Annotated in this window: 57 protein-coding genes, 4 tRNA genes and 1 pseudogene (1 of these 62 only partly in view); 23 read left to right on the forward strand and 39 right to left on the reverse strand. The window is 70.2% G+C overall.

Annotation, left to right across the window (positions count from 1 at the left end):
• Positions 1-114 precede the first annotated feature (114 nt).
• Both ACZ63E_RS04160 and ACZ63E_RS04165 read right to left on the reverse strand, forming a co-directional pair.
• A complete protein-coding gene (locus ACZ63E_RS04160) occupies positions 115-921 on the reverse strand; it encodes an ABC transporter permease (protein ID WP_465301357.1) in 807 nt (268 codons plus the stop codon).
• A complete protein-coding gene (locus tag ACZ63E_RS04165) occupies positions 918-1898 on the reverse strand; it encodes an ATP-binding cassette domain-containing protein (protein ID WP_465301359.1) in 981 nt (326 codons plus the stop codon). The genes ACZ63E_RS04160 and ACZ63E_RS04165 overlap by 4 nt, the downstream gene beginning before the upstream one ends.
• Before the next feature lie 162 nt (positions 1899-2060).
• On the opposite strand from ACZ63E_RS04165, the gene ACZ63E_RS04170 reads away from it, so the two are divergent.
• Positions 2061-3020 carry an endonuclease/exonuclease/phosphatase family protein gene (locus ACZ63E_RS04170; protein ID WP_465334133.1) on the forward strand — a complete coding sequence of 320 codons (960 nt, stop codon included), beginning with the start codon at positions 2061-2063 and terminating at the stop codon, positions 3018-3020.
• Here the strand turns inward: ACZ63E_RS04170 and ACZ63E_RS04175 are convergent.
• Positions 3017-3820: an SIR2 family NAD-dependent protein deacylase gene (locus ACZ63E_RS04175; RefSeq protein WP_465334135.1), complete on the reverse strand. Its 804-nt coding sequence runs from the start codon at positions 3818-3820 to the stop codon at positions 3017-3019. The two genes, ACZ63E_RS04170 and ACZ63E_RS04175, sit on opposite strands and share 4 nt — an antisense overlap.
• Positions 3813-4124, reverse strand: a complete 312-nt coding sequence (locus ACZ63E_RS04180; protein WP_465301367.1) for an antibiotic biosynthesis monooxygenase family protein — start codon at positions 4122-4124, stop codon at positions 3813-3815. The genes ACZ63E_RS04175 and ACZ63E_RS04180 overlap by 8 nt, the downstream gene beginning before the upstream one ends.
• A 51-nt stretch (positions 4125-4175) precedes the next feature.
• Here ACZ63E_RS04180 and ACZ63E_RS04185 point away from each other — a divergent pair, with 51 nt between their 5' ends.
• Entirely contained in the window at positions 4176-5564 is a 1389-nt protein-coding gene (locus ACZ63E_RS04185) for an AAA family ATPase (RefSeq protein WP_465334137.1), read from the forward strand.
• On the opposite strand, the gene ACZ63E_RS04190 is transcribed toward ACZ63E_RS04185, so the two are convergent.
• The gene (locus ACZ63E_RS04190) at positions 5550-6956 is read right to left on the reverse strand and encodes a M1 family metallopeptidase (RefSeq protein WP_465334139.1); all 1407 of its coding nucleotides are present in this window, start codon (positions 6954-6956) and stop codon (positions 5550-5552) included. The genes ACZ63E_RS04185 and ACZ63E_RS04190 overlap by 15 nt on opposite strands.
• A gap of 75 nt (positions 6957-7031) precedes the next feature.
• On the opposite strand from ACZ63E_RS04190, the gene ACZ63E_RS04195 reads away from it, so the two are divergent.
• Positions 7032-7778 (forward strand): alpha/beta fold hydrolase, encoded by a 747-nt coding sequence (locus ACZ63E_RS04195; protein WP_465334141.1) that lies wholly within the window; start codon positions 7032-7034, stop codon positions 7776-7778.
• Here ACZ63E_RS04195 and ACZ63E_RS04200 read toward each other — a convergent pair.
• The 5 genes from ACZ63E_RS04200 to ACZ63E_RS04220 form a co-directional block, all read right to left on the reverse strand.
• The gene (locus ACZ63E_RS04200; protein WP_465334143.1) at positions 7768-8724 is read right to left on the reverse strand and encodes a peptidoglycan recognition protein family protein; all 957 of its coding nucleotides are present in this window, start codon (positions 8722-8724) and stop codon (positions 7768-7770) included. The two genes, ACZ63E_RS04195 and ACZ63E_RS04200, sit on opposite strands and share 11 nt — an antisense overlap.
• A gap of 62 nt (positions 8725-8786) precedes the next feature.
• Positions 8787-9662, reverse strand: a complete 876-nt coding sequence (locus ACZ63E_RS04205; protein ID WP_465334145.1) for an HhH-GPD family protein — start codon at positions 9660-9662, stop codon at positions 8787-8789.
• 23 nt (positions 9663-9685) lie between these two features.
• Positions 9686-10213, reverse strand: coding sequence for an aldo/keto reductase (locus ACZ63E_RS04210; protein WP_465334147.1), 528 nt, complete (start codon positions 10211-10213; stop codon positions 9686-9688).
• On the reverse strand, positions 10210-10701 hold the full coding sequence (locus tag ACZ63E_RS04215) for a beta-class carbonic anhydrase (RefSeq protein WP_465334149.1): 492 nt from the start codon (positions 10699-10701) through the stop codon (positions 10210-10212). The genes ACZ63E_RS04210 and ACZ63E_RS04215 overlap by 4 nt, the downstream gene beginning before the upstream one ends.
• Before the next feature lie 110 nt (positions 10702-10811).
• Positions 10812-11912, reverse strand: coding sequence for a LacI family DNA-binding transcriptional regulator (locus tag ACZ63E_RS04220; protein WP_465334151.1), 1101 nt, complete (start codon positions 11910-11912; stop codon positions 10812-10814).
• A gap of 177 nt (positions 11913-12089) precedes the next feature.
• Between ACZ63E_RS04220 and ACZ63E_RS04225 the strand changes: the two genes are divergently transcribed.
• From ACZ63E_RS04225 to ACZ63E_RS04235, 3 genes are read left to right on the forward strand one after another with little or no spacing between them, the layout of a single operon-like run.
• On the forward strand, positions 12090-12992 hold the full coding sequence (locus ACZ63E_RS04225) for a metal ABC transporter solute-binding protein, Zn/Mn family (protein WP_465334153.1): 903 nt from the start codon (positions 12090-12092) through the stop codon (positions 12990-12992).
• Between the two features lie 2 nt (positions 12993-12994).
• Positions 12995-13846, forward strand: coding sequence for a metal ABC transporter ATP-binding protein (locus ACZ63E_RS04230; RefSeq protein WP_465301385.1), 852 nt, complete (start codon positions 12995-12997; stop codon positions 13844-13846).
• A gap of 3 nt (positions 13847-13849) precedes the next feature.
• Positions 13850-14725, forward strand: coding sequence for a metal ABC transporter permease (locus ACZ63E_RS04235; protein ID WP_465334155.1), 876 nt, complete (start codon positions 13850-13852; stop codon positions 14723-14725).
• On the opposite strand, the gene ACZ63E_RS04240 is transcribed toward ACZ63E_RS04235, so the two are convergent.
• From ACZ63E_RS04240 to ACZ63E_RS04250, 3 genes are read right to left on the reverse strand one after another with little or no spacing between them, the layout of a single operon-like run.
• Entirely contained in the window at positions 14722-15930 is a 1209-nt protein-coding gene (locus tag ACZ63E_RS04240; RefSeq protein WP_465334157.1) for a DUF445 domain-containing protein, read from the reverse strand. The genes ACZ63E_RS04235 and ACZ63E_RS04240 overlap by 4 nt on opposite strands.
• Before the next feature lie 36 nt (positions 15931-15966).
• Complete coding sequence (locus ACZ63E_RS04245; RefSeq protein ID WP_465302728.1) at positions 15967-17142, reverse strand: DUF445 domain-containing protein; 1176 nt, start codon at positions 17140-17142, stop codon at positions 15967-15969.
• A 59-nt stretch (positions 17143-17201) separates the two neighbouring features.
• Entirely contained in the window at positions 17202-18431 is a 1230-nt protein-coding gene (locus ACZ63E_RS04250) for a DUF445 family protein (RefSeq protein WP_465334159.1), read from the reverse strand.
• Positions 18432-18559: 128 nt separating this feature from the next.
• Here ACZ63E_RS04250 and ACZ63E_RS04255 point away from each other — a divergent pair, with 128 nt between their 5' ends.
• Complete coding sequence (locus tag ACZ63E_RS04255; RefSeq protein ID WP_465334161.1) at positions 18560-19474, forward strand: coiled-coil domain-containing protein; 915 nt, start codon at positions 18560-18562, stop codon at positions 19472-19474.
• 92 nt (positions 19475-19566) lie between these two features.
• On the forward strand, positions 19567-20217 hold the full coding sequence (locus ACZ63E_RS04260; RefSeq protein ID WP_465334162.1) for a class II aldolase/adducin family protein: 651 nt from the start codon (positions 19567-19569) through the stop codon (positions 20215-20217).
• Here the strand turns inward: ACZ63E_RS04260 and ACZ63E_RS04265 are convergent.
• The 7 genes from ACZ63E_RS04265 to ACZ63E_RS04295 all read right to left on the reverse strand — a co-directional run bounded on the left by ACZ63E_RS04265 (position 20214) and on the right by ACZ63E_RS04295 (position 25035).
• The gene (locus tag ACZ63E_RS04265) at positions 20214-20651 is read right to left on the reverse strand and encodes a hypothetical protein (protein WP_465334164.1); all 438 of its coding nucleotides are present in this window, start codon (positions 20649-20651) and stop codon (positions 20214-20216) included. The genes ACZ63E_RS04260 and ACZ63E_RS04265 overlap by 4 nt on opposite strands.
• Before the next feature lie 174 nt (positions 20652-20825).
• Positions 20826-21497 (reverse strand): HD domain-containing protein, encoded by a 672-nt coding sequence (locus tag ACZ63E_RS04270; protein ID WP_465334166.1) that lies wholly within the window; start codon positions 21495-21497, stop codon positions 20826-20828.
• Positions 21498-21570: 73 nt separating this feature from the next.
• Complete coding sequence (locus ACZ63E_RS04275; RefSeq protein ID WP_465334167.1) at positions 21571-22209, reverse strand: hypothetical protein; 639 nt, start codon at positions 22207-22209, stop codon at positions 21571-21573.
• 2 nt (positions 22210-22211) lie between these two features.
• Positions 22212-23225, reverse strand: a complete 1014-nt coding sequence (locus ACZ63E_RS04280) for a hypothetical protein (protein WP_465334168.1) — start codon at positions 23223-23225, stop codon at positions 22212-22214.
• A 183-nt stretch (positions 23226-23408) separates the two neighbouring features.
• On the reverse strand, positions 23409-23990 hold the full coding sequence (locus ACZ63E_RS04285; RefSeq protein ID WP_465334170.1) for a transglutaminase-like domain-containing protein: 582 nt from the start codon (positions 23988-23990) through the stop codon (positions 23409-23411).
• 73 nt (positions 23991-24063) lie between these two features.
• Entirely contained in the window at positions 24064-24669 is a 606-nt protein-coding gene (locus ACZ63E_RS04290) for a histidine phosphatase family protein (protein ID WP_465301404.1), read from the reverse strand.
• Between the two features lie 3 nt (positions 24670-24672).
• Positions 24673-25035, reverse strand: a complete 363-nt coding sequence (locus ACZ63E_RS04295; RefSeq protein ID WP_465301406.1) for a hypothetical protein — start codon at positions 25033-25035, stop codon at positions 24673-24675.
• A 98-nt stretch (positions 25036-25133) separates the two neighbouring features.
• Here ACZ63E_RS04295 and ACZ63E_RS04300 point away from each other — a divergent pair, with 98 nt between their 5' ends.
• Positions 25134-25814: an SGNH/GDSL hydrolase family protein gene (locus ACZ63E_RS04300; RefSeq protein WP_465334171.1), complete on the forward strand. Its 681-nt coding sequence runs from the start codon at positions 25134-25136 to the stop codon at positions 25812-25814.
• 147 nt (positions 25815-25961) lie between these two features.
• Here ACZ63E_RS04300 and ACZ63E_RS04305 read toward each other — a convergent pair whose 3' ends face one another.
• The 9 genes from ACZ63E_RS04305 to ACZ63E_RS04345 all read right to left on the reverse strand — a co-directional run bounded on the left by ACZ63E_RS04305 (position 25962) and on the right by ACZ63E_RS04345 (position 33392).
• Positions 25962-27395 (reverse strand): MBOAT family O-acyltransferase, encoded by a 1434-nt coding sequence (locus ACZ63E_RS04305; RefSeq protein WP_465301407.1) that lies wholly within the window; start codon positions 27393-27395, stop codon positions 25962-25964.
• Between the two features lie 52 nt (positions 27396-27447).
• Positions 27448-28404, reverse strand: coding sequence for a 23S rRNA (guanosine(2251)-2'-O)-methyltransferase RlmB (gene rlmB / locus ACZ63E_RS04310; protein ID WP_465301409.1), 957 nt, complete (start codon positions 28402-28404; stop codon positions 27448-27450).
• A gap of 26 nt (positions 28405-28430) precedes the next feature.
• Positions 28431-29819 (reverse strand): cysteine--tRNA ligase, encoded by a 1389-nt coding sequence (cysS, locus tag ACZ63E_RS04315; protein ID WP_465334173.1) that lies wholly within the window; start codon positions 29817-29819, stop codon positions 28431-28433.
• 52 nt (positions 29820-29871) lie between these two features.
• Complete coding sequence (locus tag ACZ63E_RS04320; RefSeq protein WP_465334175.1) at positions 29872-30558, reverse strand: HAD family hydrolase; 687 nt, start codon at positions 30556-30558, stop codon at positions 29872-29874.
• A 21-nt stretch (positions 30559-30579) separates the two neighbouring features.
• Positions 30580-30975 carry a PPOX class F420-dependent oxidoreductase gene (locus ACZ63E_RS04325; RefSeq protein ID WP_465334177.1) on the reverse strand — a complete coding sequence of 132 codons (396 nt, stop codon included), beginning with the start codon at positions 30973-30975 and terminating at the stop codon, positions 30580-30582.
• A 10-nt stretch (positions 30976-30985) separates the two neighbouring features.
• On the reverse strand, positions 30986-31381 hold the full coding sequence (locus tag ACZ63E_RS04330; RefSeq protein ID WP_465334178.1) for a PPOX class F420-dependent oxidoreductase: 396 nt from the start codon (positions 31379-31381) through the stop codon (positions 30986-30988).
• A 381-nt stretch (positions 31382-31762) separates the two neighbouring features.
• Positions 31763-32230 (reverse strand): 2-C-methyl-D-erythritol 2,4-cyclodiphosphate synthase, encoded by a 468-nt coding sequence (gene ispF / locus ACZ63E_RS04335; protein WP_465334179.1) that lies wholly within the window; start codon positions 32228-32230, stop codon positions 31763-31765.
• Entirely contained in the window at positions 32227-32847 is a 621-nt protein-coding gene (locus ACZ63E_RS04340; RefSeq protein ID WP_465334181.1) for an IspD/TarI family cytidylyltransferase, read from the reverse strand. Before ACZ63E_RS04340 ends, ispF begins: the two co-directional genes overlap by 4 nt.
• 53 nt (positions 32848-32900) lie before the next feature.
• Positions 32901-33392 (reverse strand): CarD family transcriptional regulator, encoded by a 492-nt coding sequence (locus ACZ63E_RS04345; RefSeq protein ID WP_004559016.1) that lies wholly within the window; start codon positions 33390-33392, stop codon positions 32901-32903.
• Between the two features lie 275 nt (positions 33393-33667).
• Here ACZ63E_RS04345 and ACZ63E_RS04350 point away from each other — a divergent pair, with 275 nt between their 5' ends.
• Both ACZ63E_RS04350 and radA read left to right on the forward strand, forming a co-directional pair.
• Entirely contained in the window at positions 33668-34339 is a 672-nt protein-coding gene (locus ACZ63E_RS04350) for a hypothetical protein (RefSeq protein WP_465334183.1), read from the forward strand.
• Positions 34340-34378: 39 nt separating this feature from the next.
• The gene (gene radA / locus ACZ63E_RS04355) at positions 34379-35737 is read left to right on the forward strand and encodes a DNA repair protein RadA (RefSeq protein ID WP_465334184.1); all 1359 of its coding nucleotides are present in this window, start codon (positions 34379-34381) and stop codon (positions 35735-35737) included.
• On the opposite strand, the gene ACZ63E_RS04360 is transcribed toward radA, so the two are convergent.
• Together ACZ63E_RS04360 and ACZ63E_RS04365 are read right to left on the reverse strand one after the other, a co-directional pair.
• Positions 35738-36874, reverse strand: a complete 1137-nt coding sequence (locus ACZ63E_RS04360) for a CU044_5270 family protein (RefSeq protein WP_465334186.1) — start codon at positions 36872-36874, stop codon at positions 35738-35740. It abuts the gene before it with no gap.
• Positions 36867-37460 (reverse strand): annotated as a pseudogene (locus ACZ63E_RS04365) (RNA polymerase sigma factor). The gene ACZ63E_RS04360 and the pseudogene ACZ63E_RS04365 overlap by 8 nt, the downstream one beginning before the upstream one ends.
• A 191-nt stretch (positions 37461-37651) precedes the next feature.
• Between ACZ63E_RS04365 and ACZ63E_RS04370 the strand changes: the two are divergent.
• The 3 genes from ACZ63E_RS04370 (at position 37652) to ACZ63E_RS04380 (ending at position 39469) form a co-directional block, all read left to right on the forward strand.
• Complete coding sequence (locus ACZ63E_RS04370; RefSeq protein WP_465334188.1) at positions 37652-38242, forward strand: DddA-like double-stranded DNA deaminase toxin; 591 nt, start codon at positions 37652-37654, stop codon at positions 38240-38242.
• A complete protein-coding gene (locus tag ACZ63E_RS04375) occupies positions 38239-38754 on the forward strand; it encodes an Imm1 family immunity protein (protein ID WP_465334190.1) in 516 nt (171 codons plus the stop codon). The genes ACZ63E_RS04370 and ACZ63E_RS04375 overlap by 4 nt, the downstream gene beginning before the upstream one ends.
• 121 nt (positions 38755-38875) lie before the next feature.
• A complete protein-coding gene (locus tag ACZ63E_RS04380) occupies positions 38876-39469 on the forward strand; it encodes a C39 family peptidase (RefSeq protein ID WP_465334191.1) in 594 nt (197 codons plus the stop codon).
• On the opposite strand, the gene ACZ63E_RS04385 is transcribed toward ACZ63E_RS04380, so the two are convergent.
• The gene (locus ACZ63E_RS04385) at positions 39466-39849 is read right to left on the reverse strand and encodes a hypothetical protein (protein ID WP_465334193.1); all 384 of its coding nucleotides are present in this window, start codon (positions 39847-39849) and stop codon (positions 39466-39468) included. The genes ACZ63E_RS04380 and ACZ63E_RS04385 overlap by 4 nt on opposite strands.
• Positions 39850-40192: 343 nt before the next feature.
• Positions 40193-40765, reverse strand: a complete 573-nt coding sequence (locus ACZ63E_RS04390; protein WP_465334195.1) for an ArsR/SmtB family transcription factor — start codon at positions 40763-40765, stop codon at positions 40193-40195.
• Between the two features lie 116 nt (positions 40766-40881).
• Here ACZ63E_RS04390 and ACZ63E_RS04395 point away from each other — a divergent pair, with 116 nt between their 5' ends.
• Together ACZ63E_RS04395 and ACZ63E_RS04400 are read left to right on the forward strand one after the other, a co-directional pair.
• Positions 40882-41700 carry a helix-turn-helix domain-containing protein gene (locus ACZ63E_RS04395; protein ID WP_465334197.1) on the forward strand — a complete coding sequence of 273 codons (819 nt, stop codon included), beginning with the start codon at positions 40882-40884 and terminating at the stop codon, positions 41698-41700.
• 14 nt (positions 41701-41714) lie between these two features.
• Positions 41715-41897 carry a DUF397 domain-containing protein gene (locus ACZ63E_RS04400; RefSeq protein WP_465334198.1) on the forward strand — a complete coding sequence of 61 codons (183 nt, stop codon included), beginning with the start codon at positions 41715-41717 and terminating at the stop codon, positions 41895-41897.
• Here ACZ63E_RS04400 and ACZ63E_RS04405 read toward each other — a convergent pair.
• From ACZ63E_RS04405 to ACZ63E_RS04420, 4 genes are all read right to left on the reverse strand, one after another.
• Positions 41878-42378 carry a hypothetical protein gene (locus tag ACZ63E_RS04405; protein WP_465334200.1) on the reverse strand — a complete coding sequence of 167 codons (501 nt, stop codon included), beginning with the start codon at positions 42376-42378 and terminating at the stop codon, positions 41878-41880. The two genes, ACZ63E_RS04400 and ACZ63E_RS04405, sit on opposite strands and share 20 nt — an antisense overlap.
• 87 nt (positions 42379-42465) lie before the next feature.
• Entirely contained in the window at positions 42466-44997 is a 2532-nt protein-coding gene (gene otsB / locus ACZ63E_RS04410) for a trehalose-phosphatase (protein WP_465334201.1), read from the reverse strand.
• Between the two features lie 36 nt (positions 44998-45033).
• Complete coding sequence (locus ACZ63E_RS04415; RefSeq protein WP_465334203.1) at positions 45034-46476, reverse strand: alpha,alpha-trehalose-phosphate synthase (UDP-forming); 1443 nt, start codon at positions 46474-46476, stop codon at positions 45034-45036.
• 82 nt (positions 46477-46558) lie between these two features.
• Positions 46559-48061 (reverse strand): threonine/serine exporter family protein, encoded by a 1503-nt coding sequence (locus tag ACZ63E_RS04420; protein ID WP_465334204.1) that lies wholly within the window; start codon positions 48059-48061, stop codon positions 46559-46561.
• Positions 48062-48261: 200 nt separating this feature from the next.
• On the opposite strand from ACZ63E_RS04420, the gene ACZ63E_RS04425 reads away from it, so the two are divergent.
• Positions 48262-48334: transfer RNA gene (locus tag ACZ63E_RS04425), tRNA-Thr, on the forward strand.
• Between the two features lie 3 nt (positions 48335-48337).
• On the opposite strand, the gene ACZ63E_RS04430 is transcribed toward ACZ63E_RS04425, so the two are convergent.
• Entirely contained in the window at positions 48338-51019 is a 2682-nt protein-coding gene (locus ACZ63E_RS04430; protein WP_465334206.1) for an AAA family ATPase, read from the reverse strand.
• Positions 51020-51116: 97 nt separating this feature from the next.
• On the opposite strand from ACZ63E_RS04430, the gene ACZ63E_RS04435 reads away from it, so the two are divergent.
• Positions 51117-52286, forward strand: a complete 1170-nt coding sequence (locus tag ACZ63E_RS04435; RefSeq protein WP_465334208.1) for an MFS transporter — start codon at positions 51117-51119, stop codon at positions 52284-52286.
• Positions 52283-52699: a Dabb family protein gene (locus tag ACZ63E_RS04440; protein ID WP_465334209.1), complete on the forward strand. Its 417-nt coding sequence runs from the start codon at positions 52283-52285 to the stop codon at positions 52697-52699. Before ACZ63E_RS04435 ends, ACZ63E_RS04440 begins: the two co-directional genes overlap by 4 nt.
• Positions 52700-52751: 52 nt before the next feature.
• On the opposite strand, the gene ACZ63E_RS04445 is transcribed toward ACZ63E_RS04440, so the two are convergent.
• On the reverse strand, positions 52752-52931 hold the full coding sequence (locus ACZ63E_RS04445; RefSeq protein WP_465334210.1) for a hypothetical protein: 180 nt from the start codon (positions 52929-52931) through the stop codon (positions 52752-52754).
• A gap of 359 nt (positions 52932-53290) precedes the next feature.
• Between ACZ63E_RS04445 and ACZ63E_RS04450 the strand changes: the two genes are divergently transcribed.
• The 4 genes from ACZ63E_RS04450 to ACZ63E_RS04465 all read left to right on the forward strand — a co-directional run.
• Positions 53291-53364 (forward strand) — tRNA-Arg (locus ACZ63E_RS04450).
• Between the two features lie 31 nt (positions 53365-53395).
• A tRNA-Leu gene (locus ACZ63E_RS04455) sits at positions 53396-53469 on the forward strand.
• A 74-nt stretch (positions 53470-53543) separates the two neighbouring features.
• Positions 53544-53620, forward strand: a tRNA-His gene (locus ACZ63E_RS04460).
• 75 nt (positions 53621-53695) lie between these two features.
• Positions 53696-54228, forward strand: partial view of an alpha/beta fold hydrolase gene (locus tag ACZ63E_RS04465; RefSeq protein ID WP_465334212.1) — the 5' portion only. 340 nt of this gene lie beyond the right edge of the window; 533 of the gene's 873 nt are visible here — the first part of the coding sequence; the start codon lies at positions 53696-53698; the stop codon falls past the right edge of the window.

Consider the following 54228-nt stretch of genomic DNA (forward strand, 5'->3'; position numbering starts at 1 on the left):
CGGGGGTGGGTGGAGACCCTCTCCTGCGCTTGGTCTGGGGTTTTGGGTGTGTTCCCCCCCCCCCAAACCCCCCACGACCTCCCCTGGCGCGGGACACCCCCGTGCCCCCGCGCCTCACACCCGCCGGCGGTAGGCCCAGGTGGCCAGCGGGAAGAACACGATCACCGCGCCGGCCATCCAGGCGAGCGCACCGGCCAGCGGACCGGCGACGGCGCCGCCGTTCATCAGGCCGCGCAACGCGTTCGCCATCAGGCTCACCGGGCTGATGTCGGCCCACGCCCGCAGCCAGCCGGGCATGGTGGCCGTGCTGACGAAGACGTTGCTGCCGAAGGTGAGCGGCATGATGAAGACGAACATCAGCGCCTGCGCCGAGCCCGGCGACTTCATCAGCATGCCGACGAACACCGAGCCCCAGCAGAAGCAGAGGCCGAACGCCAGCGCCAGCAGGATCGCCACCGCGAACTCACCGGGGCTGGTCGCGATCCGGTAGCCCATGATCGTCGCGACGACCATCAGCACCACCAGGCAGACGATGTAGCGCACGATGTCCGCGAGCACCGCCCCGATCAGGGGCGCCGAGCGGGCGATCGGCATGCTGCGGAACCGGTCGAACACGCCCTTGGTGATGTCGGTGTTGAGGTTCGTGCCGACGGTGAGGCACGCCTGCAGGATGTTCATCACCATGATGCCCGGCACGACCATCTGGAGGTACGCGTCGGTCGACCCGGACAGCGCGCCGCCGAACAGGTAGACGAACATGACCAGGAAGATGATCGGCATCAGCGTGACGTCGGCCAGCTGCTCCGGGTTCTTGCGGATCTTCAGGATGCCGCGCCAGGCCAGCGAAAGCGCGTGCTGGAAGCCCTTGGCGGGGCTGATGTGCCGCGGCGGGGCCGGGCGGTCGAGCGCCAGCGTGGTCATGCCAGGCTCCCTTCGAGGTCTCGGGTGTCGTCGGTGGACGCTTCGGCGGCGTGCCCGGTCAGGGCGAGGAACACCTCGTCGAGGCTGGGCAGCCGCAGCGCGAGCTCGTCCGCGGTGATCCCGGCTTCGTCGAGCTTGCGGACCAAAGTGGACAGCAGCACCGGGTCGCCGACCGGCGCGGTGAGCAGCCCGGTCGCGTCGTCGCGGGTCGGCCGGACGCCGGAGAGGTCACCGAGGATCCGGTTGACGGCGTCCATGTCGGACAGTTGTGTCGGCCGCACCTGCAGCGTCTGCCCGCCGACGCGGCGCTTGAGCTCGTCGGCCCGGCCGTCGGCGACGACCCGGCCGTGGTCGAACACGGTGATCTTGTCGGCGAGCTGGTCCGCCTCTTCGAGGTACTGCGTGGTGAGCAGCACCGTCGCGCCGTCGGCGACCAGGCCGCGGACGACCTCCCAGACCTCGTTGCGGGCGTGCGGGTCGAGCCCGGTGGTCGGCTCGTCGAGGTAGAGGACCTCGGGCCCGCCGACCAGGCTGGCGGCCAGGTCGATCCGGCGCCGCATGCCGCCGGAGTACGTCCGGATCGGCCGCTTCGCCGCGGCGGTCAGCTCGAACCGGTCGATCAGCTCGGTGGCCCGCGTCCGGGCCTGGGCGCGGGGCAGGCCGTAGAGCCGGCCGATGAGCATCAGGTTCTCGATGCCGTTGAGGTCCTCGTCGACCGACGCGTACTGCCCGGTCAGCCCGATCAGGCTGCGGACCCGCACCGGGTCGGTGACGACGTCGAAGCCGCCGACGGTGGCTCTCCCGGCGTCCGGTTTCATCAGCGTCGCCAGGATGCGGACGGCGGTCGTCTTGCCCGCGCCGTTCGGCCCGAGCACCCCCACGACCTGCCCGAACGGGACCTCGAGGTCCACCCCGTCGAGCGCCTTGGTGTCCCCGAAGTGTTTGACCAGGCCCTCGGCCTGGATCGCGTGCGACATGGGCGTTCCTCCTTCGCTGTCGCTGTCGAGCCTCACTTTGGCGGGGGCCGCTGGCAGCGCACGCACAGCGCGCTGGCACGGGCTGGCAGCCGCTGGTGGAGATCTTGTGGAGGAGTGGCCGGCACCCGGGCCGGGCGGCGGGCGGATCGGCATACTCGGCACATGACCGTTGTGGAAGAGACGCGCGTCCGGCGGAAGAACCCGCTGGTCACGGCCCTGCTGGTGATTCCGGTGGTGCCGCTGGCGGGGGTCACCGCGCTGCGCCTGATCGGCTACGACGGCGACTGGTACACCCTCGTCGCGCTGGCGCTGACGCCGTACGCGGCGGCCGCGGGGGTGGTGCTCGGCGGGCTGGCCCTGGCGCTGCGGCGCTGGTGGGTCGGCGGGGTGGCGCTGGTGCTGGCGGTCGCGCTGGCCGTGCTGGTGGTCCCGCGGCTTTCGGCGAGTGACCAGCGCGAGGTGCACGGCAAGACGTTGCGCGTGCTCGCGTCGAACCTCCTCTACGGCCAGGCGGACCCGAAGGCCGTGGTCGACCTGGTGCGGTCGCAGAAGATCGACGTGCTCAACCTGGTCGAGATGACCCCGCGCGTGGTCGACGGGCTGACCGCGGCCGGGCTGTTCGAGACGCTCCCGTACCGCGTCCTGCACCCGGCGCCCGGCGCGTTCGGCTCGGGGATCGTGTCGCGCTTCCCGCTCAAGGAGGTCAACCTGACGGGTGATTCGGCGGCCAAGCAGCCGGGTGCCCAGATCGACCTCGGCGACGGCGTGGTGGCCGAGATCGTCGCGGTCCACCCGATTTCCCCGGACGTCGACACCCCGCAGTGGGAGCGCGAGATGAAGGACCTGTCCCGCGCATCGGGCGAGCACGGCCTGCGCATCTTGGCAGGCGACTTCAACGCGACGCTCGACCACGCGGCGTTCCGGACGGTGCTTTCCCGCGGCTACAACGACGCGGCGGAGGCACGCGGCTCTGGGTTGACGCCGACGTGGCCGTCGTCATCGCCGGTGGTGACGATCGACCACGTCGTGGTGGACAACCGCGCGGCGGTGCGGGACTACCGGGTGTTCGGGGTTGCGGACAGTGATCATCGGGCGGTGTTCGCGGAGGTGCAGCTGCCTTAGCCGAGGAGGGCGGTGAGTGTCTCCAGTGCGCCGGCCGCGATCGAAACACCTCGGTTGTGGCGGATCTCCGGCTCCCGCGGGTTGATCCGGATCAACGCACCCGTCGCCGCGCTGGCCAGTTCCGCGTAGCGGCGGACCGTCGGGATCGCCTGGCCCGCGCCCAGCTCGACCACCACCAGGTCGCGCACCCCGCGTCGCCACGCTGTCAGCTCGCCGAGCTGGGCCTGGCCGCGGTCGGGGACCCACGAGTCGTCGCCGAACATCAGGATGTTGGGGCGGGCCAGGCCGCCGCAGCGGGGGCACGACGGCAGCGGTGGCACCGCGCGCATCGTCTCTTCGTCGATCGCCACCTCGACGTCGGCGGGCCAGATCGCGCGGGTGCACCCCGCGAGGCACTGCAGGTGGTGGATCGAGCCGTGCACCTCGGAGACGAGCCCGAAGCCCGCCGTCTGGAACTGGCCGTCCACATTGGACGTGAACACGCCCGTGCCGCCGGGCAGGCGTGCGCCCAGCGCGAGCAGGAGCCGGAAACCCTCGTGTGGCACGGTCTTGCGGTACAGCGACAGCCGATGACCGTAGAAACCCCAGGCCAGCTCGGGGTCGTCGGCGAAGTGGCGCGGGTCGGCGAGCTCCTCGAACTGCAGCCCGAGCCGGGCGTACGGCGGATACGCGCGCCAAAACCCTTCGCCGCCGCGGAAGTCCGGCAGTCCCGAGTCGACGCCCATGCCGGCGCCGGCGCAGATCAGCAGTGCGCCGGCGCCGTCCAGGAGCTTCGTCGCGCGCTCGAGAGCGTCACTCACCCGGCTGCGAGCCGAGGACGACCTCGAACTCCAGGAGATTCGCCCCGGTCGACACGGGCTTGGCCCGCTCGCCCGAGTGCGCCGCCGCGGCCGGGCCGCCCGTCGCCCAGGCCTGGTACGCCTCTTCGGTCTCCCACTTCGTGTAGACGAAGTAGCGCGTCTCGCCGGAGACCGGGCGCAGCAGCTCGAAGCCGAGGAAACCGGGCTGCTGGTCGACGGCGTGCATCCGCGCGGCGAACCGCTTCTCCAGCTCGGGGCCGGCGCCTTCGGGAACCTCGATCGCGTTGATCTTCACGACACTCATGGCCTCCAGACTAGTTGGCCCCGCGGTGTGATCAGTGCCACTGTGGAAGGCATGGGGAGCATCGAGCGCGACATCGCCACCGACATCGCCCGGATCGTGCGCGCCACGGCCGACGAGGTCGGCGACGGCCGGGCCGGCGAACTCATCGAACGCGTGACCGGCCACCTGGGGGCGCAGCTGCCGGAGGTGGTGGTCGTGACCCGGTCCTGGCCGATGTGGGAGCACGCCAACATCCAGCGCGGGGTCGACGCCTACCTGGCCGAGCACGGCACGCTCGTGGACTGGTTCGGGATCGCCGGCGGCCAGCGCAGCCACGAGGACCTGATCGGGATGCTCGTGACCGCGCGGATGCGGGGCACGTACGAGCTCGGCGCGGTGGACTTCGCCACGACGGCGATCGGCCCGGACCAGGCGACCGAGGCGGTGCAGCTCGGGCTCGTCGGCACGAGCGCCCCGGGTGGTGAGCCGGTGCTGCTCGCCATCCGCGGTTCGAACGTGCAGTGGGGGCTCGAGCAGTGCCGGCTGGAGGTCCTCGCGACGTCGCGGGTGACCGCCACCGAAGTGCGCGACCGCGTCGAGCGGCTGATGGCCGAGCACGACCTCCTGCGCGGGCAGGTGGTGGCCTTCGGCACCAGCGAGCACCGCGGCAACGAGCTGCTCACGTTCCTCCCGCGGCCGGCGCTGACCGGCGAGGAGGTGGTGCTGCCGGACGGCGTGCTCGACGCGATCGAGCGGCACACGGTCGGCATCGCCGAACACGGCGAGCGGCTGCTGGCGGCGGGGCAGCACCTCAAGCGCGGGCTGCTGCTGCACGGCCTGCCCGGCACCGGCAAGACGCACACGGTCCGCTACCTGATGGGCCGCCTGCCGGACACCACGGTGATCATCCTGACCGGCACAGCGATGAAGTTCATCGGCAAGGCCGCGGAGCTGGCGCGGCGGCTGCAGCCGAGCGTGGTCGTGCTGGAGGACGTCGACCTGATCGCGCAGGACCGCAGCTACGGGCCGATGGTCCAGCCCCTGCTGTTCACCCTGCTCGACGCGATGGACGGCGTGGGCGGCGACGCGGACGTGACCTTCCTGCTGACGACCAACCGCGCGAGCGAGCTGGAGAAGGCGCTGGCCGACCGCCCGGGCCGGGTGGATCTCGCGGTGGAGATCCCGTTGCCGGACGCGGCCGGCCGCGAGGCGCTGCTCCGGCTGTACTCGCGAGGGCTGAAGCTGACCGCGGATCTGGGCCCGGTGGTGGCGGCGACCGAGGGGGTGACGGCGTCGTTCGCGAAGGAGCTGCTGCGGCGGGCGTCGCTGCTCGCACTGGCCGCGCGCCCGGAGGAGGACGTCGTGGTGGGCGACGCGGAGCTGACGACGGCACTGCGGGAGATGCAGGACGCGCACAGCGCGTTGACGCGGTCGTTGCTCGGCAGCTCAGCTGCGCAGTGAGCCGGGGAAGAGGTCGGCGTCCGCGGGGAGCTTCGTCCCGCGGAACCACGCGTCGAAGAACGGCCGCAGGTTGCGGCCGCTGACCTGGGTCGCCGTCGCTTCGAAGTCGGTCCAGGTCGCGTTGCCGTGGCGGAAGCGGGCCGGCCACTCGTGCAGGAGGCGGTCGAACGCCGGGTCGCCGATCTCGCGGCGCAGTGCGTGCAGGGCCAGGATGCCCTTGTTGTACACCCCCTCGAACTCGTGGCCCTGGCCCATGCCGACCAGCTTCTGCGACCAGAAGTCCGTGCTGCCGCGGGTGATCTCGATCGCCGCGCGGTAGCGGTCGTCCAGGCTCTGGCCCTCACGCTCGGCCCACAGCCACTGCGCGTACGACGCGAAACACTCGTTCAGGCAGATGTCCGACCAGTTCTTCAGCGACACCGAGTCGCCGAACCACTGGTGGGCGGTCTCGTGGACCACCGTCGGCAGGTCGGCCCACTTCGCGTACGTCGGCCGCGTCTGCGTCTCCAGCGAGAAGTGGACGTCTTCGTTCAGGAAGATCCCGCCGGCCGCCGACTGCGGGTACGGCCCGAACTTGCCGCTCAGGAAGCCGAGCACCTCCGGCAGGCGGTCGCCGATCGCGCGGCGGTCCTCGGTGCCCGGCGCGTACGCGTTCACGACCGGGGTGCCGCCCGGCAGTGTCGACCTGTCGACACTGAACTTGCCGATCGCGATGGTCGTCAGGTAGCTCGCCACCGGGTTCGGCTCGGTCCACGTCCCCGGCGGGCCCTCGCGGCCGTTCGAGACCACCGTCCAGCCGGCCGGGACGTGCGCGGTGAGCGTGAAGGACGCCTTGTCGCGCGGGGTTTCGTTCACGGGGTACCAGAACGCCGCCGAGTGCGGCTCGCCGACCATGTACGCGCCGCCGTCGGCCGAGTGCTGCCAGCCGTTCTCGCTGCCGCCCTCGTGGGACGTCTTCGCCGGGTCGCCGCCGTACCGGACGCGGGTGTGGAACGTCGTCCCGGCGCGGATCGGCGCGGGCGGCGTGACGACCAGTTCGAACGCCTTCTCGCGGGTGAAGCGGGCCGGCTGCCCGTCGACCTCGACGCTGTGGACGTCGAGCCCGCGCAGGTCGAGGTCGAACCGGCTCAGGTCCTGGGTGGCCTTCGCGGTGACGGTCGTGTCGCCGTCGAGGTGGCCGCTCGGCGGGTCGTAGGTGGCGTCGACGTCGTAGTTCAGCGCGTCGTAACCGCCGTTGCCGTCGTCCGGGTAATACGGATCACCGGCGCCGGCCGCGCCCGGCATGGGGTGCAACGGCGGCGGCTGGGGCGCGCCGGAGACGGCGTCACCGGTGCACGCCGCGGCGACGACCACCGCGGCGCAGACGGCGAGGGCGGCGAGTCGGCGGCGCATGCACCCCACCATAGGTGATGGAGCGCGACCGTTCGGTCACGTTCCGCACCAGGCATTTTGTGGTTAGGTGGCCGCGTGCTCTGTTTCGGCGGCAGCGGTGTGCCGATCGTTCTGCTCCACGGCCTGATGGGCCGGGCGCGGACGTGGTGGCGGGTCGCGGAGTGGCTCCGGCCCTACGGCGCGGTGTACGGGCTCGACGCGCGCGGCCACGGCAGCGCGCCGCGGGTCGGGCCGTGGACGACCGAGCGGTTCGCCGAAGACGTCGCCGACGCGCTGCGCACCCTCGACGCCGGCCCGGCCGTGCTGATCGGGCATTCGATGGGCGGCCTGCACGCGTGGGCGACGGCCGCGCGGTACCCGGAGCTGGTGCGCGCGGTCGTGTCCGAGGACTTCGCGCCGGACCAGCGCGGGCGGACCGTCGAGACGTGGCGCGGGTACTTCGAGAGCTGGCCGGTGCCGTTCGAGTCGCTCGAGCACGTCCGCGAGTTCTTCGGGGACGCGGGTGCGTACTTCGCGGACTGCGTCGAGGAGCGTGCCGACGGGTTTCACCTGGTCGCGGACCTGGAGGACCTCTACGTCATCGCCGCCGAGTGGGGCCGCGTCGACTACTGGTCCACTGTGGACAAGATCGGCTGCCCGCTGCTGCTGGTCGAGGGGGAGCACACGGCCATGCCGCCGGGGCAGCAGGCGGCCGTCGCGTCTCGGGTTCCGGGTGCGAAGCACCTGGTCGTCCCGGGCTCGGCCCACCTGCCCCACGACGAGGCCCCGGAGACCTACCGAGGCGCCGTCGAAGCCTTCCTGAGCCAGGTCCTCAAGCGCTAGCGAGGTCGGCGCGCCAAGCCGCGGTGGAGCGGTCCGCCGGGACGATCAGCGGCCAGACGTCCGAGCCGAGGAAGCCGGTTTCGTCGGCCGCCTTCGCCGCGGTGCACGTGTCGCGCGGCAGCCCGGCCTGAACCGTCAACGCGGCCACGGCGTCCTTTGTGGACTGACCGAAGACGCCGTCGGTCGGCACGCCGAACCCGGACGCGCGCAGGAACCGCTGGGCCTGCTGCACCTGACGGCCCGTGTCACCCGGCTTCAGCAGCGGCCACTCCGCCTCGGCGCGCGCGACCGTGACGCCGAGGACGCGGCCCACCGCCGTCCGCAGCTCCGGCAGCCGGTTGTAGAGCACCGTGCCGGGGCACTCGGTCGTGTTGAAGTCGCGGTGGCCCTTGATGAACTCGGGGCTGATGCCGTACTGGTGCGCGATGTAGGCGACCAGGTTCACCAGCGAGTCCCAGAGCGCCTGCGGCACGTCGACCGTGCTGTAGAGGCCCTCGTTCTCGATGCCGATGACCTCGCTGTTGTGGTTGCCGACGTTCGCGCCCTGAACGTGCTGGGTGCCGCCGCGCAGGATCTCCAGGCTGCGATGCCTGCCCTCGGTGACGAACCCGCCGCGGCTGTTCGTGAACTGCTGGCCGCTGTCGATCCAGCCGTTCTTGTCCATGTGCAGGTTCTGGATGAACTTCGCGACGTAGAAGGCGCGCGCCAGCGAGAAGTCGTTGTTCATCGGCGGGTCGACCGCGTGGTGCACGACGATGTACGTCGGCTTGTGGTTCTCCACCACGATCGGGCCGGTGGCGGCCCGCGCGCCCCATTCGGACGTCGGGTGGATCGTCGGTGTCGGCACGGCCGCCGAGGCCGTGCCCGTGGTCGTCATCCCCAGTGCGCCGGCCGCGGTGGCGGTCACCCCCGCCTTGAGCAGGGTCCGGCGGTCAACGTGGACCATCGGGAAAAGGTAACCCCGCATCGCGCCGTTGACAACTATTGACCAACTTTTGTCGTAGCGCGTCAGTGTTCGCCCGGCAGTGCGAAGAGGCCACCGGCGGTCTGCTCGAGCAGGCCGTCGACCAGCAGGGAGTCCAGGCAGCGGTCACGCTGGCCGCTGTCGTGCCACACGAGGTCGAGGCGGGTCTTCTCGACGGGCCCCTCGGAGCCGCGCAGGACGTCGAGCAGCAGCCCGCGCACCTGCCGGTCGGTGCCGGCGAACTTCTGGACCGGTTTGGCGGGCCCGGCGTACTCGGGCTTCCCGGCGAGCTGCCACGCGCATTCGTCGTAGATCGGGCAGTCCGCGCAGCGCGGGCTGCGCGCGGTGCAGACCAGCGCGCCGAGCTCCATGATCGCGGCGGAGAACTTCGCGGCCGGGGCGTCGCCGGCGGGCAGCAGCGCCTCGACGTCGGCCATGTCCCGGGTGTTCGACGCGGGCCCGGCGTCCCCGGCCCCGTGCACCGCCCGCGCGACGACCCGCCGCACGTTCGTGTCGACGACGGGCGCGCGAAGCCCGTAGGCGAACGCGGCGACGGCGCGCGCGGTGTAGGCCCCGATCCCGGGCAGCGCGAGCAGGGTGTCCACATCGGACGGAACAACGTCACCGTGCTCCCGCGCGATCACGCCGGCGGCTTCGTGCAGCCGCAGCGCGCGGCGCGGGTAGCCCAGTTTGCCCCAGGCCCGCACGACCTCACCCTGCGACGACGCGGCCAGCGCGGACGGCACCGGCCAGCGGGTCATCCATTCGTGCCAGATCGGCTGCACCCGAGCCACCGGGGTCTGCTGCAGCATGATTTCGCTGACGAGGACACCCCACGCCGAGCATTCGGGCTCGCGCCACGGCAGGTCCCGGCCGTGCGTGGAGAACCAGTCGAGCAGCACGTCAGCGTCCACAGCCACGCGCCCATTGAACCCGACGGCGTTCAGGCCGGGGACTCCGCCTCGCTCCGGTGCACCGCGTCGAGCCGGTCGAGCTCGCCGGGCGTGAGCCGCAGTTCGCCAGTGCCGGGGATGACGAGGACGTGCGGGCCGCGGTGCAGCGTCCAGGCCGGCCGGACCTGCGCGGCACTCGCCCGGTGCGCCCGCGCGACCGCGAGCACCTCGGCGTGTTCCTCGACGTCGCCGCGCAGCCGGCCGGGTTCGGCCATCGGCAGCCACTCGCCGCCGGGACCGCGCCGGGGCCTCACCTTGATGGCGATCACCAGGTCTTCGGGGTACGGCGTCAGCGCCCGGCTGATCAGCTCCTTGGCCGAGCGCGTCCGCGAGAAGTAGAAGGCGGCGGTGTCGATGTGGTCGACGCCCAGCTCGACCGCGCGCCGCAGCACGGCGATCGCCTGGTCACGGTCGCGCGGGACGGCGTCGGGCGCGAACGCCCGGCCGGTCTGGGGCAGGCGCATGGCCCCGAAGCCGATCCGGTTGACCGTGCGGTCGCCGAGGCGCCAGTGCGTCATCGGACCTCGGTCAGCACTCCGGTCTTGACGTCGTACACGAACCCCCGGACGTTGTCCGTGTGCGGCAGGTACGCGCTGCGCCGCACGCGCTCGACCGACGTCCGGACGCTGTTCTCGACGTTGCGGAACGCCTCGACCGCCCACGTCGGGCGCAGGCCGGTGGCCTCTTCGAGCTCGTCCTTGAAGTCGTCTTCGGTGACCATCGAGAGGCCGCACTCGGTGTGCTGGACGATCAGCACCTCGCGGGTGCCGAGCTTGCGCTGCGAGAGGGCCAGCGAGCGGATCATGTCGTCGGTGACGACGCCGCCGGCGTTGCGCAGGACGTGGGACTCGCCCTGGAGCAGGCCGAACAGCTCGAACACGCGGATCCGGGCGTCCATGCAGGTCAGGACGGCCACCTGCAGCGACGGCTTGGCCGACGAGCGGTCACCGGGCGTGACGTTGCCCAGCTCCTGGTTGCGCTTGAGCAGTACGTCGATCGAGGTCATCGGTCACCTTCCGGCCAGTGGCCCCGCAGCGCGGGCGTGCTCCACCATTTGACCGGCCGGGACACTCGCGGGCAATGCACTACGAGCAATGTCACGGCAAAAGCCAGTGGTCAGCCGCCGAACCAGGGCTCCTCGACCGTCCGCGGCGGCGCCGACGTCCGGCCGACGCGCAGTTCGGTCGGCAGCGTGATCACCTTCGGCGCGCTCCGCTCGGCCGAGCCGAGCAGCAGCCGGCCCGCCGTCTTGCCCTTTTCGAGCACCGGCTGGTGGACCGTGGTCAGGCCGATCCGCTCGGCTTCGGCGATGCCGTCGAAGCCGGTGACGGTCAGGTCCTGCGGCACGCGCAGCCCGCGCCGCTCGGCTTCGGCCATGGCGCCGAGCGCGAGGATGTCCGAGGTGCAGATCACGGCCGTGATCTGCGGATACGCGTCGAGCAGCTGCCGGGCCGCGGACGCGCCGTCGTCCACCGTGTGGTCGAACCGTTCGACCACCGGGACGCCGGCCCAGTCGACGCCGGCGCCGGAGAACGCCACGGCGAGGGCTTCGAGCCGGGTGCGCTGGACGTGGAAGTGCGCGCCGCTCTGGCGCACCGGCGACACGAAGTCGTCGTTGCGCTCGCGGGCCAGCCGCATGCAGATGACCCCCACCTGCCGGTGGCCCAGCGTCACGAGGTGCTCGGCGATCTTGCCGACGGCGGCGGCGTCGTCCGGGCCGACGCGGTCGATGCCCTCGATGCTCGGCTGGTCGATGATCACCGTCGGCACCGGCCGCTCCAGCACGGCGGCCAGGTGCGGGTCGTCGTCCGGGACGGAGTAGACGACAAAGCCGTCGACGCCCGCGCGGTGCACCGCGGCGACGTCCTCGCGGCCCGGGCTGGCCGGCACCAGGTGGAGGCCGACACCGGCGTCTTCGCAGGCCAGGGCCAGTCCTTCGAGGACACCGACGGCCGCGGGGTCGCGGAAGGCGTAGGAGAGGTTTTCGGTGAGCAGCAGCCCGACGGCGCCGGCCTTGCGGGTGCGCAGCGAGCGGGCGACGGGGTCGGGTCCGGGGTAACCGAGGCGGCGCGCGGTCTCGAGGACCCGGCGGCGCAGTTCCGGGGAAAGCTGGTCCGGCCGGTTGTAGGCGTTGGACACCGTGGTCCTGGACACACCGAGCTCCGCCGCGAGCGACGCCAGCGTCGCCTGCCTCCGGGTGCGAATAGGACGTCCCATCAGCAAACCGTAACGGTTCAGAACGTTTTCCTGAAGAGACACCCCGCGTGGTCGATGTCTCGATCCGCATGCACGAAGACGCATACACCAAGGTCCGGTCGGATGGCCAGGAAGTCATCCGGATGGGGTAAGGTGAATCTGACAACGGTTTCCATTTGCGTCTCCAGGAGTCCTCCGATGAGTTCCCGCCGCGTGCTCGCCGCCGCTTCGGCCCTGTCCCTCCTCGCCCTGGCCGCGTGCTCCGGCGGGACGTCCGGCGCCGACGGCGGTGGGCAGTCCGGGGGTGACGGCAAGATCAAGGTCGTCGCCTCGACCGACGTCTGGGGCAGCGTCGTGAGCGCTGTCGGCGGTGACAAGGTCGAGGTCAAGGCGATCATCCACGACCCGTCGGCCGACCCGCACTCCTACGAAACCACCGCGGACGACGCCCTGGCGGCGAAGGACGCGAAGCTGCTGCTGTCCAACGGCGGCGGTTACGACGAGTTCTTCGACAAGCTCACCGCCCAAGCCGGCGACGCGAAGAAGCTCGTCGCCTACGACATCGCCGCGACCGGCGACGAGAACGAGCACGTCTGGTACGACCTGCCGGGGGTCGACAAGGTCGCCGACCAGGTGGCCGCGCAGCTCGGCGAGCTCCAGCCGGCGTCGAAGCAGGCGTTCACCGACAACGCGACCGCGTTCAAGGCGAAGGTCGACGCGCTCGAGAAGCGCCTCGGCGAGCTGGGCGCGTCGCACCCGGGCACGAAGGTCGTCGTCACCGAGCCGGTCGCGCACTACCTGCTCCAGAGCGCGAAGCTGACGGACGCGACCCCGAAGGCGTTCTCGGACGCCGTCGAGAACGACACGGACGTCCCGGCCGGCGCGGTGAACGAGTACAAGCAGCTCATCACCACCAAGCAGGTCAAGGCGCTGATCAACAACGCGCAGACGGTGACGCCGCTGACCCAGGACGTCGTCGGCCAGGCGAAGGCCGCCGGGATCGGCGTGGTGGACGTGACCGAAACGCTGCCCGCGGGTGTGACGGACTACATTGGCTGGATGACCGGGGAAGTGGACGCGCTGGCAGGAGCGTTGAAGTAACCATGCCTGCCACCTCCGTCCCCGACGACGTACGCCCCGCGGTCCGCGTCCGCGGCGCGGGCCTCGCGTTCGGCCCCCGCACCCTCTGGTCGGGGCTGGACCTCGTGGTCGAGCCGGGGGAGTTCCTCGCCGTGCTCGGCCCGAACGGGTCCGGCAAGAGCTCACTGCTGAAGGCGCTGCTCGGCATGCAGGGCCTGTCCTCGGGCACGGTCGAGATCGCCGGCGGCCGGCCGGGCGGCGCGAACCGCAAGGTCGGGTACATCCCGCAGCAGCGCGCGATCGACGAGTCGCTCACGCTGCGCGGGGTCGACCTGGTCGGGCTGGGTCTCGACGGCCACCGCTGGGGCCCGGGCCTGTTCGGCATGGCGGCCCGCCGCCGTCAGGTTTCCGAGGCGATCGACGCGGTGGGCGCGACCCGCTACGCGAAGCAGCCGGTCGGGCGGTTGTCCGGCGGCGAGCAGCAGCGGCTGCGGGTGGCGCAGGCCCTGGTCGGCGACCCCGAGGTGCTGCTGTGTGACGAGCCGCTGCTGTCCCTGGACCTCGCGCACCAACGCGCGATCAGCGAGCTGATCGACTCCCGGCGGCGCACGGCCGGCACCGCGGTGCTGTTCGTGACGCACGAGATCAACCCGGTGCTGCCGTTCGTCGACCGGGTGTTGTACCTGGTCAACGGCTCGTTCCGGATCGGCAAGCCGGACGAGGTCATGACCACCGAGACCCTTTCGGAGCTGTACGGAACCCGCGTCGAGGTGCTGAAGGTGGGCGGGCAGATCCACATCGCGGGCGCGCAGAGCGCGTTGTGCGAGGAGGAGCCGCACCACCACGAGCACGACGTCGAAGAGCAAGTGGGCTGAGTCTTGGATCTGTTCGACTTCGGCAAGACCTGGGAGCTGATCACCGAGCTTTCCGGGGTGCAGACCGCCCTGCTGGCGGCTTTGATCCTCGGCCTGGTGGCGGGGGTATTGGGCCCACTGATCGTGATGCGGCGCATGTCGTTCGCGGTCCACGGCACGTCCGAGCTGGCGTTCACCGGCGGCGCGGCGGCGTTGCTGCTCGGCATCGGCGTCGAGTACGGCGCGCTGATCGGCGCGGTGGTGGCGGCCCTGCTGCTGGGCATTCTCGGCGCGCGCGACGCCGACCGCGACTCGGTGATCGGCGTGATCCTGTCCTTCGGGCTCGGGATGGGCGTGCTGTTCCTGTCGTTCTACAAAGGACGGTCCGGGAACAAGTTCGGGATCCTGACCGGGCAGATCATCACGATCGATTCGACGAACCTGACGTTGTTCGTGGTGTCGTCGGTGGTGGTGCTGGCGGTGCTGGCGGTCGTCTACCGGCCGTTGCTGTTCGCTTCGGTGGACCGGAATGTCGCGGTCGCGCGCGGGGTCCCGGTGAAGACGCTGACGGTGGTGTTCGCGCTGCTGGTGGGCGTCTCGACGGCGTTGAGCGTGAAGGTGGTCGGCTCGCTGCTGGTGGTGGCGTTGATGGTGACACCGGCAGCCGCGGCGGCCCGCGTGACGGCGTCACCGTGGAAGGCGACGGTGCTGTCGATCGTCTTCGCGGAGGTGTCGGCGATCGGGGGGATCGTGCTGTCGCTGGCGCCGGGCCTGCCCGTGAGCGCCTTCGTGACGGCGATTTCGTTCTTGATCTACGTGGTCTGCCGGGTGATCGCCTGGCAGCGTGACCGGCGAACCCGGGTGAGCGCGGTGGAACCGGCCCTCGTCGCGGCGGCCTAACCCAGCATCAGCAGGACCTGCAGCTCCCCGACCACAAACCCGATCACCCCACCCACGGCGATCAGCTTCCATTCGTCCTGCCGGAAAGCCGGCCGCAGCAACCCCTCGAACTCCAACGGCGTCAGCGCCAGCATCCGCTGCTCGATCACCTTCGCGACGTCCATCGCCTCGGTCAGATACCCCTCGGCGTACCGAGCCGTATCGGGCAGCTGCGCCAAAGCCTTCACCGCCGCCGCGTGCTTCATCTCCCGCAGGCGCGTCCCGCCGACCGTCCACGCCAGCGGCATCTGCGCGTCCACCGCCGTGGACACCATCTGCTCCACCATCGCCGCCAGGCGGTCCGCCCGCGGACCCCGCAACACCGCGTCGAGCAGGTTCTGGACCGTCAGGACCTCGGTCGCGATCAGCTCGCCGTACTGCCGCGCCACCTCCGCGCGCCGGCGCTGGAACTTGCCCTGGAAGATCACGCGGCCCAGTCGCACCGGCTCGCGGGGCACGAAGATCAGCTTGATCGCCAGCCAGTCCGTGCACAGCCCGATCACACCGCCGAACGCCGGGAGCACCCACGGCTCGCGCGTGAAGGCCCAGACCAGAGTCTGGATGAGCCCCAGCCCGAAGCCGAAGTAGATGCCCATCCGCGCGATGAACGCCATCTCCGGGCGGGACGTCTCGCGGATCAGCCGCACCAGCAGCGCCTTGTCGCGGGTCAGGCGCTGGACCGTCATGTGCTGGACGTCGAGGACCTCGTCGAGGTTCTCGCGGACGTCGTCGAGGAACTCCCGGACCAGCCGCGGCGCCGACGCCTGGACCTGCTTGATCAGCATTTCCTGGGCCAGCGTCGGCATGACCTCCCACAGCCGCGGGTGGTGCTCGGCCAGCACCTCGCGCGCGATGTGGTCGACCGCGCGCAGCAGCGGCTGCTCCAGCTCGCTCGTGATGATCACCGGGTCGATCCGCCCGAAGACCTCGCGCAGGTCGAGCAGGTTCGCCGTCAGCAGCTCGGTCGCCACCGCCGCCATCCGCCCGCCGTGCTTCGGGACGACTCCCTGCCAGCCGAGCACCGGCGGGATGCCGACGAAGTCCAGCGGCCGGAACATCATCTCGATGGCGACGCGCTTGGTGACGTACCCGATCAGCGCCGCGATGAACGGCATCGCCGCGTACAGCGGCCAGTGCAGCGCGAGGTCGTGCAGGACAGCGTCCACCCCGACCTCCTCATCCCGAGAGCGAAACCGTACCGGCTACCCGAGCAGCGCGAGCACCTGCAGCTCACCCACGAGCCCGCCGATCACCGCGCCGACGGCGATCAGCTTCCACTCGTCCTGCCGGAACGCCGGGCGCAGCAGCTGCTCGAACTCCAGCGCGCTCAGCTTCTTCATCCGGTCGACGATCGTGTTGCGCACGTCGAGGGCGTTGATCGCGTAGTTCTCGGCGTACCGGATCGTCTCCGGGACGCGCTCCGCGGCCTTCGCCGCCGCCGTCTGCTTCATCTCCTGGAACTTCCTCGTCCCGACGGCGATGGCGACGAACGGCTTGACGACGCTCGCCTGCGCGTCGATCGTCTTCTGCACCTCACGCGTGATCATCGTGAACAGCCGGTCGGACTTCGGCCCGCGCAGCACCGCTTCCAGCAGGTTCGGGATGGTGATGATCTCGCGCGCGATCATGTCGCCGTAGTCGGCGGCGACCTCGTCGCGGCGCTTCTGGAAGACGCCCTGCCAGGTGTAGAGCCCGAAGAACCGGCGCGGCTCGCGCGGCAGGAAGATCATCTTCAGCGCGAGCCAGTCGGTGAACCAGCCGATGAGCAGGCCGAACACCGGCAGCACGATCGGCGACTTCGTCAGCGCCCACACGACCAGCTGCACACAGCCGAGGATGAACCCGAACCCGATCCCCGACCGGGCGATGAACCGCATCTCCGGCCGCGAGATGTCGCGGATGAGCCGGTTCAGCAGCGCCTTGTCGCGCACCAGGTTCGTCACGACCATGTGCTTGAGGTCGAGGACGTCCTCGATGTTGTCGGCGATCTCCCGCATGATCTTGGTGATCGCCTTCGGCGCCTCGGCCTGCACGCGCTTGAGCAGCAGCTGCTGCGCGCCGTTCGGCAGCACCTCCCACAGCCGCGGCTGGTAGGTCTCCATGACGTCGCGGGTGACGTCCTCGACGACCCGCAGCAGCGGCTGTTCGATCTCCTTCGCGACCTGCTCCGGGTCGAGCCGGGCGAAGATCTCCTTCGGGTCGACGAGGTTCGTCGTCAGCATCTCGGTGGCCGTCGCCGCCATGCGCTCGGCGTTCGCCGGCAGCACGCCCTGCCAGCCGAGGAACGGCCTGATCCCGGTGAACTCGACGGGCCGGAACATCATCTCGATGGCGACGCGCTTGGTGACGTACCCGATCAGCGCGGCGATGAACGGCATGGTGACGTACACCTGCCAGTGCGAGCTGAAGTCCACCCGCGCACGCTATCGGCCCGTGATCAGTGCAGCAGGAGCAACACCTGGAGTTCACCCACCAGCCCGCCGATCACCGCGCCGACGGCGATGAGCTTCCATTCGTCCTGCTTGAAGGCCGGACGCAGGATGCCTTCGAACTCGATCGGCGTCAGCTGCCGCATCTTCTCGACGATCGTGTTGCGGACGTCGAGCGCGCCGGTGGCGTAGCTCTCGACGTGTTTCACCGTTTCGGGGAGGAAGGCGATGGCCTTCTCGGCGGCCGCGCGCTTCATCTCCTGGTACTGCTTGCCGCCGATGGTGAGCGCGACCAGCGGCTTGGCGATGCTGGCCTGGGCGTCGATCGTGCGCTGGACCTCCCGCGTGACCATCGCGAACAGCTTGTCCGCGCGCGGACCGGTGAGCACGGCCTCCATCACGTTCCGCACGGTCAGGACCTCGTCGGCGATCAGCGCGCCGTAGTCGGCGGCGACCTCCTGACGTCGTTTCTGGAACATGCCCTGCCAGCGGAAGAAGCCGAAGCCGCGCGGCTCACGCGGGTAGAAGATCATCTTGAGGGCCAGCCAGTCCGTGACGAAGCCCGTGACAAAACCGAAGACCGGCATGATCAGCGGCTCCTTGGTCAGCGCCCAGGCGACGAACTGGACGAGCCCGATCACGAACCCGAACCAGATCCCCGACCGCGCGATGAACTTGAACTCGGGCGCGGCGACCTCGCGGATCAGCCGGCAGGTCAGCGACTTGTCGCGGACCATGGCGTTGATCAGCATGTCGTTGACGTCGAGGACGTCGTCGATGGTGGTCGAGACCTCCCGCAGGAGCCGCTTGACGACCTCGGGCGCCTGCGCGCGGACCTGGTCGAGCAGCAGCCGCTGCGCGCGTGCCGGCAGCAGCTCCCACAGCCGTGGCTGGTAGGTCTCCATGACCTCCCGCGTGACCTCCTCGACGGCCTTGAGCAGGGGTGTTTCGAGCTCTTTGACCATTTCTTCCGGGTCGAGGCGAGCGAAGATCTCCTGCGGGTCGACGAGGTTGCGCGTCAGCAGATCCACGGCGGTGGTGGCCATCCGCCGGGAGTTCGCCGGGATCACGCCCTGCCAGCCGAGGAACGGCCTGACGCCGGTGAACTCGAGCGGCCGGAACATCATTTCGATCGCGACGCGCTTGGTGAGATAGCCGATCAGGGCGGCGATGAGCGGCATGGTGGCGTAGACGTGCCAGTGCGCGCCGATGTCGGCGAGGACGGCCCGTATGTCCACAGTGGCCTCCTCGGTCAACCGCTGGTCAACGGAGGTCAGAATGCCATGTGTCACCGGGGGTTCCCAAATTCGTGATGCATCCGTTTGGCGGTACGTCCGGACGGCCCCTTGCTCATTAAGGTGGCGCGATGGTCGCGCCTGAAAAGAGCCAGCCCGCCCCGAAGACCGCCCAGTTCGCCGTGGGTGTCCGCGGCTACAACCAGCGTCAGGTCGACGAACGCCTCGCCGAGCTGAACAAGGACCTCCGCGAGACGTCCCGCAGCCGCGACGAAGCCGTCGCGACGTCGTCGGATCTCACCAAGGCCCTCTCGTACGCGCAGAAGGAGCTGGCCGAGACGAAGGCCGCGCTCGCGCGGATGAGCTCGAGCCCGTCCGGCGCCGGCGCGATGGCCGAGCGCGTCCGGATGATGATGCAGCTGGCCGAGGAGGAGATCGCCGACCTCCGCGCGGCCGCCGAAGCCGACGCGGCGTCGACCCGCGAGCAGGCCGACAAGTACGCGCACGAGACCCGCCGCACGGCGGACAAGCTGGCGAAGGACGCGGAAGAGGAACGCGCCCGCCTGCGGTCCGAGGCGAAGAACGAGATCGAGAAGCTGAACGCGGCGGCGGGCGCGAAGCGCGTCGAGCTGGCCGCGGCGGCGGAGCGCTCCCGGAAGGAAGCGGACGCGAAGGCCGAAGCGGCGGCGGCCGAGGCCCGCGCCGAGGCGGACCGGGTGGCGGCGGCCGAGCTGGCCCGCCGGAAGAAGGACTTCGACGAGGAGAACGCCCGGAAGAAGCAGGAGACGGAGGCGGCGCTGGCGTCGGCCCGGTCCCAGCAGACGACGGCGGACCAGAACCGGAAGCTGGCGCTGGACCTGCGGTCGAAGGTCGCCGAGCGGATCGCGGCGACCGACGTCGCGGTCCAGGAGGCCATGCGGCTGCTCGCGCCGGTGGAAGAGGCTCCCGCGGCGGGCAACGGCGCGGCCGCGAAGCCGTCTCCGGCTCCCGCCGCCGCTCCGGCCGCTCCCGCCGCGGCCGGGAAGGCGCCGGCCGGAAAGGCGTAAATCCCCCGGGCGGGTAGGTGGCCGTGGCTCGTGGGTGGCTGGCAGTGTGCTCATCAGCTGCTTGATCGCCCACGAGACGACGGGACCCGCGCATGATCCTCGAGACCGAGCGGGCCGCCGTGTGCGCCTACGCGCGCCGGATGGTGGGTGACGGCCTGGTCGTCGGGACGTCCGGCAACGTGTCCGTGCGGGCCGGCGAGCTGGTCGCCGTGACGCCGACCGGGGTGCCGTACTCGAGCATGAACCCGGCCGACGTCCCGGTGGTCGACCTCGGCGGCGCGGTGGTCGACGGCGCGCTCAAGCCGACCAGCGAGCTGCCCGTGCACCTGTCGGTCTACTGGGACGTCCGCGACCCGGACAGCGAGCCGGTCACCGCCGTCGTCCACACGCACTCGCCGCACGCGACCGCGGTGTCGACGCTCGTGCGCGAGGTCCCGCCGATCCACTACATCCTCGCGACGATCGGCCCGTCGGTGCGCGTCGCGCGCTACGCGACGTACGGCACTCCCGACCTGGCCGCGGCGGTCCTCGAGGCGCTGGAGGGACGCCGCGGCTGCCTGATGGCCAACCACGGCACCCTGACCTACGGCGACGGCCTCGAAGCCGCCTACCACCGCGCGCAGCAGCTCGAGTGGGCTTGCTGCGTCTGGCTCCTCGCGCAGGGGGCGGGCCGCCCGAGCCTGCTGCCGCCGGCCGAGCTGGCCAACGTCGTCGACCGGCTGCGCGGGTACGGCCAGGGTTAGCGAGGCATGGCGGGGCCGACCTGGTTGACAACCATGATCAGCCCGACGACGAGCGCGAGGAACGACAGCCCGACCCCGACCCCGGCCAGCGGCTTCCCGCTGCGGCGCCCGACCAGGCCGAAGATGCCCAGGACGAGCCCGGCGAGCCCGAAGGGGAACGCTACGAAGGCCCGGATGCCGGTCAGGTCGATGGGCAGGAACGGCAGGACGAGGCCGAGCAGGCCGAGGACTAGGGCGGCGATGCCGAGCCCGGGGCCGCCGGAGGGTCCGGTTGGTGCGGGGCCGCCGGGCCAGGGCTGCTGGTAGCCGTAGGGCGGTGGGGCGGCGTTCGGGTAGCCGTAGGGCGGCTGCGCGGCGGTGCTTGGGTACGGCGGTGTGCCGGGTTGAGGCGGCCCGGCTGCGCCGACCTGCGGCTCGGCCGAACCTGCTTGCATCGGCCCAGCCTCCCCAACCGGCGGCCCCGCTGCCGACACCGGCTCGCCCTGCGGCGGCTCCACGTTCTGTCCGGGCGGTGGGCCGTCAGTCATGCGAACTCCTCGGTGGCAGGCCGATTCCACCGCATACTTACCATCCCCCGCACGCCCGCCACGGAAGAATCCGGAAAGCCCCTACGACGCCAGTGCGTCCACCGCGTGGACCGCGTCCAGGAGCTCCACCACCGTCGGGTCGTCGACCGCCTCCTTGATGCACTGCCACAGCTGGAGGTTCGCCGTCGCCCAGCGTGAATACGTTGCCGCCGCTTCCGGGTTGTAGAAGTAGTACCCCTCGTCGTGGACGTCGCACTGCTCGCCGACGATCTTGTGGGCCAGCTCGCGCAGGCTCAGGCCGTTCTCGCGCAGGTACCGGTGCGCGAGCACCACCGGCGTTACCGGCAGCGCCTTGAACAGCGTGTCCGCGTCGCTCAGCGCCTGCGCCTCCAGCGAAATGTCGCGGCCGCGGGTGGCCATCTCGGCTTCGTCGACGATGTCGTCGATCCAGCGCGCCACCCCCTCGGGCACGCCGCACTCCGCCAGGATCTCGTGGCGGAGGCTGCTGCCGGCGGCCGCCGGTGAGTTGCGGAGCACCAGGTAGTTGACGTCGTGGACCAGCGCGGCGACCTCGACCACCGCGGGGTCGGCGCCGTTCGTCCGCGCGAAGCCGGCCGCCTTCGCGCGGACGAAGCTGACGTGGTGCCAGCCGTGGAACTGGAGCCGCTCGGCGTACTGCCGGCACAGCCGGTGCACCCGGTTTTCGACGGCGTCGAGGGTCACCTGGTCGATCGTGCTTTCCTGCGTGCGCATACACCTCTCCCATCCCGGCCGTGGTGTTCAGACGGGTGGAGTAATGGTAAGCGCCGCTGACGCCGGTGTGTAGCTAGATGCGGTCGGCCAATTCCCCCAATCGGCTCTCTACCGGAACGTGACGATGACCGATTCCGCGCGCTGGATCAAAAGAAAGGCTGAAACTGCTCACCGGGCGTGATTTCACGAGGAAAGTCATCGTCCCGGCGGCCGCCTCGGGGATCCGGTGGAACTCGTCGGCCAGCATGGTGATGCAGGCGCCGGCGCCGCACAGCGTGTTGCGCCGCAGCCGGGCGGACGTGATCAGCCCGGTGCCGGTGTCGACCGTCGTTTCGTACCTTTCGTGGAGGTAGTCACCACGGAGGATGGTGGTGCAGAAGTGGTACCTGTGGTTGTGCACGGAATCGGCGTACCCCTCCCGCCAGTCCTCCTGCGCCTTGTATTCGTGCAGCCAGAAGGAAAACGGGTCGGCCGGCGAGTCGAGCAGGCACCAGGCGAAGTGCGTGGTCGTTTCCCGGGACGAGCGCAGCAGTTTCGCGGCCTGCGCGGCGGACAGCGTGCGGAGCTGTGTGCGCAGCTCCTCCCGCAGGCCGGACTGCGTGGCCCACGGCCGGAACCAGCCGTCGACGGCACGCCAGTCGGTGGCCAAGGGGAACTCGGCCGCGCGCAGGCGCGTGGCCAGTTCGGTGACGGGGGACAGACGGGTGAGCAAGGTCAGCTCCCTAGCTCGGCGACTTCGGAGAACTCCGCGCGGAAGGCGTGGAACTTGCCTTCCAGCTCACGGAACTGCTCCTCGGACAACGGGGATCCGGTGATCTTTTCGAACAGCGCCAGGAAATCCGTCCGCGTCGTCGCGGACGTGATGCGGAAGTGGCGGCCGGTCCGGGACTGCGAAACGCGCACAAACTCGGCGCGTTCCATGTTGTAGAGGAAGGAACCTTCGGTGAAGCGCAGGGACCGCGGGTACAGCTTCGTGGCGCCGCGGACGTCGCTGTAGAGCGACACCCACACGCTGTCGTCGAACAGCTCGAGCCGGTCCAGCGGCGGGTCGGCGACCACGGTGATGTCGACCTGCGCGCAGCGGCTGCGCGCCAGGAAGAGGCCGACCAGCCCGATCCGGATCTCTTCGTCGAGCCGGGTCTGGATCTGTTCGTAGTCGACGTCGCCCGCCTCGCGGCGCAACAGGTAGCGGGCGCGCCCGCTGATCGAGTTGGCGTCACGCGGATCGGCGATCACGGCCCGCAGCTCGCGTTCCGTGCGGGAGAGCAGCAGGCGGGCGGCGGCGTGCCGCGCGGAGAAGCCGCGGAAGAAGTACTGCCGGGTCGCGTTGAGGTCGGCCATCAGCCCGCGGTTGAACGCCGGGTCGGGGTCGGTCGTCGCCTCGAACACGTCGGTGGGGAAGAACTCCTTGTTCAGCGCGCGGTATTCGGCGCTGAGGTCTTCCAGCGCGCGCCTGCTCTCCTCGATCACCGGGGTCACCAGCGCCTTCTGCGACGCGCTGGCGGTGATCAAGGTCGTGCCGAACCCGACGATCGCGGAGATCAGCGTGCCGGTGCCCAGGGACGTCACCAGGTTCTTCCCGGTGCCGGCGTCCATCAGGCCGGCGAGCCACAGGCTCAGCCCGGCGACCACGACGAGCACCGTGAGCAGCAGGCTCGTCCGGGTCCAGAAGATCTCCTGCAGTGGGGTACGTCGGAGGCGCCCGCCATCCGCGGCCACGTGCTTCACCTCCCTCGAACCACCCGAACGGACGAGTGCATAAAGTGTCTGTTCGAGCGCGGGGAGTCACTTTACGCGCCTGGCGGGGAGCGCGATATAAGAGATTCGGGGGACAATGCTGACGGACGGACGTCACTCTCGGCAATAACTAACCACATCGGGAGGTTTTCCGAAAATAGCGGAAAACCATGGTCAGAGCGTCGCCGGGAGCCTCTTTTCGTACCAGCCGGCGCCGGGTTCGGCGTGCATCAGGAAATCCACGACGACCGGTGCGGGCGCCGGGTGGATCTCCGGGAGATCCCGTTCGCCGCGCGCGGTGTCGACCGGCCAGGCCGGCTGTTCGACGTCGAGCGAAAACTCCCCGCGCGCCCCGGTGCGGTTGCCGCGCGCGTCGAGGCGCGCCCACTTGCCGTGCAGGTTCACGGCGTTCAGCCCGTGCAGCGCGGAGAGCTCCTGGTAGCAGAACCCGGCCGGAATCCCTTGTGCCCGCAGTAAAGCGGCCAGCAGGTGCGCCTTGGCGTGACAGATCCCGACCCGCTCGCGGAGCACGTCCGACGCTCGCCAGGTGACCCGCGGATCACCGGCGTCGATCACGTGCTCGATCTCGTCCCGCACGAAGAGGTAGGTGGCCCGCGCGCGCTCGACGGTGTCGCGACTCGTGGACGCCAGCGCGTCGGCCTGCGCTCGGATGGCGGAGTGGTGGTGATCGACAACGGCGTCCGCGACGAGGTAGTCGCTCAGCCGAACGGACGTCGGCGACGGAACGGGACTCATCCGGCCATCGTGACAGGTTCGGCCATTCGGGCGAGAGCCGTTTTTGGCGGTGGCGACGCTCCGCGTTTGCCGGTTACGGAACGTAGAAGTCGGGCGGAAAGCCGGTCCATCGCAGTTCGGCGGGCAGGTGGCTCAGGTCGTTGTACGTCAGCAGCGCCGCCGGCCGCCCGGGCGAGTAGCGGATCACGGTGAGCCCGGCGTTGGCGTGGTTGAGCGCGAGCCACCGCCACTTCGGCGCGTCCTGCGAGGCGCTCACGAGCCAGCCGACGAGGAAGTTGTGCGTGACGACGACGTCGTAGCGCGGCTCGGTGGCCGGCACCGGCCCGGTGAACCGCCGCTCGGCTTCGGCGGCGAGCTCTTCGTCGGCGGGCGGCTGCTGACGCGCGAAGGCGAGCAGGAGGTCGCCGGACGTCTCGGGGAGCTCCTCGCGCATCGGCAGGTACGGCACGAAGTCGCCCGCGGCGTTGTCCTCGTGGAGAGGAACCCCTGGCAGCTGACCGGCGATCAGCTGCGCCGTGTGGGCCGCGCGCGGGAGGGGCCCATGGTGGACGGCGGTGACGGGGACGTCGCGCAGGCGCCGCCCGAGGAGGACGGCCTGGCGTTGCCCGGCTTCGGTGAGGGTGCCGTCCGGGGCCGCTTCGCCGTGGCGGGTGAGGAAGAGGAAGCGCGTCGCGAGCACCGGTCAGCCAACGGGGACGAGCGCGCCTTGCGGGCCGTGGCCCGGCACGAACCGGCTGAGCAGCCGCAGGGGCGCGGGATGGGGTGAGAGGACGATCGAGGCGAACGGCGTGATCGTGTGGTCGCGCCCGCTGTTGGTGTGCAGGTGCACGCTGACGTGCACGTTCCGGTCGGCGGGGATCTCGAAGGTCACCGACCCCCAGGAGACGACGTACTGCCGGCCGTCGATGCTGGCGATCGGCGCGTACGCGAGCACGGTGCTGCCGAGGTGGGGGATCTCGATGGTGAGCATCCGCCGCGGCCCGTCGTGGTGGTCGACGTAGGGGATCACGCCGGGGACCTTGGCCAGATCGGTCGGCTCGGTCATGCTTGCTGCCTTTCCGGACGGGGTCGCCGATCATGCTGCCAGGTCGGTGTCAGCCGGGTGTGCGGTCGGTGCCAGACGGCGGCGACAGGCTCGGGGTCATGACGATCATCTTGAAGCCGGGCAGCACGGTGATGTTCACCGGCGATTCGATCACCGACCTTTGGCGGCGGGGAGGTCAGCCTCGGTGTGGGTACCCGTTGCTGGTTGCGGGTGAGTGGTGCTTCCGGCATCCGGATCGGCCGGTGCGGTGGGTGAACACTGGGCATGCTGGGGACAAAGTGGGGGATCTGGAGGCTCGGTGGGAGTCGGATGTGCTGGACGCTCGTCCGGATGTTGTGTCGATTCTTGTCGGGGTCAATGACATGGGCTGGCACACTCTGGATCCCGTCGACCGGGTGATTCCGGTGGAGGAGTTCGCTGCTTGTTATGACCGGCTGCTGGCTCCGTTGGCTTCTCGGGAAGTGGAGTTGATTCTCATCGAGCCGTTTCTTCTGCCGGTTGGCGGTGTTGTCGAGAAGACACTTCACCTTTCGGACGGGATCCGGGAGGTGCGGATTGATGAGGAAGTACGGAAGGGGTGGCGAGTGGATCTTGATCTGAAGATTCAGGCTGTTCGGGGGCTTGCTGATCAGTATGGGGCGCATTTGTTGGGGGCGGATCGGATGTTCGGTGAACTGTTGGGGAGGGAGGCTCCGGAGTATTGGGCTGAGGATGGTATTCATCCGAGTTCTGCTGGGCATTCTGTTCTTGCTGAGGCTTGGTTGGGGCTGGTTGCTTAGGGCCCCCCGACCCGGGCGCGCTATTGTTCAACGGCCGCCGCGCCGCGTCAAGGCGGGAAAGCGTGCCTTGACACGGCGCGGCGGCCGCTGAGGGCGCTTCGTATCGGTTTCGGGGGGTGGTGTGGTCGTTGTTCCTGGGTCTTGCTGTCAGAACTGGTAGTACAAGAATGGGCTGAATGTTCCCGTTGCTATCAGGATTGCCGCGTAGATCAGGCCTACCGTCATTACCCCGATGCGCAGTGCCGTTGCCGGCTTGCTTCTCGACGACTCCAACAGCGGTCCCGTCACCGGGTGTGCCGGCAGCAGGAACACCGCCAGGGCCGCCAGCAGCAGAACCAGCCTTTGGTTCGTGAACGCCTGTGCCACTCCCGGGCCCAAGCCGTCGAAGTCGGGGATCAGCATGTGGCCGATCATGGACAGCGCGTGGCCTATGTCCGCTGATCTGAAGAACACCCAGCCGAACACCACCAGGAGCATTGTGAATGCTCGGCGGAGGTAGCGGTGCCAGCGGACCGCCGGGTCCAGGTCCAAGCCGAAGCGGCGCTCGATCACCAGCAACGCTCCGTGGTAGCAGCCCCACACCAGGAACGTCCATTGGGCGCCGTGCCAGAAGCCTGTCAGCACGAACACTATGCACAGGTTTCGATACGTGCGCGCCGCTCCGTTGCGGTTGCCGCCCAGGGGGATGTACACGTAGTCGCGGAACCAGCGGCTCAAGCTCATGTGCCAGCGGCGCCAGAACTCCGTGATCGTCACCGATGAGTACGGCCGGGCGAAGTTCTCCGGGAGGCGGAAGCCCAGCATGCGGCCGAGGCCGATCGCCATGTCCGAATATCCCGAGAAGTCGAAGAACAGCTGGAGCGTGTACGCCACCGCGCCGAGCCACGCCGTCGAGAACGTCATCTGGTCCGATGGGACCTTGAAACACGCCTCGACCAGGGGGCTCAGGGAGTCCGCGATGATCGTCTTCTTGCACAGCCCGAGTGCGAACCGGGGGAAGCCGGCCGCGATGTCGTCGAGGCGATGGGATCTCAGCTGGGGGAGCTGGTCGGCGATCTCGCGGTACCGCACGATCGGGCCCGCCACCAGCTGCGGGAACATCGCGATGTACGCCGCGAACGACACCGGGTTGCGCAGCGCCTGGCGCTCGCCGCGGTAGATGTCGACCACGTACGAAATGTGGTGGAACGTGTAGAACGAGATGCCGATCGGCACCACCAGGCTCGCCACCGGGACACTGCCGCCGAACCAGTGGGCGACCGCCGCGATCTGCTGGGTCGCGAACCCCGCGTACTTCCAGATCACCAGCACCGTGACGTCGAGCGCCACGACCGCGATGAGGATCCGGCGCCGGCGGGTGCCGTGGACGTCCCACGGGCTCGGCTCCAGCAGGGGGCCGGCCAGGAAGTTGACCACCATGCAGCCGAGCAGCAGGAACACGAACGGGCCGGCGCCGATCGTGTAGAACAGCAGGCTGCCGACCGCGACGATGCCGTTGCGCCACGTCCGCGGGCACACCAGCACGGCGACGAGCACCGCCGGCATGAAGTACCACAGGAACAGTGGCGAAACGAACGACATCGGGTCCCCTCGGTTTATCCGACGGTGACCTTAACCCGACTGGGTGGTGGTGTCAGACCCGACCGGCGAGACGACGGCGTCGCGCCACCTCGGCCAGCAGCACGCCGGCCGCCACCGAGGCGTTCAGCGACTCCACGCCCGCCGCCATCGGGATCGACACCGTCGCGTCGCACGTCTCGCGGACCAGGCGCGACAGGCCGCGGCCCTCCGAGCCGAGCACGATGACCAGCGGGTCGGCCGCCAGCTCGAGCTCGTCGATGTCGACCGAGCCGTCCGCGTCCAGGCCGACCAGCATCAGGCCGTCGTTCGCCCACGCCTTGAGCTGACGCGTCAGGTTGGTCGCCACCGCGATCGGCAGCTTCGCCGCCGTGCCCGCGCTCGTGCGCCACGCCACCGCCGTCATGCCCGCGCTGCGCCGCTCCGGCAGCAGCACCCCGTGGGCGCCGAACGCGGCCGCCGAGCGGATCACCGCGCCCAGGTTCCGCGGGTCGGTGACGCCGTCGAGCGCGACGAACAGGGGCACCTCGCCCGAGTTGCGCGCCGCCGCCATCAGGTCGTCCGGGTGGGCGTACTCGAACGGCGGGACCTGCAGGCCGAGGCCCTGGTGCACGGCCCGGTTCGTCTTGCGGTCCAGCTCCTCGCGCGGGATCTCCAGGATCGAGATGCCCTTGTCGCCGGCCAGCCGGACGGCGTCGTTCACGCGGTCGTCGATCTCGATGTTCAGCGCGACGTACAGCGCCGTCGCCGGGACGTCGGCGCGCAGCGCCTCGACCACCGGGTTGCGCCCGGCGATCAGCTCCGGCTTGTCGGCCTTCTTCTGCCGGGCCTGGTCGCGCTTGGTCGCGGCGTTGTTCTGGCGGTACGCCTTGTGCCCGGGACGGTCCTCCGCCTTCGGGGTCGGCCCCTTGCCTTCGAGGGCCTTGCGGCGCTGACCGCCCGAGCCGACGACGGCGCCCTTCTTGGTGCCCGTCTTGCGGATCGCGCCCTGGCGCCGCGAATTGCCTGCCATGGTGAAAGTTCCTTGCGTTGAAAAGCTCAGTCGGACTTGACTGTCCACTGTGGTCCGTTGGGGGTGTCCTCCACCACGATGCCCGCCTGCTGGAGGCGGTCACGAGCGGCGTCCGCGCGGGCGAAGTCCTTCTCGGCCCGGGCCTGCTGGCGCTCGGCCAGCAGATTGTCGACGAGGAAGCCCAGCGCCTCCTTGGTGGGCGTTTCGGAGCCGCCCGCTTCGGACCAGCGCGCGGACAGCGGGTCGAGACCGAGCACGTCGGTCATCGCGCGGACGGCCGCGGCGAGTTCGAGTGCCTTGGGGGTGTCGCCCGCGTCGAGGGCGGCGTTACCGTCCCGCACCGTGGTGTGGACCACGGCGAACGCCTGCGGGGTGGCCAGGTCGTCGTCCATCGCCGCCGCGAACTCGGCGGGGATCGTGCCCAGCGTCACCTCGCCGGACTGGGCGGCGCGACGCAGGAACGTCTCGATCCGCCGGTAGCCCTGCGCGGCCTCGGACAGCGCGCCGTCCGAGTACTCGATCGTGGAGCGGTAGTGCGGCTGGACCAGGTAGTAGCGCAGCTCCGGCGCGCGGTAGCGCTCCAGCATCGACGGGATCGACACGGTGTTGCCGAGCGACTTCGACATCTTCTCGCCCGACATGGTCACCCAGGCGTTGTGCAGCCAGAATCGCGCGAAGGCGTCGCCCGCCGCGTTCGACTGGGCGCGCTCGTTCTCGTGGTGCGGGAAGGCCAGGTCGATGCCGCCGCCGTGGATGTCGAACTCCGCGCCGAGGTACGCCGTCGCCATCGCCGAGCACTCGAGGTGCCAGCCCGGCCGGCCGTCGCCCCACGGGGTCGGCCACGACGGCTCGCCCGGCTTCGCGCTCTTCCACATCGTGAAGTCGCGCGGGTCGCGCTTGCCGCGGGTCGGCGTCTCGCCCTGCTGGACGTCCTCGAGGACCTGGCCGGAGAGCTTGCCGTACTCGTCGAACGACTTGACCGAGAAGTAGACGTCGCCGTCCGCGACGTAGCCGTGGCCGCTCTCGATGAGGCGTTCCATCAGCTCGATCATCTGGGTGACGTGCCCGGTCGCGCGCGGGCTCACCGACGGCGGGAGGCAGCCCAGCTGCTCGTACGCGGTCTCGAACGCGCGCTCGTGCGTCGCCGCCCACTCCCACCAGGGCCGATCGGCTTCGGCGGCCTTGGTCAGGATCTTGTCGTCGATGTCGGTGACGTTGCGGACCAGCAGCACGTCCAGTCCACTGTGGACGAGCCAGCGGCGCAGGACGTCGTAGTTCACGACGCCGCGGACGTGGCCGATGTGCGGCACGCCCTGCACGGTGGCGCCACACACGTAGATCGACGCCGTTCCGCTACGGACGGGGTGGAACTCCCGCACGCTCCGGGTCGCTGTGTCGAACAGATGTAGGGCCACCCTGAAAGGGTACGGGGCGAGGTGAGGGATCTCGCAAGCACCTGCTGACGGGTCAGCCGATGCCGGACTCCCGCAGCGCCGAGAGCAGGGCATCCGGGCGTTCGCTGGTCGGCAGCGGGTCTACCAGCGCGAACTCGCAGCCGAGGGCCCGCGCGCCGCCGTCGGCCTCCTCGCTGTCGCCCACCATGAGCGTCTCGGTGGCCGGCACGCCGAGGGCCTGAACCGCAACCCGGAAGATCTCCAGCTCCGGTTTGATCGCCCCGACCTCGAAGGACAGGACGAACTCGTCGACGTAGGCGTCCCACCCGCGGGTGGTGAACGCGGGCCGGATGTCGAAGGCGATGTTGCTGAGCACGCCGACCTTCAGGCCCCCTTCGGCGGCGGCCTTCAGCGCGGCCTCGGTGTCCGGGTAGGGCGTCCACTGGGTGGGCGTGATCAGCCGTTCGTACAGCGCGACGGCCTGTTCGGGCCGCGGGACACCGGACTTCTTGAGGACCTCGAGGTACACCTTCCGGTGCAGCGCGGGGTCGCGGTCGCGGTGCTGCCAGGCGTGCACGTGCTCGGCGTCGAGCTCGACGACCTGCCCGACCGGAGCGGTCATCCGGCGCATCAGCTCGGTCTGCGCCTCGACGTCGAGCGGGCTGCCCTCGTGGTCGGTGAGTTCCGCGAGCCAGGTTTCATCCTGCTCGAGCCGGAACAGCGTGCCGGAGAAGTCGAACAACACCGCCCTGATCGTCATGGTTTCACCCTAACGGGAGCGTCAGGCCGAATGCCCCGTGATGTGATCGGGAACCACCCGCACCAGCACGCGCACGACCTCCGGCGGCTCGGGCGGGAAGACGGCGCCGGTGTACTTGCGGGCCAGCTCGTCGTTCAGCTCGGGCCCGCCTTCGGCGGTGACCTCGGCGCGGCCGCGGATCTCGACGTAGTTCTCCGGATCGGCCAGGTCGAAGACGGAGACCGAGACCCGCGGGTCCCGGCGGATGTTGCGTTCCTTGCGCCGGCCCTGGACGGTCACGAAGAGGACGGTGTCCCCGTCCCGGCGCGCCCAGACGACGGAGCTCTGCGGCGAGCCGTCGGCGTTGGTGGTCGCGACGACGGGGTAGTTGCGGCCGTCGAGGAGCGCCTTCGTGGCGTCGTTGAATGTCACACCCATGGTCTGGACCCTATTGGACGTTGCCCGCGACCTTCTCGACGTGGAGGCGGACGATCACGCGCTCGGTCTCGGGGCCCTCGGCGGGCGGGTCCTGGGCGAGGTACTTGTGGCTGAGCGTCTTCGGGAGGGTCTTGCCGGGGTCCGGCTCGATGGAGACCCGGCCGCGCAGCTGGGTGTGGCGGTAGGGGTTGGCGGCGTCGGTGATCGAGACGCTCACGCGCGGGTCACGGCGCAGGTTGCGGACCTTGCGGCGGTCTTCGGTCGCGCTGAAGACGAGATCACCGCCGTCGAGCCCGACCCAGACGACGGAGGTCTGCGGCGAGCCATCGGCGTCGAGGGTGGCGACGGTGGCGAAGTTCTTGCCGTCGATCAGCGCGCGGACGGCGTCCGGGAGGGTGAGGGCCATATCACGCCGAACCAGCACCGGCGTGGGCCTATTCCGGGGCGGGCCGGGCCACCGGCCCGCCCTCCTCCGGCAGGTTCCGGCGAAGTCGGATTCGCGCGGCCGGGCTGCCGCAGGGGCGACTGCCGCCCCTGCGGCGATGGGCTGCGTCTCAACTCGCTCCGACCGCGGCACCGGAACCGGGTGCCAGACCGTGGCGGGGCTCAGGATGGCGCAGCGTCGTTCGAGAAATCCGGTCGCTATGTCGTGAGTGACTCATTCACTTCATTGAGCGGCCACCGCGCAGGTGCCGGGCGAACGTGCCCGGCGAGCCGCTGCGATGTCGTGAATGACTCATTCACCTCGTCAGAGGTCATGAATGAGTCATTCACGACCTTCCCGGGCCTAATCCGCCGCGAGCAGCAGCGCCGTCGCGAAGGCGGCAATACCCTCGCCGCGGCCCGTCAGGCCCAAGCCGTCGGATGTCGTCCCCGACACGCTCACCGGGCCGCCGATCGCCTCCGACAGCACCTTCTGCGCCTCCTCGCGCCGCTTTCCGACGCGCGGCGCGTTGCCCACGATCTGGACCGAAGCGTTCGCCACGCGCCAGCCCGCCGCCGTGATCAGGCCGCGGACCTCGACGAGCATGTCCGCTCCGTGGGCGCCGTCCATGCGGGGGTCGCCCGTGCCGAACACCGCGCCCAGGTCGCCCAGGCCCGCCGCGGACAGCAGGGCGTCGCACAGGGCGTGGGCTGCCACGTCGCCGTCGGAGTGGCCGGCGCAGCCGTCGGCGTCCGGCCAGAGCAGGCCCGCCATCCAGCAGTCGCGGCCCGCCTCGATCGGGTGGACGTCCACCCCGTTGCCGATCCTCACAGCGTCTCCTCGTTCTTCGGGGCCGCCGCGATCGCCTCGGCGAGGGAAAGTTCGAAGGCACTCGTGACGCGCATCGCGTCCGGGTGCCCGGGCACCGTCGACGCGCCGAGGGGAACGGCGAGATCGGCCGACCGGAACGCCGGAACCGTGTAACCGACCGGGGTTTGGGCCGTGCGCAGCCGTGAGCGGTCCTCCGTGCCGACGATCAGCGACGCCGTGTCGGTCACCTTCACCGTGTCCGCCATCGGCAGCACCGGGACGACCACCGGGTGCTCGTCACTCACCGCGGCAATCACGTCACGCACGGTTTGCGCAGGACAGAAGGCCCGCAGAGCGTCATGGAGTAGTACAACTGAGTCACGGGTCAGCTCGGACTCGACGGCGGCGAAGGCCTGCCGCGGCGAGCCGGGCACGATCCGGCAGTCCATGCCCCGGACCGCGTCCGAAAACGACAACGCACACCGATGGGGGGCCGCCACGAGCACCGATTCGATTTCCGGTACGTCAAGCAGCCCCCGCACGGTGTGCGTGAGTAGCGCTTCACCATGGACCGGCGTGAGAGCGAGCTCCCCGTCGGAGGCATGATGTGCGACGGTCACGATCGCGACGACGTTCATCGGTTCGCGATCGTAGAGGCACCCGCCCGCCCGTCGAGCGAGGTGCCCGGGGTTCAGACCGTCGCGGTTTCCAGAACTTCGTCGAGGAGGACCTCAGCCTTGTCCTCGTCGGTGCCCTCCGCGAGCGCGAGCTCGCTGACCAGAATTTGCCGAGCCTTCGCCAGCATGCGCTTCTCGCCGGCTGAAAGTCCTCGGTCCTTCTCTCGCCGCCAGAGGTCGCGCACCACTTCGGCCACCTTGTTCACATCGCCGGAGGCGAGCTTCTCGAGGTTGGCCTTGTACCGACGAGACCAGTTCGTTGGTTCCTCGGTGTGCGGAGCACGCAAAACGTCGAAGACCTTGTCCAGTCCTTCTTGCCCGACGACATCGCGCACGCCTACGATCTCGGCGTTGTCAGCGGGCACGCGAACCGTGAGATCCCCTTGCGCGACCTTGAGGACGAGGTACTTCTTTTCCTCGCCCTTGATCACGCGGGTCTCGATGGCTTCGATGAGTGCGGCACCGTGGTGCGGGTAGACGACGGTCTCTCCGACCTTGAAAACCATGTGTCCTCTGCCCCTTTCGCTGACTCCATCCTAGCACGGTCCGTCAGCGCCCACCTAGCGACCCGGACTCGTCCTCGCAGGTCAGCGGCCTGGGCGGGGGTTGACAAACGTCGGACCCCCGTGCTCACGCAGGTGGCCGGGGCGGGTGTCAACGGGCACAACGAATTCCTTTGTGGACGGTTGATCTTGAGCGCTACGCGGACCGGTTCCGCGCGGGAGATCGCTCCCGGCTAGTCTTCGCGGGGACGAGGCCGTGAAAAGGGAAGGACTGCGACGTGAGGCTGCAGAATCGTCGCGTGCTCGGCGCGGGCGTGCTGGCGCTCGGTGCCGCGCTCGTGCTCGCCGGGTGCGGGGCCGGCCAGATCACCCAGACCGACACGCAGCAGCCCGCGGTCAACGGCACGTACGCCCAGGTCAAGACCCTTGTCCTGCGTGACGCCGCGGTGCAGTACCCGACGTCCGGCGCGGGCTACGCGTCCGGCGCGACCCCGGCGCTGACCCTGACGATCGTGAACCAGGGCGCCCAGGACGACTCGCTCGTCTCGGTCTCGACCGAGGACGGCACCCAGGCGACCGTCGGCGGCGCCAAGGACGTCGTCGCCGGGCACTCCCTGGTGATCGGCCCGGACGACGCCGTCGAGTCCACCAACGAGGCGCAGCCCACGTCTTCGGGCGCGCCGACCTCGTCTTCGGAAGCTCCGACCTCCACCGGCACCAGCTCGACGGGAACCGGCACCGCGACGTCGTCCTCCTCGGCCGAAGCGCCGTCGAGCAGCGCGACGCCGACCGCCGCCCCGGCGACCGTCGGCAAGGGCACCGTGACGCTGGCCGCGCTGAAGCAGCCGCTCTGGCCGGGTCAGGTCATCAAGGTCACGTTCGTTTTCAAGAACGCCGGACCGGTCACCGTCGAGCTGCCCGTGGCGGCGCCGGCGCACGTCAAGGAGTAGGTCCCCGGTTTTGTCGGTGGTCGCCGTTAGCCTCGCGGGGTGAAGAAGGGGACCATCTACCGCTGCGGCAGCTGCGGGTACGAAGCGGCCAAGTGGCTCGGCCGGTGTCCGGAGTGCCAGGAGTGGGGCTCGCTCGAGGAGCGCGGGGCGCCGGCCAAACCGGCGATCCAGCGCGTCGCGGCCGGGGCGCCGAGTGCGCCCGCGCGGCCGATCGGCGAAGTCGACGTCGAAGCCGCGCGAGCCCGCCACACCGGCGTCTCGGAGCTCGACCGGGTGCTGGGCGGCGGCCTGGTGCCGGGCGCGGTGGTGCTGCTCGCGGGTGAGCCGGGTGTCGGCAAGTCGACGCTGCTGCTCGAAGTCGCGTACCAGTGGGCGAAAACGGTCGACCGGTCCCTGTACATCACGGGCGAGGAGTCCGCGGGGCAGGTCCGGTTGCGCGCCGAGCGAACGGGCAACGTCCACGACCGCATGTACCTGGCCGCCGAGAGCGACCTGTCCGCCCTGCTCGGGCACGTCGACGACGTCAAGCCGGGCGTGCTGATCGTCGACTCGGTCCAGACCATGGCGTCGCCGCAGGTCGAAGGCTCGCCGGGCGGGGTGACGCAGGTCCGCGCGGTGACGTCCGGGCTGGTCGCGCTGGCCAAGGAGCGCGGGCTGCCGGTGGTGCTGGTCGGTCACGTCACGAAGGACGGTTCGGTGGCCGGCCCGCGCGTGCTGGAGCACCTGGTGGACGTCGTGCTGCAGTTCGAAGGCGACAAGCACTCGACGCTGCGGATGCTGCGCGGCATCAAGAACCGGTTCGGCGCGTCCGACGAGATCGGCTGTTTCGAGCTGCAGGAAGAAGGCATCGTCGGGGTGCCGGACCCGTCGGGGCTGTTCATCAGCCGCACGGCGGAGCCGGTGCCGGGCACGGCGATCACGGTGTCGATGGAGGGCAAGCGGCCGCTGCTCGGCGAGGTCCAGGCGCTGGTGTCGTCGACGTCGGCGCCCCAGCCGCGCCGCGCGGTCAGCGGGCTGGATTCGGCGCGGGTGGCGATGGTCCTGGCGGTGCTGGAGAAGCGCGGCGGCCTGAAGCTCGGCGACAAGGACGTCTACGCGGCCACGGTCGGCGGTATGAAGATCACCGAGCCGGGCATCGACCTGGCGCTGGTGCTGGCATTGACGTCATCGTTCGGCGACGTCGCGCTGTCCCCCCGGCTGGTGTCGGTGGGCGAAGTGGGGCTGGCGGGCGAGATCCGCCGCGTGCCGAGCGTGGGCCGGAGACTGGCGGAAGCGGCGCGGCTCGGGTTCACGCACGCGCTGGTGCCACCGGATTCGGGCAAGCCGCCGGCGGGGATCAGGGTGCTGGAGGTGGCGAACGTCGCGGACGCGCTGAACGCGGCCAGCCACGCACGCTGATCACCCCGCCATCCGAGTGATCGCGAACGAGTACACCGTCGGCAGGTCGTCCGGAAGGGGGATCGAACCGTCGGCCCTCGGGACGGTCGTCGTGGTCATCTGGGGCTCCAGTGTGTTGGCCGGCGGGGGCAGGATCGCGCTCGACGGGGTCTCGGCCGTACTCACGGGCGGCCCGGGGCGGCTGGTCGTCGGGACGACGTCCGGGTGCTCCTCCCAGGCCAGGAGCACGGCCGTTTTCGGGTCGAGGTACAGGCGCTGGCCGCTGTCCTTGGCGACCAGGACCGTGGCGGGCCGGCCGTCCGGGGTTTGGCCGTCCGGTGCCACGAACCCGCCGGGGAGTCCGCCGAACGTGTCCGACAGGGCGAACCGGATGTCCTTGCGGACCAGGCCCGTCTCCAGCGCGGTGCGCACCATCGTGAGCGCTTCGGTGGGGGTGTGCGCCTTCCCGCTGTCGTTCTCGGTGATCGTGTCGAAGTTCAGGCGCTTGGACAGCTTCCCCCGGTCGGGAGTCAGCGAGGCGATGAAGGCCGCGTCCGGGTTCAGCCAGTTCGCGAACGGTGTGTTCCACCTCGGGTCGACCTGCCCACCCAGGTTCTGTATGGGGCCGAACCGGCCGGCCGGGCCGTTCTCGTCGAACGGCCGGAGGCTCAGTTCGGGGTTCTCCGACTTGTCGAGCCCGCGCACGGCGCCCGTCCACTTCGTGCGCCGGTGCCAGACGCCGGTGGGGTCGGCCGGGATCCACAGCTCGACCGACTGCTGGATCCTGACCAGCTTGTCGAGCAGGATCCCGTCCAGCCAGGTGAGCTTCTGCGTGTAGTGGTACTCGCCCGGCGCGAGCGGGCGGTCGACGTCGGGGAGCGTCGCGGCCGGCTGGGCGGGGTCCGAGGATGGCGTCCGCAGGGACGTGACGATCGCGAGCCCGCCGACCAGCATGACGACGGCCGCGGCCACCGCGATCCACCGCCAGGTCCCGGTCCGGCGGGGCTGCGGCGGCGCCTCGGACGTGCCGGCGGCCGCCATGAGGGACGCGCGGGCGAAGGCCAGCCCGTCGTCGTCGCCGGCGTCGGCGTGGAGGTCCGACAGCGCCGCGTCGAGTTCGGCGTCGGACCAGATCTTCCGGACGTTGTCTTCACGCAAGGTCCTGCACCTCCTCCTGAGCCGGGGCGTTCGTCCTGAGCCAGCGTCTGATCCGGTGCAACCGGGACCGGACCGTACCCGGCGGGATCCCGAGGGCTTCGGCGACCTCGGCCGGCTCGAGCCCGGCCCACGACACGAGCAGCAGCGTGTCGCGGTCGGCCGGGCCGAGCTTGGCCAGCGCGCCGGCCAGCTGCGCCGCGCGGACCTGGGCGTCGACCTGCTCGGCGACGCGGCCGTCGTGCGCGGCGTGGCTGTTTCCCCGGTGCGCGCCAGCCGCGCGGTGGCCTGCAGCCCGCGCATCTCGGACCGCACGTGGTGGCGCAGCAGGTTGGTCGCGATGCCGTAGAGCCACGACCGCGCGGTGCCGAGCTCCGGCCGGTAGCTCTCGCGGCGCCGCAGCGCGACGAGGAAGGTCTCGGCGACGAGGTCGTTCGCCGGTTCGGCGCCCACGCGCCCGCGCGAGATAGCGGCGCAACGCGGCGGCGTGGGCGTCGAAGAGCCGGCCGAACGCCGGCCCGGGATCGGCTCCGCCCAGGTCAGGACGGTCGTGCCCCCAGATCTCGGCTCCCTCGTGGATCACCTGCATGCCCCCTGTTGCCCGCAGTGTCCACGAGCGTTCACGGCCATGATGAGAAGAGCGTCCGTTCGAGGGAGGGCTTGCGGCGTGTCTGTTGGCGATCTGCTCAAGGCCGTGGCTGTGAGCATAGGGAACGCGGGGAAGGCGCCAAGGGGTCACGCGCTCCGGAGCCGGCCGCCGCTCGGAGTGAGCTGGGTGCGGTGCTTTCCGGGATCCAGGAGGTGCATCGGAAGGTCATCGTGGCCATCAACCGGTTGGAGACCTACGCGAGCCGCATCCGTGGCGAGGATGGCGAAGGCGCGCAAGGAGGCGCTGCTCAGACGGCTAAGCGGTACACCAACGAGCATGGGGACTGCTATCCGCCGGAGGCTGCCGAACTCGCGAAGCGCCTACCCAAACGAGTGATTCCGCGGACCAACGACCGGACTGTCGGCGTTGTAGGCCGGAATGGCCGGTACCTGATGACGATCAGGTCCGGCTGGGCCGACCCCCACCTCACCGAGGACGCCTGCGCGCTCATAGAGTCGATGGGGCTCGATTCGGAGTTTCTCGGCTGCCACGTGGAGATCAAGCTGGCCGCTCTCATGCTGCGGAAGCCGTACCTCACGGATCTCGAGGTGGCGATCAACTACACGCCTTGCGGCATCGAGAACCAGAAGAAGTTTGCCGACGCATGCGACAAGGTTCTGACCAGGCTGTTCCCCCGGGATGGCGACCGGAGTTTGACCGTCTACGGCACCTATCAGGACAATGAACCGTTCCGGAAGCACTACGGGAGAAGCAGGCCGTGACCGCTGAGTTTGATATCGAGGAAGCCCGCCGTGATGGGCGGACTACTCTCGCCCTTTTGCGCTCTGTGCCGGATCCCATCGGGTTTGTGCTGTCCGCCGCCGGCACCAGGCCGGAAACCGGTGAACCCGTCGGGTACATCTGGGAATTTCGAAGCGGCGAACCGGAGTACAGCCCTCGGCTCGTCATCGGCATCCGCGGCAATCGCGGAACCGTGGTCTGGGGCGATGAGGGCCCCAATGACAAGTACGTCCCCGCAGGAACCGACTACAGCGGAGAGTTTCAGGACTACTGGCTGGGGCAGCACTCGGCCGGCTGGTTCAGCGGCGAGGAGGTGCCCGTCGGCTACGTCTTCGCTGCTTTGGGTGAGTACATCGTCACCGGTGAGCGGCCTACCGTCATCAATTGGGTCGCCAGGTCGACTATCCCGCCTCGCGAGGTTGTCCCGGACGAGTACGACCTAGAGGCGCAGCGCGCGCTCGAGGAGATCGAGCGGGAGCTGGGGCTGAGGTAGCCCGGAACCTACCTTCGGTGTGATCCATTCAGGGCAGGTGAGAGACGGAAGTGATCCGCTGCCCGGATCATCCTCCAGTGAGGCGTTGGCCAACCGACGTCAAAACTGGGGAAGGACCGTCATGCGCAGATTCCGGCTGGGATTCGTCACGCTCGTGGCCGCCATGGGGCTTGTCGCGCTGCCCGCGGTGGCGCAAGCCTCCACCGAGGCCGTGCTCACCATCCAGTACCAGGTGCAGGAAACCGGGTACTGGTGCGGCCCGGCCGCGACGCGGATCGCGATGTCCGCGCGGACCGGGAACCTGCCGAGCCAGGGCACGCTCGCCTCGCAGCTCGGCACCACCACCAACGGCACCGACTGGATCGGCCAGGTCACCGGCGTCCTCAACGGCGATCTCGGCACCTCCTGGTACGAGACCAAGGAGATGCCGAACGACCCGCCGACGCAGGCCCAGCGCGACCTGCTGTGGAACGACATCGTGCTCGACATCAACAACGGCTACGCGATCGTCGCCAACATCGTCGCGCCCGCGAACAACCACCCGCCGGGCTACCCGAACTACACGATCTACCACTACTTCACCGTGATCGGGTACGACAGCTCCGACCGGACGGTCAAGATCGCCGACCCGGCGAGCTTCGGCGGGAACCAGATCTACTGGCTCGGCTTCGACCAGCTCGCGACGCTGATCCCGCCGAAGGGCTACTCCGCCTAGATCCCCAGCAGTCCCCAGTAAACCGCCCAGGGGACGAACACGACGCCGCCCGCCAGGAGCACGCCGAGCCGCTGGGTGCGGTACCGCCACCACGCCATCGCCGTGCCGATGGCGGCGGCCACCGCACCCAGCGACAGCAGCTGCAACACCAGCCAGGGCAGCGGACGGCCGGCGAGCACCGGGCCCAGGTTCCGGCCCACCGTCACCTGGATCAGGACGTCGAACGCCAGGAAGCCCAGTACGGCGAGCAACCCGGTCACCGCCAGCCAACGGGACGGCCGCGCCGCGCCGCGGCCCAGCCCGAAGGCGAAGGCCACCAGCAGGAACACCAGCACGACCAGCTGCAGCCACGTCGACTCGTACCAGGCCAGCGGGGTCACCGCGGTGCTCGGAACACCCGCCGCCGACGAGCTGGCGCATCATCGTCGACGACGCCATTCGCACCATCGACCCGGCCATTCCCAGCTGCCACAGCTGGTTCTCGATCGCCCACGCTTGTTGCCGCGACGGCTCGACGCCGTTCGCCCCCAGCGCCGCCAGCGCGTCGTCGGCCAAGGTCGAGTACGACCGCTCGAACTGCGAATACCCCTCGGTGCGCTTGTCGTGGACCATCACCAGGCCCGGCAGCTTCGACCCGCCGGGTGGTGCGACGACGGTGGCGCGGAAAGAGCCAGGATCACCCCGGCCAGCAGTAGAGCCCCTCTTCGCATGTGAGATCCCCTGTCATGTCGTTTCCCCTGGGTCCGGGAACGCGAGCAGGCGCACGAGCACGCGCCGCGCATCCGGTGACCGGTCGTCCTCGGGCCGCCAGTGCCGGCGGAACAGCTCCAGGTAGTCGTTCCAGAACGCGAGCAGCTCCTCGGCGGTGAGCCAGGTGCCGCCGCGTGCGTAGAGCAGTGCGTCCGGCCAGTCGCCGGGCAGTTCGTCGCGCGTCTCCGCGAACCGGTTGAGCTTTTCGAGGTCGTCCTCGAACCCCTGGCGGTGCATGTCGTCGAACAGCACCTGGGATTCGGCGCTCTGCTCGCTGCGCCGCGGCCAGCGGATGTCCCGCGGCCGCGTGCGCCACCACCGTTCCTTGCCCCGCGCGAGCTCCGGGACGTCCTCGACGAACCCGAACCGCGCCAGCTCCCGCAGGTGGTAGCTGGTCGCGCCGGTGTTCTCGCCGAGGGTCCGGGCGAGCTTCGTGGCTGTCGCCGGGCCCGCGGACAACACGCCGAGTATTCGGCGACGCAACGGGTGTGTGACGGCCTTGAGGGCGTCCGGGTCGAGCTCTTCCGGTGGTGGAGCGCTGGTCATGACCCCAAGGTAGTCATGCAAAGGAAATTGTGCAAAGAAATCTGTGCACGTGGGATTCCCGAGTCGTCGGACCCGCCCCTTACTATCCGTGCCCATGTGGTTCCGAGGGGTCAGACGTGGGTGAGCCGAACCTGCCCGCCCGGCAGATGGGGCGCCAGCTGAAGCGCATGCGCGAGCGGCTGGGGATGACGCAGGAGGAGGCGGGCGCGCCGCTGCGCATGTCGACGAGCAAGCTGTCGCGCATCGAGACGGGGTATCTGCCGCCGTACCACGACTTCCGCGCGCTGCTGGACCGGTACAACGTGATCGTCTCGGACTGGGACGAGTACATCTCCGCCTACGACCGCGCCAAGGAGAAAGGCTGGTGGCACCACTACGGGGTGGACAACCGCGGGTTCCTGCCGATCGAGGCGGAAGCGAGCAAGGTCAAGGTCTTCCAGTTCGGCTACATCCCGGGACTGCTGCAGACCGAGGCGTACATGCGTGAGGTCTTCGCCGCGGCGCGAGTGCAGATGAAGCCGAAGGTGCTGGAGAACCAGGTCACCGTGCGACTGCTGCGGCAGCTGCGGCTCACCGATCCGCCGATCCTGCAGTTCCACGCGATCATCGACGAACATGCGCTCCGGAAGCCCATTCTGGGGCAGGCCGAACGGCAGGAGCAGCTGCGGCACTTGGTCGAGCGGGCGCAGCTGCCGAACGTGACCCTGCAGATCGTGCCGGAGGATGTCGGCGCCTACGCGGGGCAGAACGGCAACCTCATCGTGGCCAGCTTCGATGATTCCGAGGAGCCGGATATTGCCTACGTCGAACACATCTTCGGCTCGGTTCAGGTCGAGAAACCAGCTGAGGTTTCCGCTGCTAAGCTGGCCTTCAAGGATTTCGCCGATCGGGCCCTGGACGCGGAGGATTCGATCGCGCTGATCGAACGGCTCTGATCAGGGAGGCTGCGGTGTCCACTGTAGACGCACGGTGGTTCAAGAGCAGCTACAGCACCGACGGGGCCGGTAGTGACTGCGTCGAGGTTTCCTTCACCGCGCCCGTTGCGATCCGTGATTCCAAAGCACCCCACGGCGAACTGCACCTGAGCGCCGCCGCCTGGACCGCTTTCCTCATCAAATCGGGTGGTCGCTGAACCGCCGCAGTGTCCGCATCGACGGCCGCACGGAGACCGTCCCCGCCGCGAACCCCACCGTGGCGAAGGCGAGCGTCGCGAGGGTCGTGAGCAGGTCCGGCCACCCGCGGAAGACGATCGACGCCGCGTACGAGCCGAGGATCAGGATCAGCGTCAGCACGTAGGTGAACACCAGCGTGGTGCGGGCCGACGCCGCACTCGCCACGACCAGGTAGTCCCCGCGCAGGCACCGCCGGACCGACAGCACCAGCACCGCGATCGCCAGCACGCTCAGCGGGGGCAGCACCGCCGCCGCCGTGCCGATCAGCGTGTCCGGGAAGGCGTGGCCGTGGACCATGCCCTTCAGGAACGTCGTGAGCCCGAACAGCAGCACCATCCCGGCGATCATCGACGTACCGACGACCAGCGAGCCCCCGCGCACCCGGTCGGCGAACCGGGGCGGCAGCGGCACGTACTCGACCTGCCCGAACGTCCCCTGCACGCACCTCACCTCCGAACGCCGTGAAGGCCACCATAAGGAACTCGAGGTTCCTCGCGGTGGCCTTCACGGACAATCAGACCGAAAGGGCTAACTGGCCGCCAGCAAGTTGGCGCACCGGATGAGCCCGATGTGCGAATACGCCTGCGGATGATTGCCGAGGGACCGTTCGGCGATGGGGTCGTACTGCTCCGGCAGCAGCCCCGTCGGGCCGGCCGCCGCGACGATCTGGTCGAACAGCTCCTGCGCCTCGGTGCGCCGCCCGGTGAGCAGGTACGCCTCGATCAGCCACGCCGCGCAGATGTGGAAGCCGCCCTCGCCGCCCGGGAGACCGTCGTCGCGGCGGTAACGGTACACAGTGGACCCACTGCGCAGCTCCGCCTCGATCGCGGTCACCGTGTGCTGGAAGCGCTCGTCGGCGGGGTCGATCAGCCCGGTGAGCCCGACGAACAGCGAGGCCGCGTCGAGGTCCGTGCCGTCGTAGGCCGTGGTGAAGGCCTGGACCTCGTCGTTCCAGCCGTGGGTGAGGACGTCGTCCTTGATCGCGTCGCGCAGGGCCGGCCACGCGCCCGGCACGCCCCGGCCGTACTGCTCGCCGAGCTTGACCGCGCGGTCGATGGTCACCCAGCACATCACGCGGGAGTAGACGCGGTGGCGCGGCACGTGCCGCTCCTCCCAGATCCCGTGGTCGGGCTCGTTCCAGCGCCGCGTCACGGCTTCCGCCATGGCGCGGACCATCTGCCAGTCCTCGTCACGCAGGTCGCCGCGCGCCGCGGCGAGGGTGCCGACCAGCTCGACGACCGGGCCGAAGACGTCCAGCTGCACCTGGTGGTTCGCCAGGTTGCCGACGCGCACGGGCCGCGAGCCGGCGTACCCGGGCAGCGACTCGATCACGGCTTCGGCGCCGATGACACTGCCCGAAAGCGTGTACAGCGGGTGGAGCCGCTCCGGGCCGGCCAGCGTCGCGAGCACCCCGTGGAGCCACTTGAGGTAACCCTCGGCCTCCTCGATCGAGCCGAGGTGCACGAGCTCCCGCACGGTCATCGCGGCGTCGCGGATCCAGCAGTAGCGGTAGTCCCAGTTGCGGACACCGCCGATCTCCTCCGGCAGCGACGACGTCGCCGCGGCGAGCACGCCGCCGGAGTCGGTGTTGACCAGGCCGCGCAGGGTCAGCGCCGAGCGCAGCACCAGGTCGGTCTGCACCTTCGGCAGCTGCAGCTTGGACGTCCACTCGCTCCAGTAGCGGCCCGCGCGGTCGCGTCGTTCCACTTCGGACAGTTCGTGGTCGCCGAGGTCCGTGGTGCCGCAGCGCAGCTCCAGCACGACCGGCTGGGTCGGCGTCGGCTGGACGAGCGCGGTCGCGGTGTCGTGCAGGCCGTCGGAGGTGATGGTCCACTCGACGCCCGGCGAGTAGAGCACGAACGGCTCCGACGTGCCGAGCACCTTCACGCCGCCCTCGGTGATCTCCAGCTTCACCGGCACACCGCCGAACTCGGGGCGCGGCGCGAACTTGACGTCCGCCTGCGCCTCACCGGAGATGACGCGGACCAGGTCCGTCCGGTGCTGCGGGCTCTCCGGCTCGAGGTAGTCGGTGACGAGCAGGCGCGACCAGCGCGTCTCGACCGTCATCGTGTTCGGCAGATAGCGCTGGCCCAGCGGCAGGCCGTTGCGGTGCGGCTTGATGGAGAAGTGGCCCGCGCCCTCGCCGCCGAGCAGGTCGGCGAACACCGCGGGCGCGTCCGGCCCCGGGTGGCAGAGCCAGGTCAGCTTCGCGTCCGGCGTCACGAGCGCGACCGAGCGCTCGTTGGCCAGCATCGACAGCCGCTCGATCGGCGGGGCCGACTCGCCGTAGAGCCAGTTGCGCCGTTCCTCCAGCAGGAAGCCGAGGACCAGCGCGACGTCGACGGTGTCGGGCACGCGGAAGCCGGCGAGCGTTTCGCCGTCGCCGACCTTGATGCCCAGGTCAGGACCCGAGAGGCGGGCGAAGGCCTTCTCGTCGGTGACGTCGTCGCCGAGGAAGATCGCCGCCGTCGCACCGACCTGGTGGCGCAGGATGTCGAGCGCGCGGCCCTTGTCCGTCTGGACGACCGCGAGCTCCACCACCTCCTTGCCGTCGGTGGTCGACACGCCATCCCAGGTGGACGGTCCGTTGTGGACGGCCGCGAGCACCCGCCGGCCGGCTTCGTGCTCGGCTCGGCGCACGTGCACCGCGATGCTCGCCGGCTTGACCTCGAGCGACACGCCCGGGACGTCGAGCACGAGCTGTTCGAGCTCGGTTTCGAGCCGCCGGTGCAGCTCACGCGCCTTCTCGTCGAGCGCGTGGATGAAGCCGATGTCGAACTCGGAGCCGTGGCTGCCGACGAGGTTCACCTCGGACGGCAGCCGCGAGAGCGTGGCGAGATCGCGGAGCGCGCGGCCGGAGATGACCGCGGTCGTCGTCTCGTGCAGACCGGCGAGCGATCTGAGGGCGCCCACGGACTCGGGCAGCGGGCGTGCCTCGTCCGGGTTGAGCGTGATGGGTGCCAGCGTGCCGTCGTAGTCGCAGGCGACCAGCAGTCGCGGAGTACGGGCGATCTGCACGATCGCGCGCCGTAGCTCGGCGGGCAGGGCCTCGGCAGTCAACACTCCTCCTCAGGAGCTCGTGCGTGGTCGTTCGGGCTAATCGACCGCCTCGGCACCCAAAGCTTGCAGGAATGAGCGCGCCCAACGATCGACATCGTGCGTGAGGACCTGGCGACGCATGGCGCGCATCCGGCGACGGCCCTCTGCCGGGTCGAGCGTAATGGCAGCCACCAGAGCGTCCTTCACCCCGTCCAGGTCGTGGGGATTCACGAGGAATGCGCTAGAGAGCTCGGCGGCCGCGCCGGCGAACTCGGACAGCACCAGCGCGCCCCCGAGATCGTGCCGCGCGGCGACGTATTCCTTGCACACGAGGTTCATGCCGTCACGCAGCGGCGTCACGACCATGACGTCCGCCGCCGAGAAGAAGCCGGCCAGCTCGGTGCGGTCGACCGACTGGTGCAGGTAGTGCACGACCGGGTGGCCGACGCGGGCGAACTCGCCGTTGATCCGGCCGACCATCTGCTCGATCTCGCCGCGCATCCGCTGGTAGTGCTCGACGCGCTCGCGGCTGGGGGTGGCGAGCTGCACGAACGTGACGTCGTCCGGCTGCAGGCGGCCCTCGTGGAGCAGCTCGTGCAGCGCCTGCAGGCGCAGGTCGATGCCCTTGGTGTAGTCGAGGCGGTCGACGCCGAGCATGACCGTCTTGGGGTTGCCGAGGTCGCGCCGCAGCTGGGCCGCGCGCTCCTGGACGCCCTTCGTGCGCGCGAGCGTGTCGAGCCCGGCGGCGTCGATCGAGATCGGGAAGGCGCCGACCCGGACCGTCCGGTCGCCGACCTGCATGGTGCCCGGCCGCGACCGGACGCCGACCGCGCCGCGCGTCGACTCGAGGCCGATCAGCTGGCGGCACAGCCAGAGGAAGTTCTGCGCCCCGCCGGGGCGGTGGAAGCCGACGAGGTCCGCGCCGGTGAGGCCGCGGATGATCGCGGCGCGCCACGGCATCTGCATGAACAGCTCGACCGGCGGGAACGGGATGTGCAGGAAGAAGCCGATGCGCAGGTCCGGCCGCAGCTCGCGCAGCATCGCCGGCACCAGCTGCAGCTGGTAGTCCTGGATCCAGACCGTCGCGCCCTGGGCGGCGACCTCGGCGCTGGCCTGGGCGAAGCGGCGGTTCACCTTGACGTAGCTGTTCCACCACGCCCGGTCGAACACCGGGCGCTCGACGACGTCGTGGTAGAGCGGCCAGAGCGTCGCGTTGGAGAAACCTTCGTAGTAGTCACGGACTTCGTCGGCGCTCAACGAGACCGGGTGCAGCACGAGACCGTCGTCGTCGAACTCCTCCACCTCGACGTCCGGGATGCCCGGCCAGCCCACCCACGCGCCCTTGCGGGAGCGGAGGAACGGCTCGAGCGCGGAGACCAGCCCACCCGGACTGGCCGTCCAGCGGCGCTCACCGTCCGTCGTGCGCTCGAGGTCCACCGGAAGCCGGTTCGCCACCACGACGAAATCGGCCGATCTCGTGTTCTCCTTCGGTTCACTCACGTCGCTCGCTCCTCGCGTCCCGGGTCGCGGCCCCAGAGTGAAACCCTATCGCGTGAGCGATGAACAGCCGGTGACCGTCGGGTTACTCCAAGCGTCGATCAGCCGGTTCGAGCGGACCAGCCATGCGTGGTCCGGCGAACCGCCGCTCGAGCCTGCCCAGACCGGTCCGTACCGGCTGGGCGAGCCATTCCCCGAGTACCACGCCCGCTGCCAGCGCAAGCCCGATCGCGACGGCCGTCATGAGCGTCGAGATGTCGCCACTGGGCTCGACCCCGATCCGGTACAGACCACGGTAGGTCGAAAGGCCCGGAAGCAGCGGAGTGATCCCGGACACGGCGACCACGAGCGGGGTCACGCCGAGCCGCCGCGCGAGCACACCACCGCAGAACCCGACCAGCGTCGCCGCGATGGCGGACGAGCTCACGCCGTCGAGCTCGGACAGCATGAGCGCGCCGTAGACGGCGGCGCCGATGGCCCCGGCGGCCGCCGCGACCAGCATCGCGCGCATCTTCGAGTAGGAGGCGAGCGCGAAGCAGGCGGAGGCGCCGGCCCCGCCGATGATGACCTGCGGCAGCTGCTGCGGCGTCGAGCTGGGGACGTCCGGCAGCGGCGTGAGCGGCAGTTCGAAGAAGACGGCGATCCGCAGCGCCAGCACGACCCCGGCGATCAGGCCCGCCGACATCAGCACGGTTTCCATCGTGCGCCCGGCGGCGGTGACGTTGTAGCCGGTGATGGCGTCCTGCACCGCGGACACGGTGGAGAGCCCGGACAGCAGCACGGTCAGTGCGGCCGCGACGACGAGCGTCGGCCGGTCGGTCGTCAGGACCCCGCTGCTCACGACGGCCATCGCGGAGAGCGTCGCGACCAGGCCGCCGATCACCTGCTGGAAGAAGAACGGCAGGGAGTACCGGTTCACGAACCGGCCGATCCGGTCGATCACACCACTGATGACGAAGGCGACGAGCGCGATGTCGAGGCCACCCCCGAGCAGGATGGTGATGAAGGCGGCGACCCCGCCCCAGGACAGCGTCGCGACCCAGCGCGGGTAGGGGTGCGGCGCCTGCGTGATGCGTTCGAGCTCGGTCTGCGCCTGCTCCGCGCCGACGTTGCCGCGCACGATCTGCCGGATGAGCTTCTCGGTCTCGGTCAGCCGGGTGTAGTCGAGGCTCCGGCTGCGCACGACGCGCAGCGCGGTGACCGGCGAGAGGTCACTGCCGCGGTGGCAGGTGACGGTGATCGACGTGAAGATGACGTCGACCTCGCAGTGCGGCAACCCGAGCGCGGCGGCGATGGCGATGATGGTCGCGGTGACGTCCGACGCGCCGGCGCCGCTGGCCATCTGGACCTCCCCGATGCGCAGCGAGAGGTCGAGCACGAAGTTGACGGTGGCCTCGTCCGGCAGCTGAGGCCCCATGGCCTCATCGGCGTCGACGGCGGGAAACTCACCGGTCGGAGCCTCGAGCACCTGCCACGGCCGCCGCCGCAGGAGGTTGGGGCGGTGGGTTTTAGGAGTTCTTTGCGCGGGAGGTTCCAGGACGGGCCATCTGGTCGCCTTGCCCCCGTTGGTGCGCTCGTTGATCTTCATGATCCATCCACCTCCTCGCTCTCTCCTCCCGGACCATCGACGCGGGAAGGCCCGCTGTTGCAGTGGCGTTGGCCACGTTTCTCCGGTGTGCTTCTCCGGTGCTTCTCCGGTGTCCATGGTGGCCTGGACCTGGCGATGCTGCCTGTCGAACGGATCTTGAGCGGAGCCCGATACACTGTGGGCGGCGCCGAGGGCGCCAGGCCGCTATAGCTCAGCTGGTAGAGCATCTGTCTTGTAAACAGAAGGTCAGGGGTTCGAGCCCCCTTGGCGGCTCCGTTACACCGCTCCGTCGACAGTCCCGATGTCCGGCACGCTCTTGAGCTGCTTTCGAGAAGTGATGCCCAGCTTGCGAAAGATGTTGCGCAGGTGGGCATCGACCGTGCGGGGGCTGAGGAACAGGCGGGCGGCGACCTCCTTCGTGGTCGCGCCGGTGGCGACCAGGCGGGCGACGTGCATTTCGTGCATCGAGAGGTGGTCGCGGGCGCGAGACGAGCGGCTGCGTGCCACCTCTCCGGTCGCGTGGAGCTCGGCTGCGGCGCGCTGGGCGAACGCCTCCATCCCGATCGTGGACAGCTGCTCGTGCGCGGTGCGCAGCTGCTGACGGGCGTCGGTGCGGCGGCCCTTGCGGCGCAGCCACTCCCCGTACAGCAGGTGCGCCCGGGCGCGGTACGGCGTCACGCGGCTGTCCGTCAGGTGCTTGATCGCTTCCAGGTAGCCGTCTTCGTCGTCGGTGACCAGGGCTCTGGCCGCGGCCGTGACGCCTCGGCCCCAGCCGGTGCCGGTCGGCTCCGTGCGCTCGACCAGGGACTCCAGTGCCGACTCGGCTGCGGAGTGTTCGCCGCACCGGACCGCGGCCTCCACCAGCTCGGGCAGGGCGATTCCGGCGAGGAACAGGTCGCCGGCCGCGGTGGCGCGCCGGGCCGCTTCCAGCGCCGTCCGGTAGTCGCCGGTGCCGTTGTGCAGCAGTGCCGCTCCCCAGTGGACGTTCGCCGTCACCAGGAGAGCGTCCTGGGCCGCCACCTCGCCGAACAGGTCGAGTGCCTCCGCCGCGCGGCCGCGCATGGCGGCCAGGTGCACTCGCGCGTACATCTGCGGCGCGTCGCCGAACGCGCCCGCGATCGCCTCCTCCTCGGCGATCGCCGCCATCGCCTGCCCGAAGTCGCCGGTCAGCACCGCGGCGACGGCGGCCTGGGACAGACCCAGCCGGAGCGTCAGCGGTGAGCCCGTGTCCCGGCCGGTCCGCACCAGCCATTCGACGATCGCCGCGTGGGCGTCCTCGTCCCACAGCTCGCCGGCGAGCATGCTGGCCAAGCCGGGCGCCCGCGTCCACTCCGCCGTCGCGCCGGTGAGCACCCGCCGGACCAGGGGGATGCCGGCGCGGTGGTTCTCGACGGTGAGCCTGACCAGCGCGTCGAGCACGTCCGGCGCCCCCGGCGCGGCCGGGGCGTGGCGGGCCGCCGTCACGACCTGGTCCAGCACTCCGCCGGCCCGGCCGGCCGCGAGCGCCATCTCCACCGCGGCCAGGAAGTACGCGCGCGACCGCTTCGGATCCAGCGTGGCGAGCCGTTGCGCCGCACGCAGCATCAGCGCCGGCCCGCCGTCGTCCCCGGGCCGGACGAACGCGATCTTCCCGCGCAGCAGGTCGACGGTCGCGCGCTGGAACTCGTCGAGTGCGGTGGGATCGAGGGTGGTGAGCAGGCTGTGGGCCGCGTCGGCCGCGCCGGACTCGAGCGTCGCGCGCACCGCGGCGAGCGTGCGCTCGTTTCGTTTGCCCGGCTCCAGGGACAACGCCGCCGCGCGTTCGAGAAACGCCGCCGCGGCGGCCACACCGCCACGGGCCCGGGCGCGCGACGCCGACGACTCCAGTTCGCCGGCGACCTGTTCGTCGGGTCCGGCACTGGCCTGAGCACGGTGCCAGGCCCGCCGGTCCGGCGCGGTGGCCGGATCAGTGGCCGCGGCCAACGCCTGGTGCACGGCGCGCCGCAGGTCCGGGTCGGCCGCCCGGTACACCGCCGAACGTGCGAGCGGGTGGCAGAACCGCACCTGGCCGGCGAACTCGGCCAGACCGGACGCCGCTGCCGCGGTACTGCCCACGTCGACACCCAACCGCTCGGCGGCGTCCCACAACAGCACCGGGTCGCCGGTCGGTTCCGCGCTCGCGATGGTCAGCAGCACCCTGGCGGCCTCGGGCAGCTCCGTCAGCCTGGCCTGGTAACTCCGCTCGATCCGGCTCGGCACCGACGACGGACCGGGCAACGCGAAGCCGCCCGCGTTCGGCAGCTCGATCAGCGCCAGCGGGTTGCCGCGCGCCTCGCCCAGGACGCGGTCGCGGATCCGCTCGTCCGTCGGGGAGACGCTGTGCGCGGCCAGCAACGCCCGGGCGTCCGGGCCGCTCAGGCCGTCCAGCACCAGGCCGGGCAGCTCGTCCAGTCCGTGGCCGGCGCTCGGCGTGCGGGTCGCGAAGACCATGGCCACCGGCTCCGCGGCGATCCGCCGGGCCACGAACGTCAGCGCCTTCACGGACGCGGTGTCCAGGCAGTGGGCGTCGTCGACCACACACAGCAGCGGACGTTCCCGCGCGGCCACGGCCAGCAACGCGAGGCTCGCCACGCCGATCCGGAACAGGTCCGGCCGGCCGTCGGCCAGGCCGAACGCCACCCGCAGGGCGTCGCGGTGGGCCGGGGACACCTCGTCCAGCCGGGCCAGCGCCGGCACGCAGAGCTGGTGCAGGGCCGCGAACGGCAGCTCCACCTCGAACTCCGACCCGGCCGCGCGGAGCACCCGAAACCGGCCCGACGCCGACTGCTCGACGTGGCCCAGCAGGGCGCTCTTGCCGATCCCCGGCTCGCCGCGCAGCACGAACACCCCACCCTCGCCCTGCTCCGCGGCGTCGAGCAGGGCGTCGAGACGGCTGGTCTCGACGCGTCTGCCGACAAGCGACCCGGGTGGCGTTCGCATGAGGCGAACAGTAGGCGATGCGACCACAGCCGTAGGCGAAGTAAGTAGGTGACCATCGCCGACGCGAAGGGGAGGGCCGGCGCGTGACTGTGGGGGCATGACAGCTCAGGTCGACCGGACAACGCCAGGCGGTCTCGCCCGCGGCACGATCCTGGGCGCGGCGGCGCTGACCATCATGGCGGCGGCGATCATCGCGCCCAGCCTGCCGGAAATGGGCAAGGTGTACGCCGGACAGCCGGGCGCGGACCTCCTCGTCCGGCTCGCGTTGACCGTCACCTCGCTCATGATCGCCGTCAGCGCGCCGGTGTCCGGTGTGGTCGCGGACCGGGCCGGGCGGCGCCCGCTGCTCGTGTTCAGCCTCGTTTTGTACGCGGTCTGCGGAACCGCCGGGTACTTCGTCGGCGACCTGTACTTGTTGCTCGCGACCAGGGCACTGCTCGGGATCGCCGTCGGCGGCGTCATGACCGCGGTCACCGCGACGATCACCGACTGGTTCGACGGCCCACGCCGGGCGTCGTTCCTCGGGCTGCAGCAGGCCTTCGCGAGCCTGGGTGGCGTGGTGTTCCTGCCGCTGGCCGGGGTGCTGGCCACGGTCAGCTGGCGGACGCCGTTCTGGATCTACGCGGTCGCCGCCGTCGTCGCGGTGTTCGCGGTCTTCACGGTTCGTGACGTTCCCCGGGACGCGCCCACCGCGTCCACACACCGCGGCCGGACGATGACCGGCCCGGTGCTGGGCGTCTACGCGCTGGCACTGGTCGCGACGCTGGCGTTCTACATGGCGCCGACCCAGCTGCCGTTCCTGCTGGGCGGTTTCGGCGCCGGACCGGTCGTCGTCGGCGCGGTGATCGCGGGCAGCACGCTCACCAGCGCGCTCGCCGCGGTGGCGTTCCCCGCGTTGCGCAGACGGCTGACCACGACGGCGGTCACGGCAATAAGCATCGCCCTGCTCGGCGTCGGCTGGCTGCTGATCGGCGTGTCCGGCTCGGTTGCCGGTGTCGCGGCGGGGTTGCTCGTCGGTGGCGCCGGGGTCGGGTTCGCCGTGCCCAACCTGACTCTGATGCTCAGTGAGCAGGCCCCTCCGGACCGGCGCGGGAGAGTCCTCAGTGGACTTGTCGCGGGCATCTTCCTCGGCCAGTTCCTTTCCCCGCTGGCTGTTCAACCACTCGTCCGGACCATCGGTGTGGCCGGCACGTTCACCTGGACCGGGATCGCCCTGACCGTCGGCGCGACCGTCGCCATCACTCGTATTCGAAAGGAAAACCCATGATCTACCACGGAAACCGGCTGACCCTGAAGCCGGACGCCAGCCCGGAGGCCGTCGAGGAGGCCCTGGAGAGCCTGCGCAACCAGGGCCGGTCCATCCCGTCGGTGAAGTCGTTCGTCGTCGGCCGCGACTACGGCGGCGAGTACGAGTGGGGCGCGACCTTCGTGATCGAGGACCTCGAGGGCTACTGGGAGTACCTCATCCACCCGGCCCACCGCAACACCGACCGGGTGGGCCTGCCGCTGGTGGACAAGTTCATGTCGTTCGACATCACCGACGACCCGGATCCCGAGATGGGCGCGAAGATCGCGGCGTTGCACCAGCGTCGTTACGACAGCGACCCCGAGCTCACGAAACTGGTCTCCGACCTCGGTGAGTACTCCGGGAGCGCCGCGCCTGGACAGCACGCGGACTGACTGGACCGCGGGCCCGCCGGACCGTGCCGCGGTCCGGCGGGCTGTTGTGGGTTCAGCCGGCGGTCGTCCCCACGTGCAGGATGATCTTCAACAGTGCCGCCCGTTCCTCTTCGCTCGCCCGCGAATAGCCCGGCGACGCCACCACCGCCCGGCGCAGGTCGTCCGGGTCGGCGGTGCCCGTGGCGAACCCCGTGACCTTGGAGACGTCGATCGGGCCTCGGCACTGTGTCATCACGTGCTCTCTCCTGCTTCCGCGTCGGGGTCTACCCTCTCGTTATCGCGCCGTGACCTCAGGTGTTACGGGTGTCGCCCGGTCAGGTGAAACCGCGCTTCCGAATTGTTTGCTTAATGCGTTGACGCCTCCGGCCGGGTGCGTGATGATGGATGGACACGAACAAAAACCGAGGAGTGACCATGACGAACATGTGGCAGCGACAGGCCGTCGCGCTCGCCTCGTGCGCGTCGCATCGGCGACTCCACCTGCAGGAACGCGGTTCCCCGCCCATGACGTGATGCACGTTGTGCCTTCGGGAGCCGCCCACCGGGAAACCGGTCAGGGCGGCTTTCTTTATTTGTCGTTATTGATTTTCCGCCCCCGTGGCTCAGCAGGACAGAGCGGCGGCTTCCGAAGCCGTAGGTCGCAGGTTCGAATCCTGCCGGGGGCGCTGCCGGCGTGCGGGAAGCACGTCGGACCACACCCCCGTAGCCCAACTGGGAGAGGCAACGCGCTCAGAACGCGTCCAGTCCAGGTTCGAATCCTGGTGGGGGTACTCGGGAGACGCGCCGGAGCGCGGGTGATCCTTGCACGATCGCCCCGGTGGGTTCGACACCCACGTCTTCCACTGTGGCCGAAGCCGAAGGAGACGAGGCCCCGGGCTGTGACCCCGGGAGAAGCCGGTGCGAGTCCGGCCGGCCACCCCACGCCCACTACCGACGGCCCCAAAATGTCGGTCCCCCGGTCTAGGCTCGCCCCGAGTCCTGAACCGGGGAGACACCATGGCCACCACGCACACGCTCGAAACGCCCGAAGCAGACATCGTCTACGACGTCCACGGGCCCGCGCCCGCCGAGAGTCCGCAACCTCCGCTGCTCATGGTCGGGCAGCCGATGGAGGCCGCCGGTTTTCACACGCTGGCTTCCCACTTCCCCGAGCGGACCGTGGTCACCTACGACCCGCGCGGGCTCGGGCGCAGCGCCCGGAAGGACGGCCGCGAGGACCACGTGCCCGCCGTGCAGGCCGGTGACCTCCACGCCGTGATCCAGGCGCTGGGCGCCGGTCCGGTCGAGGTGTTCGGCAGCAGCGGCGGCGCGGTCGCCGCGCTCGCGCTGGTCACCGCTCATCCCGAAGACGTCACCACGCTGGTCGCGCACGAGCCGCCGCTGGTCGGCGTGCTGCCCGATGCCGAGGCGGCCGACCGGGCCGGGAAGGCGTTCCGCGGCGCCTACCAGGCCGGTGGTTTCGGCGCGGGCATGGCGGCGTTCATCACGATGACGTCGTGGAAGGGCGAGTTCACCGACGACTACTTCGC

The sequence above is a fragment of the Amycolatopsis sp. NPDC104819 genome (assembly GCF_055583145.1).

Excerpts from the sequence above, each read along its gene's own strand:
- ACZ63E_RS04165 (WP_465301359.1), bottom strand. The coding sequence starts at position 1,898 with ATGTCGCACGCGATCCAGGCCGAGGGCCTGGTCAAACACTTCGGGGAC.
- ACZ63E_RS04270 (WP_465334166.1), bottom strand. The coding sequence starts at position 21,497 with ATGCGCACGCAGGAAAGCACGATCGACCAGGTGACCCTCGACGCCGTC.
- ACZ63E_RS04170 (WP_465334133.1), top strand. The coding sequence starts at position 2,061 with ATGACCGTTGTGGAAGAGACGCGCGTCCGGCGGAAGAACCCGCTGGTC.
- ACZ63E_RS04260 (WP_465334162.1), top strand. The coding sequence starts at position 19,567 with ATGATCCTCGAGACCGAGCGGGCCGCCGTGTGCGCCTACGCGCGCCGG.
- ACZ63E_RS04200 (WP_465334143.1), bottom strand. The coding sequence starts at position 8,724 with ATGGTCCACGTTGACCGCCGGACCCTGCTCAAGGCGGGGGTGACCGCC.
- ACZ63E_RS04430 (WP_465334206.1), bottom strand. The coding sequence starts at position 51,019 with ATGCGAACGCCACCCGGGTCGCTTGTCGGCAGACGCGTCGAGACCAGC.
- ACZ63E_RS04255 (WP_465334161.1), top strand. The coding sequence starts at position 18,560 with ATGGTCGCGCCTGAAAAGAGCCAGCCCGCCCCGAAGACCGCCCAGTTC.
- ACZ63E_RS04245 (WP_465302728.1), bottom strand. The coding sequence starts at position 17,142 with ATGCCGTTCATCGCCGCGCTGATCGGGTACGTCACCAAGCGCGTCGCC.
- ACZ63E_RS04320 (WP_465334175.1), bottom strand. The coding sequence starts at position 30,558 with ATGACGATCAGGGCGGTGTTGTTCGACTTCTCCGGCACGCTGTTCCGG.
- ACZ63E_RS04340 (WP_465334181.1), bottom strand. The coding sequence starts at position 32,847 with ATGAACGTCGTCGCGATCGTGACCGTCGCACATCATGCCTCCGACGGG.
- ACZ63E_RS04180 (WP_465301367.1), bottom strand. The coding sequence starts at position 4,124 with ATGAGTGTCGTGAAGATCAACGCGATCGAGGTTCCCGAAGGCGCCGGC.
- ACZ63E_RS04380 (WP_465334191.1), top strand. The coding sequence starts at position 38,876 with ATGCGCAGATTCCGGCTGGGATTCGTCACGCTCGTGGCCGCCATGGGG.
- ACZ63E_RS04330 (WP_465334178.1), bottom strand. The coding sequence starts at position 31,381 with ATGGCCCTCACCCTCCCGGACGCCGTCCGCGCGCTGATCGACGGCAAG.
- ACZ63E_RS04440 (WP_465334209.1), top strand. The coding sequence starts at position 52,283 with ATGATCTACCACGGAAACCGGCTGACCCTGAAGCCGGACGCCAGCCCG.
- ACZ63E_RS04230 (WP_465301385.1), top strand. The coding sequence starts at position 12,995 with ATGCCTGCCACCTCCGTCCCCGACGACGTACGCCCCGCGGTCCGCGTC.
- ACZ63E_RS04295 (WP_465301406.1), bottom strand. The coding sequence starts at position 25,035 with ATGACCGAGCCGACCGATCTGGCCAAGGTCCCCGGCGTGATCCCCTAC.
- ACZ63E_RS04445 (WP_465334210.1), bottom strand. The coding sequence starts at position 52,931 with ATGACACAGTGCCGAGGCCCGATCGACGTCTCCAAGGTCACGGGGTTC.
- ACZ63E_RS04190 (WP_465334139.1), bottom strand. The coding sequence starts at position 6,956 with ATGCGCCGCCGACTCGCCGCCCTCGCCGTCTGCGCCGCGGTGGTCGTC.
- ACZ63E_RS04160 (WP_465301357.1), bottom strand. The coding sequence starts at position 921 with ATGACCACGCTGGCGCTCGACCGCCCGGCCCCGCCGCGGCACATCAGC.
- ACZ63E_RS04265 (WP_465334164.1), bottom strand. The coding sequence starts at position 20,651 with ATGCAAGCAGGTTCGGCCGAGCCGCAGGTCGGCGCAGCCGGGCCGCCT.
- ACZ63E_RS04225 (WP_465334153.1), top strand. The coding sequence starts at position 12,090 with ATGAGTTCCCGCCGCGTGCTCGCCGCCGCTTCGGCCCTGTCCCTCCTC.
- ACZ63E_RS04285 (WP_465334170.1), bottom strand. The coding sequence starts at position 23,990 with ATGAGTCCCGTTCCGTCGCCGACGTCCGTTCGGCTGAGCGACTACCTC.
- ACZ63E_RS04215 (WP_465334149.1), bottom strand. The coding sequence starts at position 10,701 with ATGACCTCGATCGACGTACTGCTCAAGCGCAACCAGGAGCTGGGCAAC.
- ACZ63E_RS04300 (WP_465334171.1), top strand. The coding sequence starts at position 25,134 with ATGACGATCATCTTGAAGCCGGGCAGCACGGTGATGTTCACCGGCGAT.
- ACZ63E_RS04345 (WP_004559016.1), bottom strand. The coding sequence starts at position 33,392 with ATGGTTTTCAAGGTCGGAGAGACCGTCGTCTACCCGCACCACGGTGCC.
- rlmB (WP_465301409.1), bottom strand. The coding sequence starts at position 28,404 with ATGGCAGGCAATTCGCGGCGCCAGGGCGCGATCCGCAAGACGGGCACC.
- ACZ63E_RS04305 (WP_465301407.1), bottom strand. The coding sequence starts at position 27,395 with ATGTCGTTCGTTTCGCCACTGTTCCTGTGGTACTTCATGCCGGCGGTG.
- ACZ63E_RS04435 (WP_465334208.1), top strand. The coding sequence starts at position 51,117 with ATGACAGCTCAGGTCGACCGGACAACGCCAGGCGGTCTCGCCCGCGGC.
- ACZ63E_RS04185 (WP_465334137.1), top strand. The coding sequence starts at position 4,176 with ATGGGGAGCATCGAGCGCGACATCGCCACCGACATCGCCCGGATCGTG.
- ACZ63E_RS04325 (WP_465334177.1), bottom strand. The coding sequence starts at position 30,975 with ATGGGTGTGACATTCAACGACGCCACGAAGGCGCTCCTCGACGGCCGC.
- ACZ63E_RS04390 (WP_465334195.1), bottom strand. The coding sequence starts at position 40,765 with ATGACCAGCGCTCCACCACCGGAAGAGCTCGACCCGGACGCCCTCAAG.
- ACZ63E_RS04210 (WP_465334147.1), bottom strand. The coding sequence starts at position 10,213 with ATGACGCACTGGCGCCTCGGCGACCGCACGGTCAACCGGATCGGCTTC.
- ACZ63E_RS04220 (WP_465334151.1), bottom strand. The coding sequence starts at position 11,912 with ATGGGACGTCCTATTCGCACCCGGAGGCAGGCGACGCTGGCGTCGCTC.
- ACZ63E_RS04420 (WP_465334204.1), bottom strand. The coding sequence starts at position 48,061 with ATGAAGATCAACGAGCGCACCAACGGGGGCAAGGCGACCAGATGGCCC.